Source organism: Verrucosispora sp. WMMA2044 (assembly GCF_027497155.1).
Classification (GTDB): domain Bacteria; phylum Actinomycetota; class Actinomycetes; order Mycobacteriales; family Micromonosporaceae; genus Micromonospora; species Micromonospora palythoicola.
Window position 1 is genome coordinate 4,820,805 of the sequence record NZ_CP114913.1, and the last position, 57,671, is coordinate 4,878,475.

45 protein-coding genes, 1 tRNA gene and 7 pseudogenes (2 of these 53 cut by a window edge) are annotated in these 57,671 nt (G+C 70.1%); 25 read left to right on the plus strand and 28 right to left on the minus strand.

Annotation, left to right across the window (positions count from 1 at the left end):
* The 3 genes from O3597_RS21910 to O3597_RS21920 all read right to left on the minus strand — a co-directional run.
* Window positions 1–286 carry the beginning of a hypothetical protein gene (locus tag O3597_RS21910; RefSeq protein WP_164446241.1) on the minus strand. 338 nt of this gene lie to the left of the window's left edge, so the window shows 286 of its 624 coding nt (coding positions 1–286); the start codon lies at window positions 284–286; its stop codon lies beyond the left edge, outside the window.
* 4 nt (window positions 287–290) lie between these two features.
* Window positions 291–881: a DNA-3-methyladenine glycosylase I gene (locus O3597_RS21915; protein ID WP_281602248.1), complete on the minus strand. Its 591-nt coding sequence runs from the start codon at window positions 879–881 to the stop codon at window positions 291–293.
* 75 nt (window positions 882–956) lie between these two features.
* Entirely contained in the window at window positions 957–1,871 is a 915-nt protein-coding gene (locus tag O3597_RS21920; protein ID WP_281602249.1) for an SDR family NAD(P)-dependent oxidoreductase, read from the minus strand.
* Between the two features lie 83 nt (window positions 1,872–1,954).
* Here O3597_RS21920 and O3597_RS21925 point away from each other — a divergent pair, with 83 nt between their 5' ends.
* Window positions 1,955–2,518: a TetR/AcrR family transcriptional regulator gene (locus O3597_RS21925; RefSeq protein WP_164446244.1), complete on the plus strand. Its 564-nt coding sequence runs from the start codon at window positions 1,955–1,957 to the stop codon at window positions 2,516–2,518.
* A 33-nt stretch (window positions 2,519–2,551) separates the two neighbouring features.
* Here O3597_RS21925 and O3597_RS21930 read toward each other — a convergent pair whose 3' ends face one another.
* Both O3597_RS21930 and O3597_RS21935 read right to left on the minus strand, forming a co-directional pair.
* The gene (locus tag O3597_RS21930) at window positions 2,552–3,049 is read right to left on the minus strand and encodes an SRPBCC family protein (RefSeq protein WP_164446752.1); all 498 of its coding nucleotides are present in this window, start codon (window positions 3,047–3,049) and stop codon (window positions 2,552–2,554) included.
* The gene (locus tag O3597_RS21935) at window positions 3,046–3,750 is read right to left on the minus strand and encodes a DivIVA domain-containing protein (protein WP_281602250.1); all 705 of its coding nucleotides are present in this window, start codon (window positions 3,748–3,750) and stop codon (window positions 3,046–3,048) included. The genes O3597_RS21930 and O3597_RS21935 overlap by 4 nt, the downstream gene beginning before the upstream one ends.
* 142 nt (window positions 3,751–3,892) lie before the next feature.
* Between O3597_RS21935 and folP the strand changes: the two genes are divergently transcribed.
* Window positions 3,893–4,762, plus strand: a complete 870-nt coding sequence (gene folP / locus O3597_RS21940; RefSeq protein WP_281602251.1) for a dihydropteroate synthase — start codon at window positions 3,893–3,895, stop codon at window positions 4,760–4,762.
* Between the two features lie 22 nt (window positions 4,763–4,784).
* On the opposite strand, the gene ndhC is transcribed toward folP, so the two are convergent.
* Window positions 4,785–5,162, minus strand: coding sequence for an NADH-quinone oxidoreductase subunit A (gene ndhC / locus O3597_RS21945; protein ID WP_164446246.1), 378 nt, complete (start codon window positions 5,160–5,162; stop codon window positions 4,785–4,787).
* A gap of 121 nt (window positions 5,163–5,283) precedes the next feature.
* On the opposite strand from ndhC, the gene O3597_RS21950 reads away from it, so the two are divergent.
* The 3 genes from O3597_RS21950 to O3597_RS21960 all read left to right on the plus strand — a co-directional run bounded on the left by O3597_RS21950 (window position 5,284) and on the right by O3597_RS21960 (window position 9,931).
* Window positions 5,284–6,741 carry a hypothetical protein gene (locus tag O3597_RS21950; protein ID WP_281602252.1) on the plus strand — a complete coding sequence of 486 codons (1,458 nt, stop codon included), beginning with the start codon at window positions 5,284–5,286 and terminating at the stop codon, window positions 6,739–6,741.
* 312 nt (window positions 6,742–7,053) lie between these two features.
* Window positions 7,054–8,901 (plus strand): 2-oxoacid:acceptor oxidoreductase subunit alpha, encoded by a 1,848-nt coding sequence (locus O3597_RS21955; protein ID WP_281602253.1) that lies wholly within the window; start codon window positions 7,054–7,056, stop codon window positions 8,899–8,901.
* Window positions 8,894–9,931 (plus strand): 2-oxoacid:ferredoxin oxidoreductase subunit beta, encoded by a 1,038-nt coding sequence (locus tag O3597_RS21960; protein WP_164446249.1) that lies wholly within the window; start codon window positions 8,894–8,896, stop codon window positions 9,929–9,931. The genes O3597_RS21955 and O3597_RS21960 overlap by 8 nt, the downstream gene beginning before the upstream one ends.
* 85 nt (window positions 9,932–10,016) lie before the next feature.
* Here the strand turns inward: O3597_RS21960 and O3597_RS21965 are convergent, their stop codons facing one another.
* Window positions 10,017–11,030, minus strand: a complete 1,014-nt coding sequence (locus tag O3597_RS21965) for a potassium channel family protein (RefSeq protein ID WP_281602254.1) — start codon at window positions 11,028–11,030, stop codon at window positions 10,017–10,019.
* 161 nt (window positions 11,031–11,191) lie between these two features.
* On the opposite strand from O3597_RS21965, the gene O3597_RS21970 reads away from it, so the two are divergent.
* The 3 genes from O3597_RS21970 to O3597_RS21980 all read left to right on the plus strand — a co-directional run bounded on the left by O3597_RS21970 (window position 11,192) and on the right by O3597_RS21980 (window position 14,016).
* Window positions 11,192–11,920, plus strand: a complete 729-nt coding sequence (locus tag O3597_RS21970; RefSeq protein ID WP_281602255.1) for a helix-turn-helix transcriptional regulator — start codon at window positions 11,192–11,194, stop codon at window positions 11,918–11,920.
* Between the two features lie 245 nt (window positions 11,921–12,165).
* Window positions 12,166–12,753, plus strand: a complete 588-nt coding sequence (locus O3597_RS21975; protein ID WP_281602256.1) for an ATP-dependent Clp protease proteolytic subunit — start codon at window positions 12,166–12,168, stop codon at window positions 12,751–12,753.
* Between the two features lie 261 nt (window positions 12,754–13,014).
* Entirely contained in the window at window positions 13,015–14,016 is a 1,002-nt protein-coding gene (locus O3597_RS21980) for an ion channel (RefSeq protein ID WP_281602257.1), read from the plus strand.
* Between the two features lie 67 nt (window positions 14,017–14,083).
* Here the strand turns inward: O3597_RS21980 and O3597_RS21985 are convergent.
* The 3 genes from O3597_RS21985 to O3597_RS21995 form a co-directional block, all read right to left on the minus strand.
* Window positions 14,084–14,159: transfer RNA gene (locus O3597_RS21985), tRNA-Arg, on the minus strand.
* A 211-nt stretch (window positions 14,160–14,370) separates the two neighbouring features.
* The gene (locus tag O3597_RS21990) at window positions 14,371–14,586 is read right to left on the minus strand and encodes a nucleotidyltransferase family protein (protein WP_164446279.1); all 216 of its coding nucleotides are present in this window, start codon (window positions 14,584–14,586) and stop codon (window positions 14,371–14,373) included.
* 37 nt (window positions 14,587–14,623) lie between these two features.
* Window positions 14,624–14,788 carry a SitI3 family protein gene (locus O3597_RS21995; RefSeq protein WP_268967981.1) on the minus strand — a complete coding sequence of 55 codons (165 nt, stop codon included), beginning with the start codon at window positions 14,786–14,788 and terminating at the stop codon, window positions 14,624–14,626.
* Between the two features lie 610 nt (window positions 14,789–15,398).
* Here O3597_RS21995 and O3597_RS22000 point away from each other — a divergent pair.
* The 8 genes and pseudogenes from O3597_RS22000 to O3597_RS22035 all read left to right on the plus strand — a co-directional run bounded on the left by O3597_RS22000 (window position 15,399) and on the right by O3597_RS22035 (window position 27,597).
* On the plus strand, window positions 15,399–15,638 hold the full coding sequence (locus O3597_RS22000; RefSeq protein WP_281602258.1) for a hypothetical protein: 240 nt from the start codon (window positions 15,399–15,401) through the stop codon (window positions 15,636–15,638).
* Between the two features lie 472 nt (window positions 15,639–16,110).
* Complete coding sequence (locus O3597_RS22005; RefSeq protein ID WP_281602259.1) at window positions 16,111–17,760, plus strand: cellulose binding domain-containing protein; 1,650 nt, start codon at window positions 16,111–16,113, stop codon at window positions 17,758–17,760.
* A gap of 12 nt (window positions 17,761–17,772) precedes the next feature.
* Window positions 17,773–17,976 (plus strand): annotated as a pseudogene (locus O3597_RS22010) (hypothetical protein); the annotation flags it as partial.
* A gap of 315 nt (window positions 17,977–18,291) precedes the next feature.
* Window positions 18,292–19,860 carry a TIGR02677 family protein gene (locus O3597_RS22015; protein WP_281602261.1) on the plus strand — a complete coding sequence of 523 codons (1,569 nt, stop codon included), beginning with the start codon at window positions 18,292–18,294 and terminating at the stop codon, window positions 19,858–19,860.
* A complete protein-coding gene (locus O3597_RS22020; protein ID WP_269739983.1) occupies window positions 19,857–21,248 on the plus strand; it encodes a TIGR02678 family protein in 1,392 nt (463 codons plus the stop codon). The genes O3597_RS22015 and O3597_RS22020 overlap by 4 nt, the downstream gene beginning before the upstream one ends.
* 12 nt (window positions 21,249–21,260) lie before the next feature.
* Window positions 21,261–25,388 (plus strand): TIGR02680 family protein, encoded by a 4,128-nt coding sequence (locus O3597_RS22025; protein ID WP_269739984.1) that lies wholly within the window; start codon window positions 21,261–21,263, stop codon window positions 25,386–25,388.
* On the plus strand, window positions 25,385–26,674 hold the full coding sequence (locus O3597_RS22030) for a TIGR02679 domain-containing protein (RefSeq protein ID WP_164446280.1): 1,290 nt from the start codon (window positions 25,385–25,387) through the stop codon (window positions 26,672–26,674). The genes O3597_RS22025 and O3597_RS22030 overlap by 4 nt, the downstream gene beginning before the upstream one ends.
* A gap of 119 nt (window positions 26,675–26,793) precedes the next feature.
* Complete coding sequence (locus O3597_RS22035) at window positions 26,794–27,597, plus strand: hypothetical protein (protein ID WP_281602262.1); 804 nt, start codon at window positions 26,794–26,796, stop codon at window positions 27,595–27,597.
* Window positions 27,598–27,725: 128 nt separating this feature from the next.
* On the opposite strand, the gene O3597_RS22040 is transcribed toward O3597_RS22035, so the two are convergent.
* Window positions 27,726–28,037, minus strand: coding sequence for a hypothetical protein (locus O3597_RS22040; RefSeq protein WP_281602263.1), 312 nt, complete (start codon window positions 28,035–28,037; stop codon window positions 27,726–27,728).
* Between the two features lie 61 nt (window positions 28,038–28,098).
* Here O3597_RS22040 and O3597_RS22045 point away from each other — a divergent pair, with 61 nt between their 5' ends.
* Window positions 28,099–29,604: a hypothetical protein gene (locus O3597_RS22045; RefSeq protein ID WP_281602264.1), complete on the plus strand. Its 1,506-nt coding sequence runs from the start codon at window positions 28,099–28,101 to the stop codon at window positions 29,602–29,604.
* Here O3597_RS22045 and O3597_RS22050 read toward each other — a convergent pair.
* From O3597_RS22050 to O3597_RS22100, 11 genes and pseudogenes are all read right to left on the minus strand, one after another.
* Window positions 29,594–29,767, minus strand: a complete 174-nt coding sequence (locus O3597_RS22050) for a CsbD family protein (protein ID WP_269739988.1) — start codon at window positions 29,765–29,767, stop codon at window positions 29,594–29,596. The two genes, O3597_RS22045 and O3597_RS22050, sit on opposite strands and share 11 nt — an antisense overlap.
* Window positions 29,768–29,844: 77 nt before the next feature.
* On the minus strand, window positions 29,845–30,795 hold the full coding sequence (locus O3597_RS22055) for a cation diffusion facilitator family transporter (RefSeq protein ID WP_281602265.1): 951 nt from the start codon (window positions 30,793–30,795) through the stop codon (window positions 29,845–29,847).
* 141 nt (window positions 30,796–30,936) lie between these two features.
* A complete protein-coding gene (locus O3597_RS22060; protein ID WP_164446287.1) occupies window positions 30,937–31,209 on the minus strand; it encodes a GlsB/YeaQ/YmgE family stress response membrane protein in 273 nt (90 codons plus the stop codon).
* A gap of 135 nt (window positions 31,210–31,344) precedes the next feature.
* The gene (locus O3597_RS22065) at window positions 31,345–32,430 is read right to left on the minus strand and encodes a sporulation protein (RefSeq protein WP_281602266.1); all 1,086 of its coding nucleotides are present in this window, start codon (window positions 32,428–32,430) and stop codon (window positions 31,345–31,347) included.
* 258 nt (window positions 32,431–32,688) lie between these two features.
* Window positions 32,689–33,447: pseudogene (locus tag O3597_RS22070) on the minus strand (transporter associated domain-containing protein); the annotation flags it as partial.
* The gene (locus tag O3597_RS22075) at window positions 33,399–34,832 is read right to left on the minus strand and encodes a hypothetical protein (protein WP_348650304.1); all 1,434 of its coding nucleotides are present in this window, start codon (window positions 34,830–34,832) and stop codon (window positions 33,399–33,401) included. The pseudogene O3597_RS22070 and the gene O3597_RS22075, both read right to left, overlap by 49 nt.
* 132 nt (window positions 34,833–34,964) lie before the next feature.
* Complete coding sequence (locus tag O3597_RS22080) at window positions 34,965–36,704, minus strand: cellulose binding domain-containing protein (protein ID WP_164446755.1); 1,740 nt, start codon at window positions 36,702–36,704, stop codon at window positions 34,965–34,967.
* Between the two features lie 210 nt (window positions 36,705–36,914).
* Complete coding sequence (locus tag O3597_RS22085) at window positions 36,915–37,142, minus strand: hypothetical protein (protein WP_164446291.1); 228 nt, start codon at window positions 37,140–37,142, stop codon at window positions 36,915–36,917.
* Between the two features lie 275 nt (window positions 37,143–37,417).
* On the minus strand, window positions 37,418–38,779 hold the full coding sequence (locus O3597_RS22090) for a cellulose binding domain-containing protein (protein WP_281602267.1): 1,362 nt from the start codon (window positions 38,777–38,779) through the stop codon (window positions 37,418–37,420).
* Window positions 38,780–39,100: 321 nt separating this feature from the next.
* Window positions 39,101–40,291, minus strand: a complete 1,191-nt coding sequence (locus O3597_RS22095; RefSeq protein ID WP_281604612.1) for a nucleoside hydrolase-like domain-containing protein — start codon at window positions 40,289–40,291, stop codon at window positions 39,101–39,103.
* Window positions 40,292–40,510: 219 nt separating this feature from the next.
* Window positions 40,511–40,873: pseudogene (locus O3597_RS22100) on the minus strand (cellulose binding domain-containing protein); the annotation flags it as partial.
* Window positions 40,874–41,411: 538 nt separating this feature from the next.
* On the opposite strand from O3597_RS22100, the gene O3597_RS22105 reads away from it, so the two are divergent.
* From O3597_RS22105 to O3597_RS22140, 8 genes are read left to right on the plus strand one after another with little or no spacing between them, the layout of a single operon-like run.
* Complete coding sequence (locus tag O3597_RS22105) at window positions 41,412–42,422, plus strand: sugar phosphate isomerase/epimerase family protein (RefSeq protein ID WP_281602268.1); 1,011 nt, start codon at window positions 41,412–41,414, stop codon at window positions 42,420–42,422.
* Window positions 42,423–42,454: 32 nt separating this feature from the next.
* Window positions 42,455–43,339: a transketolase gene (locus O3597_RS22110; protein WP_269739995.1), complete on the plus strand. Its 885-nt coding sequence runs from the start codon at window positions 42,455–42,457 to the stop codon at window positions 43,337–43,339.
* Entirely contained in the window at window positions 43,336–44,307 is a 972-nt protein-coding gene (locus O3597_RS22115; protein WP_164446294.1) for a transketolase C-terminal domain-containing protein, read from the plus strand. The genes O3597_RS22110 and O3597_RS22115 overlap by 4 nt, the downstream gene beginning before the upstream one ends.
* A complete protein-coding gene (locus O3597_RS22120; protein WP_281602269.1) occupies window positions 44,300–45,775 on the plus strand; it encodes an FGGY family carbohydrate kinase in 1,476 nt (491 codons plus the stop codon). The genes O3597_RS22115 and O3597_RS22120 overlap by 8 nt, the downstream gene beginning before the upstream one ends.
* Window positions 45,772–46,404 carry a DUF2291 domain-containing protein gene (locus tag O3597_RS22125; RefSeq protein WP_164446297.1) on the plus strand — a complete coding sequence of 211 codons (633 nt, stop codon included), beginning with the start codon at window positions 45,772–45,774 and terminating at the stop codon, window positions 46,402–46,404. Before O3597_RS22120 ends, O3597_RS22125 begins: the two co-directional genes overlap by 4 nt.
* Window positions 46,401–47,939, plus strand: coding sequence for a sugar ABC transporter ATP-binding protein (locus tag O3597_RS22130; RefSeq protein ID WP_164446298.1), 1,539 nt, complete (start codon window positions 46,401–46,403; stop codon window positions 47,937–47,939). Before O3597_RS22125 ends, O3597_RS22130 begins: the two co-directional genes overlap by 4 nt.
* A complete protein-coding gene (locus O3597_RS22135) occupies window positions 47,936–49,048 on the plus strand; it encodes an ABC transporter permease (RefSeq protein ID WP_269739997.1) in 1,113 nt (370 codons plus the stop codon). The genes O3597_RS22130 and O3597_RS22135 overlap by 4 nt, the downstream gene beginning before the upstream one ends.
* Before the next feature lie 52 nt (window positions 49,049–49,100).
* Window positions 49,101–50,102: a D-ribose ABC transporter substrate-binding protein gene (locus O3597_RS22140; RefSeq protein ID WP_235944527.1), complete on the plus strand. Its 1,002-nt coding sequence runs from the start codon at window positions 49,101–49,103 to the stop codon at window positions 50,100–50,102.
* Between the two features lie 124 nt (window positions 50,103–50,226).
* Here O3597_RS22140 and O3597_RS22145 read toward each other — a convergent pair.
* The 6 genes and pseudogenes from O3597_RS22145 to O3597_RS22170 all read right to left on the minus strand — a co-directional run.
* A pseudogene (locus O3597_RS22145) lies at window positions 50,227–51,691 on the minus strand (NF041680 family putative transposase).
* A 113-nt stretch (window positions 51,692–51,804) separates the two neighbouring features.
* Window positions 51,805–52,815, minus strand: a complete 1,011-nt coding sequence (locus O3597_RS22150) for a sugar-binding transcriptional regulator (protein WP_269740000.1) — start codon at window positions 52,813–52,815, stop codon at window positions 51,805–51,807.
* 447 nt (window positions 52,816–53,262) lie between these two features.
* Window positions 53,263–53,670 (minus strand): annotated as a pseudogene (locus tag O3597_RS22155) (cellulose binding domain-containing protein); the annotation flags it as partial.
* Window positions 53,671–53,736: 66 nt separating this feature from the next.
* Window positions 53,737–55,350, minus strand: a pseudogene (locus O3597_RS28590) (Ig-like domain-containing protein); the annotation flags it as partial.
* Between the two features lie 904 nt (window positions 55,351–56,254).
* Window positions 56,255–57,172 carry a DUF6807 family protein gene (locus O3597_RS22165; protein WP_348650305.1) on the minus strand — a complete coding sequence of 306 codons (918 nt, stop codon included), beginning with the start codon at window positions 57,170–57,172 and terminating at the stop codon, window positions 56,255–56,257.
* Between the two features lie 61 nt (window positions 57,173–57,233).
* Window positions 57,234–57,671 (minus strand): annotated as a pseudogene (locus O3597_RS22170) (transposase family protein); it runs 341 nt beyond the window's last position.

Consider the following 57,671-nt stretch of genomic DNA (forward strand, 5'->3'; position numbering starts at 1 on the left):
TGTCGGGCACCCGGTCGGACTGCGGGTCGTCCGGATCCTCCGGACGCCCGGCGGCCGGGCCGGCGACCCGACCCACGGCCACCAGCCGCGGCGGCTCGTCAGCCAGCACCGCGACCTGGTCACCGGGGCGGGGCAGGCTGCCGCCGTCCAGCCCGGTCAGCTCAAGCGTGTCGTGGTGGACGAGCCGCTCGGCGTCGTACCGTCCGGCGGGCAGGAGCACGGCCCAGGTGCCCGTGCCGTCCGCCTGGCTCGCCCCGTTCACCCGATGTGCGGTGTCGGTCGTCATGCCCTCATCCCATCACGTCGGTCGTGGAGGTCACGACGTGGCAGCCCGCCAGATGGTCGTCGACCATCCCGGTGGCCTGCATCAGCGCGTACGCCGTGGTCGGGCCGACGAACCGGAAGCCACGTTTCTTGAGTGCCTTGGCCATGGCCGTGGAGGCATCGGTGAGCGCGGGCACGGCGGCCGCGGAATCAGGTCGGGCCCGGCCGGCTGGCGGGGCGAACGACCAGAGCAGCGCGGAGAGCCCCTCCGGAAGCTCCTGGGCGGCACGGGCGTTCGCGATCGCAGCTTCGATCTTGGCCCGGTTGCGGACGATGCCGGCGTCGGCGAGCAGCCGGTTCACGTCGGCCTCGCCGTAGTCGGCCACCGTGTCGATCCGGAACCCGCCGAAGGCCGCCCGGAAGGCCGGCCGTTTGCGCAGGATGGTCAGCCAGGACAACCCGGACTGGAACGCCTCAAGCGTCATCCGCTCGTAGAGGGCGTCGTCACCGTGCAGCGGTCGTCCCCACTCGGTGTCGTGGTAGACCGCGTACTCGGGAGTGCTGGCACCCCACCCGCACCGGGCGAGCCCGTCGGCACCGATAACCAGTCCCGTCACGGCACCAGCCTAGCCGGGTGGTCCCCGTCGCCGGGCCGGTGGTCGTGCCGAGACCGCCCGGCGCGGGTGCTCCGATCAGCGTCGCGCCAACGCTTCGCCGACCAGGTGCTCACTGGCCGACCACAGCTCCCGCTCCCTGGCCACGTCGTGGGATTCGGGCGAGGAGTCCCCTACCTTCGGGCCTTCTAGGTACGCGCCGGTGGTGCTGGCGAAGCGGGGGTCGTCGACCAGAACGCCAAGGTGTCTGGCCGCAGACCGGGAACTGCGCGCGCCCGGGACCAGCGCGGCGATCACAGGTGCCGCGAGACGGTAGAGCCTGCGGACCGTTACCGGATAGTCGCGGGACAGCGCCGTGTCCGGCATGAGCCCCGGATCGTACGCGTTCACCATGATCGGTCGTCCCGCCAAGCGGCGGGCGAGCTCGTGCACGAAGTAGATGTTCGCCAGTTTGGACGTGGCGTAGCGGACGCGACCGGCGGTCGGCGCGGGATCAGCCTCCTGGGGATCGGCGAGCTCGGCTGGCGCAGCCCACCGGGGAGCGGGGAAGCCCATTGACTTTTTCGGCCAGTGGGTGCCACTGCTGACAAGCACGATCCGACCACCGTCGACAAGATCGTTGACAAGCGCGGTGACGAGCAGGTGATGACCGAGATGATTGGTGGCGAAGGTGAGTTCGTAACCGTCGACGGAACGCCGCACACCGTCGATGACCTGAATGCCGGCGTTGCCGACGATGGCGTGCAGCGGCGGTCGTTGGCCGGCCTGTCGCAGCCGTTCGGCTGCCCTGGCGACGGAGCGAAGGTCAGCCAAGTCGATGTGGAGAGGTTCGACACTCGCCTGCGGTACGCGTTGCCGAAGACGTCGGGCCGCCGACTGGCCGCGCATTTCGTCGCGGTGCCCGAGGACGACGTGCCAGCCGCGCCCCGCGAGGTGCGCTGCGGTGTGCAGGCCGAGGCCAGCGGTTGCCCCGGTGATGACCACGGTCTTCATGGTGTGAGTCGCTCCCTGGTTGACGTTGTCAACCAACGTACGCCACCCGGTTGACATCGTCAACCAAGTCTTAGCATCGAACGATGAGCACCCGGGACGACCTCGTCGCCGCAGCGACCGCCCTCCTCGACGAGGGTGGGCCCGAGCACGTCACCCTGCGGGAGGTCGGACGCCGCGCCGGGGTGTCGCACAACGCGCCGTACAAGCACTTCACCGACAAGCAGGCGCTACTCGAAGCAGTCGCTGCCCGTGAGTTTGACCGGCTGGGTCGCGCCATGACGCAACCGCCATCAGAGGAAACGACCGCCATCGAGCTGTTGCACCTGGTGCTGCTGGAATACGTCCGCTGGGCGCAACGCCATCCGCAACGCTTCGAGTTGGCCACCAGCTGGCCGGTGCCCTCCGCCTCGGCCGAGCTGCAGCTCAGCGCCGGCAACACCTGGCGGCGGCTCGTCGAGCTGACCGCCGAAGCCCAGGCCAGCGGCAGCCTGTCCGGCGGTGACCCGGAACGGCTCGCCGCCCTGGCCCGTGCCGTCGCACATGGTGCCGCCCACCTGGCCATGACCGGGCACCTCGCGCGCGACGGAAAGGGACACGCCAGCGCCGAGGACCTGGTCAACGACGTGTTCGCGGTGCTGCGCCGCTGACCTGCCGCGCCCTCGACGACGTCGCGGAACCGCTCAGGGCAGGCGGCCCTGCTCGACCTGGCGGGCGAAGCGTCGCAGCGCCTGGGTGAGGCTGAACTTGGAACCGGGCCAGAGCACCGGCCAGGCCACCTTGCCGGCCGGTCCGCCCGGCAGGTGGAACCACTCGTGCCAGACCACCTGACTGCGCCCGCTCTCCAGCGGGGTGCACCGCAGCACCCCGGGGCCGCGCAGCAGCGTGCCGCAGTGCACCACGCCGATCTCGTACGGCGCGTCCACCCGGACGACCCGCATCTTGTCCCGCAGCACCGCAGGCCCGACCGAGGTGACCGCCTCGACCAGGCTCCCCTCACCACCGTCACCCTCCACCACCCGAACGGTGGTGAACGGGATCCACTCGGACTGCCGCTCCCAGGCCAGCAGGGCGGCGAAGACCTTCTCGGCCGGTGCGTTGACGATCACCGTGGCGGTCACCTCACCCGCGCCGGGTTGGGCCGCCTCGCGAAGATCGTCTACGCCGTCCGAGCCACTCACGCCGACTCCGACCGGACCACCGAACCGCGCGACGCGGTTCCCGACGCCCCACTGTCCGCCGGCCTGTCGTCGGCGTCCGGGTCGGCAGCGGCGGGGGTCGCGGCACCCTCGGCCACGCCCGGCACCGGCTGCCCGCCGGCCGGCCGGGCAGCACCGTCGGCCGGCTCCGTCGGCTCGCTCGTCGCTCCCGCCGCGGTCGCCGGCTCCGTCGGTGCCTCGGTGGTGGCCGCCGGCACCGGGCGGTCACCGGCACCGGCTCCCGCAGGAGTCACCGAAAGCTCGATGATCGACCCCTCGGCCACCGGCGGATCCCAGGGCGAGGGCCCCGCCTCGGCCGGGGGGTTGGCCGACTGCTCGCGGGCCCGTCGAAGCGCGTCGGCGTCAGCGATCCGTCCGTCCCGCAACGCCGTCACCTCCGCCTCCAGCACACCGATCAGCTCGGCCTTGTAGCCGATGTCGTAGGCGGCCCGGCGCATCGCCTGGTCGACCTGGGTCATCCGGTACCCACGCAGCGCGGTGTCGAAGCGCACCTCGCCGACATCGGACTCACGCAGCGGACGATCGCCGGGCAGCGGCACCGCTCGCCCGTCCGCCTCGACCGGAGCCAGGCCGGGATCCCGACCGGTGACCAGCACGGTGACGCCGAACACGACCGCCGCGACGGTGACCGCCACGACCAGCAGGAGCAAAGGCTGACCCATGCACTGATCGTGGCACGCCGAGGGGAACAGGGCGACCCCACCCGGCGCGGCGTACCGGACAGGAAGCCGGACCGACGACGGGATAGCGTCAGCGTGCCAGCGGTGTGATCGGCCGGCGGCGTACGGCGATGTGGGAGGTGGCGTGGCCGGGGTGCTGCGGCTCGGGACTCGGCGGTTCGGTCCCGACGAACTGGTGGTGATGGCGATCGTCAACCGCACCCCGGACTCGTTCTTCGACCGGGGCGCCACCTTCGCGGCCGACAGCGCGCTGCGGGCGGTGGAACGGGCGGTGGACGAGGGCGCGGAGATCGTCGACATCGGCGGGGTGAAGGCCGGGCCGGGTACCGAGGTCGACGTCGCCGAAGAGATCCGGCGGACGGTCGGCACCATCGCCGCCGTACGGGCCGCCTTTCCGGAGGTCGTCATCTCGATCGACACCTGGCGCGCGGAGGTCGCGGTGGAGGCCGTGGCGGCCGGCGCGGACCTGCTCAACGACACCTGGTCGGGGGCGGATCCGGCGCTGGCCGGGGTGGCGGCGCGGACCGGGGTCGGGCTGGTCTGCTCACACGCGGGGGGACTCAGCCCGCGCACCAGGCCGCACCGCGCGGCCTTCGACGACGTGGTGGCGGACGTGGTCGCGACCGTCACCGGCCTCGCCGAGCGTGCGGTCTCCCTGGGCGTACGCCCCGACGGGATCCTCATCGACCCGGCGCACGACTTCGGCAAGAACACCCGGCACTCGCTGGAGATCACCCGGCGGCTGGGCGAGCTGGCCGCGACCGGTTGGCCGGTGCTGGTCGCCCTGTCGAACAAGGACTTCATCGGTGAGACGCTGGACCTGCCGGTCGCGGAGCGGCTGGAGGGCACGCTCGCCGCGACGGCGGTCTCCGCGTGGTTGGGCGCCCGGGTCTTCCGCGCCCATCAGGTCCGCCCCACCCGTCGGCTGCTGGACATGGTCGCGGCCGTCCGGGGAGATCGCCCACCCACGCTCAGCCGTCGCGGCCTCGCCTGAGCGGTGACCGGTCGAGCGCCGGTCAGGTCCAGCGGAGGATGTTGCGCCGCCATGCGTACAGCAGGCCGAGCGCCAGGACACCCACGAAGATCGCCATTTCCACCACGGTGACCAGCCCGAATCCGGGCCGGTCGAAGATCACCGCCCAGGGGAAGAGGAACACCGCCTCGACCGCGAACAGCACGTAGAGGTACGCGTAGACGTAGTAGCGGATCTGCATCTGCGCCCAGTCGCCACCCACCGGGTCGAGGCCGCACTCGTAGCTGGCGCGCTTGCCGGGCGGGTCGGCCGGGCGGGCCGGGCGGAGCACCCGGTTGGCGGTGAACGCGACGACGAGGAAGAGCACGCCGGCGAGCAGCAGCAGCCCGAGCGTCGCGTACGAGCCCAGGTAACCGGTCACGGTCGGTCAGCCTACCGTCCTGCGGCCGGCCCCGGCCGCGTCGCGAACTTCTTTCTTCTGGGACTAGTGTCCCAGGGCAACTTCCGACCACCATGGGACCACCACCAGCACCGGAGGACCAATGCGACGGCTGCCCGGACGGCGCGCCTGGCGTCGTACCTTCGCCTCGGCCTGCGCCCTCGGTCTGCTGGTGGCCGGCGGGGCCGCCGTGGCACCGGGGGCGGTGGCGGCCGGTCCGGCGGCGAGTCGGGCCACCGAACCGGGGCCGTACAGCCCGCCGGCCGAGCCGACCGACGAGCCGGCACCCACGTCACCGCCACCCACGGTGGAGCCGCCGGTCGAGACGAGTGGGCCCGCCGCGCCCCCGACAACGCCCACACCGGGCACCACCACCGGCGGACCGGTCCCGAGCAGCGGTCCACCGGCTGTCACGGTGGCACCGTCCCGGCCCACGTACTCCCCGCCGTCCCGACCTCCCGCTGCCACCCTCGCACCGCCCGCCACGGCCGGCGTGAAGGTCAGCACCGGCGATGTCACCCTGCCGGCCGGTTACTGGAACTCGGCCAGCACGGTGGTCATCCTGAACGTGACAGTGGCCAACACCGGCACCGCGAGTGCCGGGGTCCGACTCAGCTACACCCTGCCGGCCGGTCTCACCGACGCCGGCACGAGCGGCTGCGCCGCCGCCGGGAACCGGGACTACCGCTGCGGGCAGTGGACCACGGCGCCGGGCGCGCAGTTCAGCACCCGGTTGCGGATCCGGGTCGACGGCGACGCCTGGCGCAACGTGCCGCTGGCCGGCTCGGTACGGGTGACGGCCACCGGCTCGGCCGGTACCGCGAGTGACGACGAGGGCTTCGCCGTGCTCTTTCCGCCCGGCCCGCCGGTACCCGGGATCACCATGTCGGCCGGGGAGGTCAGCTTCGACGCCGAGGGCGCCGGCACGGAGTTTCTCGTGCGGCTGGGCAACACCGGCCGGGCCGACGCCGAGGGCCGGGTCGACGTGCTGCTGCCCGCCGGGGTCACGGTGGCGACGCCACCCGCCGGTTGTGTCGCCGTGGCGGCCACGCGTACCCGCTGCGAGTTGGGCACGGTGCGGCCGGGGCGGACCGAGGAGGTGAGATTGCCGGTGACGGCGACGGCGCAGGCGCTGCGGAGCGCGCCGCTGTCCGGAGCGGTGATCGGTCGGCTCGATCCGCGCCACGGTGCCGACCGACGGATGCAGCTCAGTTTCCGGATCACCGCGACGGCACCCGATCTGCCCGCGGCGGTGTCGCCGCCCGCACCGGTGACGTCGCCGGATCTGCGTCCGGCCGGAGCGGCACCCGGTGAGGGGCCGGCGGCCGGACAGCGCTCGGCGGTGCCGCTGATCGCCGTGTCGGTGCTGCTGGTGCTGCTCGCCGCCGGGCTGGTGGCGGCATGGTCGCGGCGGCGGCGCGCCAGCACGCTGCCGACCGGCGGCGAGGCGACCGGGGCGGCTGACCCGCCCGGCGGCGTGCCGGAACCGGACAGCGGGATCTGGTTCCGCGCCCGGCGGCCGGCCCGGACGTACGACCGGCAGGGGTGGGACGTGCGGTGACCAGGGGTGGGGGTGCAGTAATCAGGGGGGTGGGATGTGCGGTGATTTGGCGGTGATATGGATTACGGCGGCCCCGGCGAAACACCGCAACTGACCACATAAACCCTCACGTTCCGGTCCCAGTCGGCGGACCTCCGGGCCGGACGCGCCCCCGATCCGACGTAGGCTCTCGGTGAGGAAGGACAGGCGGGCCGGACGTTCACGGACGGCCGGTGCAGCGGCGCGTCAAGGAGGTCTCGTGGCCGAGCAAGGCGAGGTCACCATCCAGTTCAGCCGGCCGCGCCACGGCGCGCGACGAAGCGAGGTGCGGCCGTGACCAAGCAGATCCGCCAACTCGAACGGGTGGTCATCCGGTTCGCCGGCGACTCCGGCGACGGCATGCAGCTGACCGGGGACCGGTTCACCTCGGAGACCGCGCAACTGGGCAACGACATCTCCACGCTGCCCAACTTCCCCGCCGAGATCCGGGCTCCCGCCGGCACCCTGCCGGGCGTGTCGAGTTTCCAGGTGCACTTCGCCGACTACGACATCCTCACCCCCGGCGACGCGCCGAACGTGCTCGTCGCGATGAACCCGGCGGCGCTCAAGGCGAATCTCACCGACCTGCCCCGTGGCGCCGACATCATCGTCAACACCGACGAGTTCACCAAGCGCAACCTGGCGAAGGTCGGCTACGCGAGCAGTCCGCTCGACGACGACACCCTCGCCGGGTACGCGGTGCATCCGGTCGCGCTGACGTCGATGACGATCGGGGCGCTGGCCGAGCTCGACGTGTCCAAGAAGGACGCCGAACGGGCCAAGAACATGTTCGCCCTCGGCCTGCTCAGCTGGATGTACTCCCGGCCCTACGAGTCGACCCTGCGGTTCCTGGAGCGCAAGTTCGCCAAGCGGCCCGAGCTGGTCGCGGCGAACGTCGCCGCGTTCAAGGCCGGTTGGAACTTCGGCGAGACCACCGAGGACTTCGCCGTCCGCTACGAGGTGAAGCCGGCCAAGATGCCGCCGGGCACCTACCGCAACATCACCGGCAACGCCGCGCTGTCGCTCGGCCTCGTCGCCGCGGGCGTCCGCTCCGGCCTGCCGGTCTTCCTGGGCGCGTACCCGATCACACCGGCCTCGGACATCCTGCACGAGCTGAGCAAGCACAAGCGGTTCGGCGTCACCACGATGCAGGCCGAGGACGAGATCGCCGCGATCGGTGCGGCGCTGGGCGCCTCCTACGGCGGTGCGCTCGGAGTGACCACCACAAGTGGCCCGGGTGTGGCGCTCAAGGGCGAGACGATCTCCCTCGCGGTGGCGTTGGAGCTGCCGCTGGTGATCGTGGACGTGCAGCGGGCGGGGCCGTCGACCGGCATGCCGACCAAGACCGAACAGGCCGACCTGAACATGGCGCTGTTCGGCCGGCACGGCGAGGCGCCGGTGGCGGTGATCGCGCCCAAGTCGCCGTCCGACTGCTTCCACGCGGCCCTGGAGGCGGCGCGGATCGCGCTCACCTACCGCACCCCGGTCATCCTGCTGTCGGACAACTACGTCGCCAACGGATCCGAGCCGTGGCTGCTGCCCGAGGTCGAGTCGCTGCCGGACCTGCGGGTCGAGTTCGCCACCGCGCCCAATGGCGAGGACGGAACCACCTTCCTGCCGTACCTGCGCGACCCGCAGACCCTCGCCCGGCCGTGGGCCGTGCCGGGCACCCCGGGCCTCGAACACCGCATCGGTGGGCTGGAGAAGGCCGACAAGACCGGCGACATCTCGTACGACCCGGCGAACCACGACTACATGGTGCGGACCCGGGCGGCCCGGATCGAGACGATCCCGGTGCCGGACATCGAGGTGGAGGACCCGGACGGCGACTCCCGGGTGCTGGTGCTCGGCTGGGGCTCGACGTACGGCCCGATCGGTGCGGCCTGCCGCGCCCTGCGCCAGCGCGGCCTACCGGTCGCGCAGGCGCACCTGCGGCACCTGGCCCCGATGCCGGCCAACCTCGGTGCGGTGCTGCGCTCCTACGAGCGGGTGGTCATCCCCGAGATGAATCTCGGCCAGCTCGCGCACGTGATCCGGGGTCGCTACCTGGTCGACGCCATCGGCTACAACCAGGTCCGCGGCCTGCCGTTCACCGCCGCCGAGCTGGAGACGATGCTGGAAGAGGTCCTGAAGAATGTCTGAGCCCGTCGCTCTCAAGCTCACCGCCAAGGACTTCAAGTCCGACCAGGAGGTGCGCTGGTGCCCCGGCTGCGGCGACTACGCGATCCTCGCCGCTGTCCAGCAGTTCATGCCGGAGCTGAACATCCCCCGGGAGAACATCGTCTTCGTCTCCGGGATCGGCTGCTCGTCGCGCTTCCCGTACTACATGAACACCTACGGGATGCACTCGATCCACGGGCGGGCTCCGGCGATCGCCACCGGCCTGTCGGTCTCCCGACCGGACCTGTCGGTGTGGGTGGTGACCGGTGACGGTGACGCCCTCTCCATCGGCGGCAACCACCTGATCCACGCGCTACGCCGCAACGTCAACCTCAAGATCCTGCTGTTCAACAACCGGATCTACGGGCTGACCAAGGGCCAGTACTCCCCCACCTCCGAGGTCGGCAAGATCACCAAGTCGACGCCGGTCGGTTCGGCGGACGCACCGTTCAACCCGCTGTCGTTGGCGCTCGGCGCGGAGGCCACCTTCGTCGGCCGGACCATCGACTCCGACCGCAAGCACCTGCAATCGGTGCTGCGCGCCGCCGCCGAACACTCCGGATCGGCCTTCGTGGAGATCTACCAGAACTGCAACATCTTCAATGACGGGGCGTTCGAGCAGCTCAAGGAGCCGGGCACCCGCGACGACTACCTGATCCGGCTGGAGCACGGCCAGCCGATCACGTTCGGCAAGGACGGGCAGTTCTGCGTCGTACACCCGCCGGGTGGGTTCGGCCTGGAGGTGCGCGAAACCGCCGCCACCCCGGCGGAGGAAATCGTCGTGCACGACGCCACGGTCGCCGACCCGGCGTACGCGTTCGCGCTGTCCCGGCTGCCCGGCTTCGACCTGCGGAACACGCCGATCGGCGTGTTCCGCTCGGTACGCCGGCCGTCGTACGACAGCGTGGTGCAGGGGCAGTTGGCCGACGCCCGGGCCACCGTCAGCGAGACCCCGGAGCAGCAACTGGCCGGGCTGTTGGGCAGCGGCGACACCTGGACCATCGTCGGCTGACCCGTACCGTGACCGCCGAGACCGGGCCGTTCCCGTTGGGGGCGGCCCGGTCGGGCTTTCGGACGCTGCGGTTGCCGGCCGTCGCTCAGGGCAGGGTGTTCGCGGCGGGACGGTCGTCGCGTACGTGCACCAGCATGTCCCCGGTCTCGATGACCGCACCGGCCCGATCCGCCAGGGTCACCACCTTGCCCCGCCGGACCAGCGCGATGACCAGCGTGTCCAACTCCCGGGGCGACTTGCCCACCTCGTGGCGCTCGGCGGAACGCATGGCCAGCGCCATGCCCTGACCCGGAGTGAGCAGATCCTCCACCACGTCGATCAGCGGCGGCGCCGACGTCGACAGGCCCAGCAGCCGACCGGCGGTCGCCGAGGACACGATCACGTGGTGCGCGCCGCTCTGTTTGAGCAGCGGCGCGTTCTCCGCCTCCCGGGCCGCGGCGATGATCCGGACCTGACCCGCGGTGAGCTGGCGTACGGTCAACGCCACCAGCACCGACGCGTCGTCACTGTCGGTCGCGATGATCACCGCTTTTGCGGTCCGCACGTGGGCCTGGTTGAGCACGGAGGATCGGGTCGCCGAACCCTCGATCGCGACCAGCCCGTTCGAGGTGGCCTGACGCAACGCCGGACCGGCGCGTTCAACCACCACGATCCGGGACTTGTCCAGCCCGTTCTCCATCAACGCCGAGATCGCGCTACGCCCCTTGGTGCCGTAGCCGCAGATGATGACGTGGTCCTTCACTCTTCTCTCCCACCGGTGCAGGCGACGGCCGGTCCGGTACTGCTCGGTCAGGACCTCGAGGGTGGTACCGACCAGGATGATCAGGAACAGCACCCGGGCCGGGGTGACGAACACGATGTTGACCAGTCGGGCCTGCTGGGTCATCGGCACGATGTCGCCGTAACCGGTGGTCGACAGGGAGACCACCGCGTAGTAGAAGCAGTCCAGCAGCGTCAGGCCGTCCCCGTTGTTGTCGCGGTACTGCTCGCGTTCGAGGTAGACCACCGCCACCACGGCGAGCACCAGCCCGATGGCGGCGGCCAGCCGCAGGCTCAACGCGCTGAGCGGGCCTCGCCGCTGCGCGGGAAAGTGAATCACCGGGGGACCTGCCCCGCCTCGGTCGCCTGCACGTCCACAACATAGCGGCTGATCCGGCAGCCGCACGGCGGGGTGGCGTTTCAACGGCAGGGTACGGCGAACGGGGCGGCGGACGGGCATGATGGGACGGTCAGCACAGGAGCGGCGAAAGTGAGGCCCGCATGTCGTTGCTGAGACGGGTGATCGGCGCGGTACTGCGCCGCGAGCGCCAGCACCAGGGCCGCACGCTGCGGGAGGTCGCCCAGGCCGCCGGGGTGTCCGTGCCCTACCTGTCCGAGGTAGAGCGTGGGCGCAAGGAGGCGTCCTCCGAGGTCCTCGCGGCGATCTGCCGAGCGCTCGGCCTGCACCTCTCGGATCTGCTGGAGGAGGTCCGCGACGAGCTTCGGCGGGTCGAACGCCGGCTGCCTGCCTCCGGCCCGGCCGCTCATGTCCGGACCGGTGGTGTCCCGGCCACCCGGCGCGGCGACCCGGCGACCGCCACCGCTGGCCACGGTACGGACGGATCCGCCCAGACCGTCGCCCGGCTCGACGCCGTCGGCATCGGCTTCGGCTCGGACCTGACCGCAGGGCTTGACGGCAACGGCCCCCACGCGGGCTGGGCCTCCTCGGTCGGGTCGCTCGGCACCGTCGGGCTGGTCGGCGGTGGGCCGGTCGGCGGTGGTCTGGTCTGTGATGGGCTGGTCGGTGGTGGGCTGGTCGGCGGCATCAGGGTCGTTGCCTTCGCCGACCGGGTCGGTCCGGTCCACCTCGTCGCCCGGGGACCGCTGCTCCGTCGCCGCACCTCGCCCGGCCGATCGTCCGGCCGCCCGCTGCACCGATCCAGGGCACATAGGCCAGCCGCCCGGCGGACGGCCACCGTTCGCGCCACCGTCGGTACTCACCGAGGGTGACGCCACCAGGAGTTGTCGTCTCCTCAGGCTCAATGTCCCACCGACATCTTCATGTCGCGCTGACGTCTGGCTGACGGGGAAGTTACCCCTGAGGAGTGACCTGAGCTGGCGGCTGGTTCCCGTCGTTCTGCCGTGGGCGGATCTGCCCCCGGCAGAACCGCTGGTCGGACACCGGTGCCGTCCCGCAGGCTCAAGGAGCCGGTCCCCGGGCGCTCGACGTCGCCGCCGGCGGGTGGAGGTTGACCATGATCACGATGCTCGACGACGGCCAGCGGACCTTCGGCGACCAGGTGTTCGAACGGCTGCTGCGGGAACGGATCGTGTTCCTGGGCAGCGAGGTGAACGACGAGATCGCCAACCGGATCTGCGCCCAGATCCTGCTGCTCGCCGCCGAGGACCCGGAGCGGGACATCACCCTCTACATCAACTCGCCCGGCGGCTCGGTGAGCGCCGGAATGGCGGTCTACGACACGATGCGCTTCGTCCGTAACGACGTGGCGACCCTGGCCCTGGGGCTGGCCGGCTCGATGGGCCAGTTCCTCCTCTGTGCCGGTACGGCCGGCAAGCGGTACGCACTGCCGCACACCCGGATCCTGATGCACCAGCCCTCCGGCGGCATGGGCGGCACCGCCTCCGACATCACCATCCAGGCGGAGAACATGCTGCACGTCAAGCGGACCATGCAGGAGCTGATCGCCCAGCACAGCGGCCGGACCCTGGCCGAGATCCAGCGGGACTGGGACCGGGACCGCTGGTTCACCGCCGAGGAGGCCCGCGACTACGGCCTGATCGACCAGGTGGTGACGGCCGCCACCCAACTGCCGGCCAGCTGACGCCGCTCGCCCGTCGGACCGGAATGCGGTCACCCTCACGGGTGAGGGCCTGGCGAACCGCGATCACGTCGTGCTGGAGGAGACCGCCAGAAACCGGCCACGCATCACGCCCGTCGGGTGTACGTCCTCGCGCCCGCGGCGTACGCAAAAGATGACGAGTTGCGCGGGCCGCTGCCATGCCTGAGGTTGGTGCCGACGGGATGCGCGTCGGGTTGATGTGCAGGTTGTGATAGGGCGGGTAAGGCGTTGGCTGGGTTGTGGGTGTCGGCGGGTCTTCTGGTGGTGGGAGCGGTCCTACTGGACGCGGCGGTGACCACGCTGTCGCTGGCAAGCGGGGCCGGTTGGCTCACCCGACACGTGTCGCAGGGCATGTGGCGGCTGATCCGTCGGCTCGCCGGCCGCGGCCCTCGCCGGCATCGGGTCCTGCGCTGGTCGGGCACCGCCGTCCTGGCGACCACCTTCGGGGCCTGGGTCACCGGCCTGTGGCTCGGCTGGCTTCTGGTCTTCTGCGCCACCCCGGACGCGGTGCTCGACCAGTTCGGCCGTCCGGCCGACATCTGGTCCAGGATCTACTACACCGGATTCTCGATATTCACCCTCGGCGTCGGCGACCACACACCCGGGACCACGACGGCACAGCTTGCCACGAACGGCGCCGTGCTCACCGGCCTGTTCCTGGTCACCCTGGGCATCACCTATCTCATGCAGGTGGTGTCCGCCGTGGTCGACAAGCGCACGATCGCCGGTCATGTCGCCGCCCTGGGCGCCGATCCGGCCGACATCGTCCGCCGGGGCTGGGCCGACGGGAAGTTCGCCCCCATGTTCGCCCAGCACCTCACCAGCCTCACCCCGGAACTCGTCCGGCTCGGTGAACAGCATCTGGCCTTCCCGGTGCTGCACTTCTTCCACGCCGAGAGCAGCGGCAAGTCAGCTTCCGCGGCGGTGACGGTGCTCGACGGGGCGTTGCTGTTGATGCGCGCCGGTGTCGACCCCCGCCACCGGCCGGACATCGGTGCGGTGGAACCGTTGTCCTGCGCACTTGAGCAACTGGTACGCATCCTGGACGGCTCGTTCATCGTGGCGACCGACGAACCGGTGGACGCACCAAGCCTGGAAGGACTGGCCCGGGCCGGGATCCCGACCAATCACGAGCAGCTCTATGCGGAGGCTGTCGAGCACACCCGGACGCACCGCCGCCAGTTGCGAGGCTGGTGTGTCTCGGACGGCTGGGACGACGTCGATCTACGGCTCACGCTCCGCTGACGACAGATCTCCACCAGACGTGGGCTCGTGGCATACGGCGTGCTTCTGCTGTTCAGGGCGCTCGCGTTGGTGCCCCCGGCAGGATTCGAACCTGCGACACACGGTTTAGGAAACCGATGCTCTATCCCCTGAGCTACGAGGGCGCGAGGGCCTAGTCTAGCGACCTGGGGGTTCACCTGGGGTGGCAGGGAGTGGCCCACGTTCACCCGCGTTCCCCGGACCGCCGTTGTCGCAGCCCAGGAGCACACCCCGAGCACACGAACCCCGGTTTGCGACCGGCGGTCGGCCGCGGTGACCCCCGTTGGCACCAGTTCACCCCGATTGTCATCCGCTGGAGAGCACACACCGCGTACATCATCGAAGATCATGTGGGGCTAGCCGCTCCCCCGGCTGGGCGCCGCCTCCCACGGGAGATGCTGGAAAGGTCGCGACCAGCCGCGCGGCGGCCGGGTCGTCGTTGTCGCGAGTCAGGTCCGCCGGGTCGAGGAAGACGACGTCGACGTCGCCCACGGACGACGGGTCGAAGCCGCGTCGTCCGTCATGCGGGTCACCCGCGCTCGGCTGGCTCATTGGGTGATGATGGGTCGTCTGTGCCGTAGTGGCTCCACTAGGTATGCCGGTGTCTGCGGAGTTCACCCGCGGTGCGGGTCAGCAGGAGCCAGCTTCCGTTCTGGACCAGCGCCGCGTCCTCTTTCCGGGCGGCCAACACCCGGGCCACGGTGTACCGTGCCAAAACTCGTCGCACAGGGTGTGAGCTGCTGTTTCGCGACAATGACGCAGGATGGCAGGCGTGTTGGTTCGGCTGCTGTACCTGAGTGCGGTGCGGATGTTCGGCTGGTTACCGCTGGCCACGTGCAGCGAGTCCGCGCTGGTCGCAGAGTTGCTGGTGCTGCGCCATGAGGTGGCGGTGCTACGCCGTCAGGTCGGTCGGCCGCGCCTGTCGTGGCCGGAGCGGGCGGTGTTGTCGGCGCTGGTCCGGGCACTGCCGCGGGAACTCTGGAGGCATCGGATCGTTACCCCAGCCACCCTGCTGGCCTGGCACCGCGGGCTGGTCCGCCAGCACTGGACCTACCCGAAGCGGCCCGGACGACCACCGATCAGCGACGACCTCCGTGACCTGATCCTGCGCTTGGCCAGGGAGAATCCCGGGTGGGGGCACCGGCGCATCCAAGGCGAACTCGTCGGGCTCGGCCATCGGGTCGGCGCTGGCACCATCCGTCGCATCCTCGCCAGTTCGAAGCGCGGTCCTGCCCCACGCGAGATCGACACCAATTGGAGGCGTTCGTGGAAGGGGTCCACCGCTATGCCGCGTTGCGGCGGGTGGCGGCGAGTTCGGGGAAGGCGTCCTCCCAGCGCTGGCGGAGCTGAGGTGGCACCAGAGGGTGGGCCACGACGTGCCGGTGGACTCCACCTCGGACGGTTCCGCGCCGATCGACGGCAAGGTGTACCAGTCCAAGGCCGCGCCGCTGGTCGACCCCGTGCTCGGCGTCGGCATCGAGTCCCTGCATCTCACCCAGGAGATTCCCGGACTCGATCCGGCGGACGCGAAGTACAACTACGGCAACATGGACCCGGCCGGCGAGATGCACGGCATCGTCTTCAAGTGGGCCGCCAACTCGTAGTTGCGCGGCATCCGGACCAAGATGACCGGCTCCCACCCGATCGTCACCGAGGAAGCCAAGAACCTCCAGATCGTCGACAACCACCTCGACGGCGCGTGGAACAAGGGCAAGGGCGGCAACGGCTACTTCCGCGGCTCCCGGGTCTGGGACTCGCTCTACGCCGGCAACGTCTCCCGCAACCTGCGCCACTTCACGTTCCAGTGGTCGGCGTCCGGCAACGTCGTAATCGGCAACGACTTCGACTCCGACCTCAACCTGCACGGCGGGTGGGAGCGGAACAACCTCTTCGAGCTGAACACGGTGCGCGTCCCGTACGCCCACCGCTCGGCCAACTGCTCGGCCAACTGCGGCGAGGAGGACGGCGGCGGGCCGGACAACTCGACGTGGTTCCCGATCTGGTGGGGGTGCCGGCAAGAAAGCGGTCAAGTGGTCCGGTGCGACCGGCCCGCGCAACGCCTTCTTCAACAACGCGATGAGCAAGCAGCTCTGCTCGGACACCGCCCCCTACACCGCCTACTACCCGGACCGTACCCGGATCTACCAGTTCGGCTGGAACGGCAAGGGCTACCGCCACCTCGACATCGGTGGCACGCCGATCGCCGACTGGGCACAGAACGAGCAGCGCGACTACACCGGCGGACACGGCATGGACGCCACCCGCACCGACTCCAGGCCGTCACTCTTCCTGATCCGGGCCAGTGGCACCGTCCCGTCCCCGACCAAGTCGCCCACCACCGCTCCCCCTGCCGACGGTCTGACCGCCCGGTTCGTCAAGACCTCGAGCTGGAACGGCGGCTACCGCGCCGACTACGTCATCACCAACAACGGCAGCACCAAGACCACCAGTTGGGTCCTCGAGTTCGAGCTGCCCAGCGGCACCACCATCACCAAGTCGTGGAGCGCCACGCACACCTGGAACGGGCAGCACCACCGCTTCACCAACCTCAGCTACAACGGCGACATCGCCCCCGGCGCCTCCGAAAAACTCGGCTTCAACGCCTCCGGCACCGGCCTCCCCCTGGACAACTCCCATCACGTCACCATCGATGGAATGCACGTGCACCACATTGACGAGGAAGCGGTGCACTTCCGCCGCTCGTCAGCCGACGGGATCATCCGCGACTCCGTCATCACCGACACCGGCCTGGTCCAGCAGGGTTACGGTGAGGCGGTCTACATCGGCTCCGCCAAGTCGAACTTCGGCTGCCACGGCAACTCCGGCGGCATGGACCGTTCCGACCGGGTGCAGGTGCTCGACAACCAGATCGGCCCGAACGTCACCGCGGAGCACGTGGACGTCAAGGAGGGCACCGCGGACGGCGTGATCCGGGGCAACCGGTTCGACGGCCAGGGCATCTCCGGCGCCAACTCCGCCGACTCATGGGTCGACGTCAAGGGCAGCGGCTACCTGATCGAGGACAACACCGGCACCTTCCGGCCGGACCCCCGGCACCTTCGCCAACGGCTACGAGACGCACAACCTGCTCGACGGCTACGGCTGCGGCAACACCTGGCGCGACAACACGTCGGATCTCGGCGGCGTCGGCCGGTACGCCATCCGCATCACCTCGACCTCGAAATGCTCATCGAACCCGAACGTCGTGCACTCTTCGAACACCGTCACCGGCGCCGTGGACGGCCTGACCAACATCCCCACCACCCCGTAACCCGAGCCCGGCATTCGGACGCCGCAAACGTCGTTGGCGACGCACCGATGCGGGCACCCAAGCGCCGGCCTGCGGTTGGTACGTCGACCGTCACCTTGAGGTGTACGCGCCGGGGCCGGAACGAACGGCCGGAGGATCCCACGTTCTTCAGGGCCGAACGAGTGTGCGACCGGGACCGGTCCGCCACTGGACCAGGTGCGCGCGGCCACGACGGTGCGCACCTGGTCCAGTGCTCCGAGCACGATGAACATCGGCGAACGGCAAGCGCCGTCGACCGGCTCGACGGCGCCAAGGCCGGCGACGGCCTGCTCGTCATCGGCACCACACCGCAACAGCAACCGGCGCAGGACATCACCCCGGCGCCGCCGCCGGACTACCGACCCCACGGAGACCGGAAGCCCTACTGGTGGCCGAAACCCTCGCCGCGCCGCAGGGCCCGACCGACGGCACGGTGACGCTCCCGCGCCGCCGCGCAGGTCAACGCTGCCCTCGCGGACACCCGCGTCGTCTTGATCAGCGGAGCGCGCCAGGCAGGCAAGAGCACGCTGGTCCGCATCGTCGCCGGCGATCGTATGGCCGAGCGCCGCGATCTCGATCGGGCTCAGGACCGGGCAGCGGTGATCGCCGATCCGGTCGGATTCGTGGACTCCGCCGAACTCCTGGTCATCGACTAGATCCAGCGCGCTCCGGAACTCCTGCTGGCGTTTCCACAGGTCGCTCCCGCCTGACCAGGGCGCATGCCGTCCGCCGTCACCGGCCGGCAGCTCGGACACGATGTGTGGAACCTGCGGCGTGTCAGCGCTCCACGAAGCGCGGGGCAGGCGTACGGCATGGTGGCCGATGGCGGCTGGTCGCCGGCCCGCCGTTCCAAGACCGGCCTGATTCGACCGCAGGACAGGCTGCCGCCGCTCCCCTGTGCGCCCGGCCGCCGTGGCGGCTCTCCTGGGTAGGGTGGAGGGCTGTCCGCGTCCGGTGGGAGGTAGATGATGACGGCGCAGCCATCTGGACCGACGTTCGGTCTGGACGACTTCGGGCTGGACGACCGGATGCGGTTGTTCGGCTACGTGACGGCAGAGAACCGGCTCGCCTACCTGTGGCTGCTCCGGGCGTTCGACTCGGCACGGTCCAGCTACCACGTGGTGCTGCACACCTCCGACGTGGCCGCGGCACTGGCGACGTTGCACGGGACGAACGCCGACTGCCCGGACCCGGCCGGGCTGGAGTTGCCGCGGCTGCTCGACGCCTTGGTGGAGTGGGGGGTGCTCGACCGTGGGCAGGACGGTTCCCGCGCCACGACACTCGCCGAGTACCGCAACCGGCATTCGGTGTACCAGTTCACCGAGGCCGGGTACCGGGCGCACCGGGCGGTGGAGGCGGTGTTGTCGGCGAGCATGGACGACTCGACGCTGTCCCGGCTGGTCTTCGCCGACCTCCTGGCCGACCTCGACGCGCTCGCGGTGGCCAACGAGGCCGGGGACGCCGAGGAGGTCTACCGCAAGTTCACCCGGCTGGACCGGGCGTTGGCCGACATCGCCGAGCGGGCAGCGCGCTTCTACCACATGCTGGGTGACCTGGGGCGGACCAACGACGTGCGGCCGGAGGTGTTCCTCGCCCACAAGGACGCGCTGCTGGCTCATCTGCGGGACTTCCACGACGAGTTGCAGCGGTACACGCCCCGGCTGCGCGCGGCGGTGCACGAGGTCGAGGCGACCGGTCTGGACCGGCTGATCGAGGCCGCCGCCGAGGCCGACGAGCGGCTGTTCCACACCCCGGTGCAGCGGCTGGAGGACTGGCGGCGGCGTTGGGCGGGGCTGCGGTCGTGGTTGGCGCCGCCGGGACCGGAGCAGCCCAGCGAGGCGGACCGGCTGTCGGACGCCACCGTCGCCGCGATCGGCGACGTCCTCGCTCTGCTGCGCCGGGTCACCGAGGCGCGACGCGGCGGGGTGAGCCGGGAGTCGCAGTTGCGGCACCTGGCCGCGTGGTTCACCCACACCGGCAGCCAGGAGGCCGCGCACGCCCTGTTCGACGTCGTGTTCGGCCTCGGCGCTCCCCGCCACGTCGGGGTGGCGCATCCGGATCCGGAGGCGATCACCAGCCGGTTGTCGTGGTGGGAGGCTCCGGCGGTGGAGCTGTCCCGCACGCTGGTGACCACCGGCCGGGCACCGGGTCAGGGCCGGGGGCGGCCGGCCCGGCTGGACCGGGTCGACGAGCGCCGGCACCGGCTGCGCGACGACCAGCTCGCCCGGGAGCGCCGGTGGGCCGACGCGGCGACGGCGCTGGCCGCCGTGGGCGTCAACGACCACCGGCTGGACGGATCGCAGACCCAGGTCCTGCTGCGCCTGCTCGACATCGCGCTCGCCGCTCGGGTCGGTGGCCGAGCCGGGGTGCCGCTGGCGGCCGCCGCGCACGGCGTACGGCTGACCCTCACCCCGACTCCGGGCCGGTTCACCACGGTGCGCACCGCCGGGGGCCGGCTGCATCTGAATGGGTACGCGCTGACGGTCACCGCCGCGCAGCACACCGCGGTCCGCCGACCCGAGCTGGTGCCGGCGTGACCGCGGAACCCCACGCTCCCCGGCCGGCGGTGCACCGGTTCGCCGTCGACGTCCCAGAGTTGGAGTTGGCTGAGTACCAGCGGGCGGTGCGGCTGGTTCTGCGTCACCCGCTGATCACGGCGACGTGGCCGGACGAGCGGGCGCTGCCCCGGGTACGGCGGTACTCCGCCACCCTGCGCCGGGATCTCGCCGAGGCGTTCGGGTACCGGCTGGAGCTGCACGGTGCCACGGCCCGGCTGGTACGGGCGAAGGACCGGCTCGACGGCACCCAGCCGGCGGTGTCGCGCACCGGGCGGCCGTTCGACCGGCAGCGCTATGCGTACCTGTCGTTGTGCCTGGCGGTGCTGGGCCGCGCCGGGATCCAGATCACCCTCAGCGAGTTGGCCGACTCGGTGGCCGGCGACGCGAACCGGATCACCGGCCTGGGGTTGGATCCGGACCACGGCCCGGACCGGCGGGCGTTCGTGGACGCGGTCGGCTGGCTGGAGGAGCGGGGCGTGCTGCGGCTGGCCGACGGCTCCAGCGCCGCCTGGGCCAGTGACCCGGGGGCCGGGGAGGCACTGTACGACGTGGCTCGGGACGTGGTGTTCGCGCTGTTCCGGCCGACCCGGGTGCTGCAGCACGTCGATTCGGTGTCGGCGCTGCTGGACCGGGCGATGAGCAGCAGCGGCAACGCCGAGCGCCGGCAGGCGGCCCAGGCGGCCCGGCGGGCGGTGGTGGAGTCACCGGTCGTCTACCACGCCGACGTCGAGCCGGCGGTCGCCAACCATCTGCGCGGCTCCGCGCTCGCCGCCGACCTGGCCCGGCTGACCGGGCTGCGGGTGGAGCGGCAGGCCGAGGGCGTGCTGCTGGTGGACACCGCCGGGTTCACCACGGAGCGGTTCCCGGGCACCGGCTCGGTGGCGCAGGCCGCAGTGCTGCTCGCGGTGGAGATGGCCGACCGGGTCGCGGATCCCGACGGCCGCCGGGTCAAACGGCTGCCCCCGCCCGGCGGGCTCGCCCGGCAGCGGGCGCTGGCGAGCCACATCGACACCGGCCTGCCCACGGCCACCCTGGTACGCCTCGACGACGCCGGTCCGGACGAGCCGTGGACCGCCGACGACCGGGGTGATCCTGACGAGGCCGACGGCGCGGGCCGATTGCCGTTCATCACCGACAGCTTCCTGCGGACGGCCGTCGGGGAGATCCTGCAGCGGTACGGGACCGCGTTCGGGGCCCAGTGGCACGCCGACCCGGAGCGGCTGCGCGTCGAGGCGGTCGCGCTGCTGGAACGCTTCGGCGCGGTCACCGCCGTGCCGGGCGGGGTGCTCGTCCGGCCGCTGGTGGGCCGCTACCGCCACACCGTCGCCACGGTCAAGCCCCGCGCCACCACCGAAACCCTGTTCTGAGAGAAGTCGATCGTGATCGAGCAACGCGGCATCCGCCGATTCGCCCCGACCCGGGCCGGGATCATCAACCTGTGGGACTACCGGGACGAGGAGTTCAGCTTCGTCGACGGGTGGCTGGTGCTGCGCGGGCCGAACGGATCTGGCAAGACCAAGGCGCTGGAGGTGCTGTTCCCGTTCGTCCTCGACGGGCGGATCGAACCGCGCCGGCTCAATCCGTTCGCCAGCGAGGACCGGACGATGAAGTCGAACCTGCTCTACCGGGGGCAGGAGGTCACCCACGCGTACGTGTGGATGGAGTTCGGCGACGGCACGCACTACGTGACCGTCGGCATCGGGTTGCGGGCGCATCGGCACGTCGACCGGGTCACCCGCTGGCACTTCGTGGTCGACGGCCGGGTCGGGGTGGACTTCTCCCTGCTGGACTTCGACGACCGGCCACTGACTCGCCGCGACCTGATCGACCGGCTGGGCGCCGACGCGGTGCGGGACTCGGCGGAGGACTACCGTCAGCTCATCGACGCCCGGCTGTTCGGCCTCGGCCCGGCCCGCTACGAGCAGCTGCTGGACCTGGTGCTGACCCTGCGCAAGCCGCAGTTGGCCAAGGATCTCAACCCGGTCGAGTTGTCCCGCACGCTGCAACGGGGGCTGCGCCCGGTCGAGGACCACCTGCTGGTGGAGGCCGCCCGCTCGTTCGACGACATGGAGGCGGTCGCCCGTACCCTCGAAGGGCTGGTGGCGGCGGACGGCGCCACCGCCGCGTTCCTGACGGTCTACTCCACCTACCTGCGGACCCACGCGCGGGTGGCCGCCGATGCCCTGACCGCCCGCCGCGACGCGGTCGCCACCCGGTCGACCGCACTGGGCGACGCCCGTGCCTCGGCCGAGGCGGCGGCCGAGGCGGAGTCCACGGCGGATGAGCGGCTTCGGGCCGTCGAGGGCGAGCCCGGCCGGCTCCGCGCCCACCTGGACAGTCTGAAGGCCTCGACGGCCTACCAGTCCCACGAGCAGCTCGCCGACCTGCAACGGCACGTGCACGACCTGGCCGAGGCAGCCGGGCGGGCCGACGAGGCCGTCGCCGCCGAGGAGAGCATGGCGGCGCGGCGGCGTACCGAATCGGAACGGGCGACGGTCGCGGCGCGGGACACGCGGACGGCGGCCGACCGGCTCGCCGCCGACCTCCTGCTCGACGCCGAGACGGCCGGGATCACCTGGCGCGCCGAAGACGCCGCTCCGGACGACCTGGCGGCCCGGATCACCGCGCGGGCCGCCGCCCGCCGCGACGACGTGCGCGCCCTCCGCGCGCAGGTGGCGCGGCACGACCAGGCAGACCGGGACCACGCCCGGGCCGCCGCCGACGCGGCCGGCGCCACTTCCGCCGCCGCCGACGCCGAGCAGGCCGAGCGGCGCGCCGAGGACGCCGTCGCGCAGGCCCGCGCCCGCCTGCGCGCCGAGATCGAGCAATGGGCGCAGGGCAACGCCGGACTGCTGGCCGACCTCGCGCGCCCGGACCTGGCCGCCGGGCTGAGCGCCGTCGTGGACACCACCGGCGAGCCGGGCGCGCGGACCCTGCGCGAGGTGTACGCCGAGGCCACGGCCACCACGGTGACCCAGCGGCGGGACCGGCTCGCGGCGCTGGCGGCGCAGCGCACGGCGCTGGCCGACCGGCGGGCCGAGGTGGCCGCCGAACGGGACCGGATCGCCGCCGAACACGACGACGCGCCACCCGTGCCGGTGACCCGGCCCGCGCCACGCACCGGGCGACCCGGCGCACCGCTATGGCGGCTGGTCCGGTTCGCCGACGGGGTGACCGGCGCGAACGCGGCGACCGTCGAGGCGGCGCTGCACGCGGCCGGGCTACTGGACGCCTGGCTGCATCCCGACCCCGGGACCGCGGCGACCGCGCTGGCCGGCGACGACCTGGACGCCTACCTGCTGCCGCTGCCGCCGCACCGGCGGCCCACCGGGGCCACCCTCGCCGACGTGTTGACCCCCGAGGAACAGGACGACGTGCCCGCCGCGCGGATCACCGAGGTACTCACGTCGGTGGCGCTGGCCGACGTGACCACTCCCGCCGCCGCGCCGGTCACCATCGGCGTGGACGGCAGGTACGCGCAGGGCATCAGCGCCGGCCGCTTCGCCAAGGTCTCCTGCGAGTACATCGGCGCGACCGCCCGGGCCGCCCGCCGCGCCGCCCGCGTCAGCGAGTGCGACCGGCTGGTGGCGGTCATCGACGCCGACGCCGACGCGGTGGACCGCGAGCGGGCGACGGTCGAGGCGCTGCTGGCGGCGGTGGACGCGGCCGCCGCGCACCTGCCGGCAACCGCACCGGTCCACACGGCGCTGCGCGAGCTGGACCGGGCCGCCGCGACGCTGCGCGCCCGGCAGGAGGCCAGCGCGGCCACCGCCGCCCGCCTCGACCAGGCCCTGGCCGAGCGGGCTGCCGCCGTGGCCGCGCTGCGTCGGCGCGCGGCAGAGCGGTCGCTGCCGGTCGACCGGCTCGACGACACCGCCGAAGCGGTGAGCCGCTTCGAGAGGGGCGGGGTACGCCTGGAGGGCGCACGGACAGCCGCCGCGCGTGCCGCCGAGCAGGAGGATCAGGCCCGGCAGCGGCACGACGAGGCAGTCGACCGACTCACCGCCGCGACGGAGACCGCACGCACGGCCCGTGCACGGCACCAGGAGAAGGCAGAGGCGTACCGGACGCTGCGCGACAGCGTGGGCGCCGACGCGGAACGGGTGCTGGCCGACGTGGCCCGAACCGCCGACGCGATCACCGAGGCGGAGCAGGCCGTCGAGCAGGCTCGCACCGCACTCGGTGCCGCCCGGGAACGGCGGGTCGCCGCGCTGACCCGGGTGGAGCTGGGTGAGCAGGCCCTGGTCGTCGCCGTCGCCGAGGCACAGCACGACGCCCAGAGGCTGCGCCCGTACGCCCAGCCGGACCTGCTCAGCCTGCTGCGCTGCCCCACCGACCTGCGCTGGCCGGCGCAGACCTCGGACGACGAGCTGCATCCGCAGGTGGCGGCCCTGCACGAAGCGATCCTCACCGCCACCCGGGAGCTGAGCCCCACCGAGACATCGCTGAAGCAGAGCGCCACGCGGCTCACCAGCGCGCTGACCGACCTGCAGGCGCAACTTCCCGCCGCCGGCCTCGACCACCGGCCCGAGTGGGACACCGACGACGGGGTGATCGTGGTCCGGGTCGCCGACGAGCAGGGCCTCACCCCCGTCGCCCACTTCGCCGACCGGATCACCCGCGAGCGTCGCGACCAGGAGCAACTGCTGACCGACTCCGAGCAGCGGGTGCTGGAGGACGCCCTGCTCGGGCAACTCGCCCGGCAGATCCACCACCGGACCATCGAGGCACGCGACCTGGTGGCGGCAATGGACAGTCAGATGCGTGCCCGGCGGATGTCTTCGGGGCTCACCGTCGGCGTCGGCTGGCGGCTCGCCGACGACCTCGACACCGAGCAACGCGACGTGTGCAAGCTCCTCGAACGCGACCCGGCCCGGCTCGGGCCGGGCCAGCTCACCACCATGCGCCGGCACTTCGCCGCCCGGATCAAGACGGCACGGGCCGCCGCGCCCGAACGGCCCTACCGGGAACTGCTCGGCGACGTCCTCGACTACCGGCAGTGGCGGACGTTCGCGTTCACCCTGCACCGGCCCGGCGGCGGCACGGAGGCGCTGACCCGGGCCCGACACAGCCAGCTCTCCGGCGGCGAACAGTCGGTCTCCCTGCACCTGCCGCTGTTCGCCGCCGCCAACGCGCTGTTCGGCTCGGCTCGACCCGACGCACCCCGGCTGCTCGGCCTCGACGAGGCGTTCGCCGGCGTGGACGACACCGGCCGGGGTGAGCTGATGGCACTGGCGAAACAGTTCGACCTGGACCTGTTCATGACCGGCTACGACCTCTGGGCCACCCACCCGGCGGTCAGCGGTGCCGCCCACTACGACCTGTCCCACTCCGCCGTGGAACACGCCGTGTCCACCGTGCTGCTGGTCTGGGACGGCTCGACCAACATCGCCGACTTCGACGGAACCCTGGCCCGTGCGCTCGGCTCCCCGGAGACCCGCCGCGCCCCCGCTGGTCATGGTGAGGCCGACCGGACCGGCGTCCTGCTCGACCTGACCGACGAATGACCGACGGGCGCGGCGAACCGCAGTCGGACCGGTCCGCCGCACACCCGTCGCTCGTGCCGAGCGGGCGGCACCGGCCGGGCGGACCGGCGGATCTCGTCGAGCAGCCCGGCTGGCGACGGATGCTGGCGGCCGCCCGGCACAGCCTGGAACGCACCGGTGGCCGGCTCGACACCACCGTGACGCTCTCCACCCCCACCGACGACGAACGTCTCGTGATCATCGGCATCACCGGCACCCACCGCTCCGCCGCAGCGGCACGCCTCAGTATCCGGCTCAGCGCCGTGGACGAACACCTACGCGCCGCGTACGGAGTCGGCCTGATCGACGTGCTCGCCGCGACGGCCCCGCTGCGCAACCGACCGTCCGACCGCACACGCGAGGCGGTGGCCCGCGACGCCGTCCTCGCCGTGGCCCACGAGGGCCGACACGCCGGCAGCGTCTGGTACGCGGAATGGCTCGACGGCCTGCGCCGCGACGGCACCCTGACCCGCGTCGTCCGCACCGGGCTGCCGTTCGGCGACGTGGTCCGCGTCCTGGATGCGCTGCCCGCGGCCGACGAGCCCATGCCGGTCTTCGCCGACCGCGTGCTGGACGACACGAAGGCCCTCAGCGAGGGGCCGCTACGGGGGCTCGTCCTCCGTGCCGTCGCCGCCTGGCAGCAGGCGGCGCTCCCGGTCGGCGGTGAGCAGGAACGGGCGTTGTGGGAATCGGTCGGCCTGGTCCCGGACGACCTCGCCAGCCAGGTGCTGGTACTCAACGCACCGGCCACCGGCGGGCTGGTCGGGCGGTGGCTGACGGAGGCCGCGCAGGCCGGCGTGCCGATGCGGGTCACCCTGCACCAACTGCGCCTGGCACCGCTGGCCCTGACCTGCGGCGAGGTCCATGTCTGCGAGAACCCCGCCGTGCTGCGCGCCGCCACCACCGCGCTCGGGACGCAGGCCCCAATGCTGATCTGCACCGAAGGGGTGCCGTCGGTCGCCGCTCACACGCTGCTGTGCACCGCCCCTCAGGATGCGGTGATTCGGTGGCGCAACGACTTCGACTGGACCGGCGTACGACTGACGGCGGCGGCTCTCCAACGGTATCCGGGCGCGGTTCCGTGGCGGATGACCTCGGCCGACTACCTGCCGGGGGCGGGCACCGGCACGGCCCTGCTCGGTACGCCCACCGAAACCCCCTGGGACCCTTCGCTCGGCGAGTCGATGCGGCGGACCGGCCGAGCGGTGATGGAGGAGCGGCTGCTCGACCGGCTCATCGCCGACCTACGGGCGGCCGGAGCCGGGTAACGGCTGGCAGCGCCGGACGGATTCATCGACGCCTACGTCCAGGCGCTCGTCGACCGCGACGTCCGGCAGCTCTCCGGCATCCGGCACGAGGCCGCCGAATGCCTCGAATACGCCCTCTGATGCAACCCCTGCTGATCGGTGATCGGCTCGACGAGCTGCGGGCCGCGCTCACCACCACCCACACCGCCCAGTGGCGGCGACTGTACGAGCAGTGCGACTGGTACCGCGGACAGAGCCCGCCCACCGAGCATCCGACCGCCAGCATCACCTACTTCGGTCCGGCCGCGATGAACCTCGCCCTGGCCTACCGCCTCACCCGACAGCCCGGCTACCTGGCCGAGGCCCGACGATGGATCAGCACCGCCGTGGCATTCCCCCACTGGGGAAAGGCGAAGCTGCCCGACCACGACCTCGACGCCGGATGGCTGCTGCACGGGCTGTCCCTGGCGTACTCCTGGCTCCGCGACGACCTGCCCGGCGACGAAGCCGACGCGCTGCGCGCCAAGCTGCTGCTCCAGGGCGAGCGGATGTACGACTTCGCGGTGCAGACCGAGGGAACCTGGTGGTCGTCGAGCTACTGGCAGAACCACAACTGGATCTGCTACACCGGGCTGGCCGCCGCCGGCTACGTCCTCGATCAGCGGCGCCTGACGGGCGATCTGCTCCAGCAGTGGCCGTCGAGGTCCCACTCGTCGGTGCCGTCCTCGTCCTCGTCGTGGAGGTCGACGATGACGTGCTTGCCGGCGGTCCACGCGGATGCGCTGTCACTCTGGCAGTACTGGGCGACGGTTGCGGGGTCGAGCAGGTGTATCGGTAGTCGAAGCATGAGCTGGCGGGTGCCCCAGTTGGCCAGGTACGGGTGTGCGTCGAAGTACCGTTCCATCAGCTTGCGCGGGTCGCCCTTGAAGTTGCCCCACTCGTAGGTGTTGACGAGGCTGGTGGCGGTGATGTCGGCCCGGGTCGACAGCGACCGCAGCTCGGCCCGCTCCCGAGCAGTGAGGGGTCGGTCGACGGCGGTGAACTCGTAGTACTGGTACTCGCTCATCGTGGCCTACCTTCCGGCCCAGTGCCGGTAGGCGTCGATCCACGCGGCGCCGTCGGGCGCGGGGGTGGGTAGCGGCAGGTCGAGTAGGTCGATTCGCTGCCGGTGGTGGCCTCGGGCGCAGACCGCGACGATGGTGTCCGCGGTCAGGTCGATCTTGCGCACGGTGACCTCGACGCCGAGGACGGTGGTGGTGAACGGCACCGTCAGATGCTCCTCGATCATGGTGAACAGGCCGGTGAGCTGTTCGTCGTCTCCGTACGCTTCGATGGTGGCTTCCTCGATCATCGCCTCCAGTGCGGCGCTGCCCTTCGATGCCATCGGCGGAGGATAGCGGACCGCTGTCGGGGTGTTCGGAGCCTGATGCGCGAGGATGGTCGGCATGGGTTCGGTGGCCGAGTTCGTCGATCTTCGGCGGGAGGTGGAGCGGTTACGGGCGGAGAACGCCCGGCTGGCGCGCCTGCTGGAGCTGCGCGGCCAGGACACGACTGCGGCACCGGAGCAGTTGTCCGCGCCGGTTGCGCCGCCAGGGTTGGTCACCATGGCTTCGCCGACCCGGGACAAGCTGGCGTTGTTCGCCGACCGGTTCCGAGCCCGGGCCGACGTGTACGCCGTGCGGTGGGACAACGCCCGTACCGGCGCAGCCGGGTGGATGCCCGCGGTCGCCGGCGGTTGGCGTAAGGGTATCGACCGGCGGGGTGCCACCTACCTGCCCCGTACGACGGAGGTCGTCGCGGCACATCTGGTCGGCGACGTGTTCATGGGCCTGTACCCACTGATGCCCGGCAACACCTGCCACTTCGTCGTGGCCGACTTCGACGGGCCCACGGCGATGCTCGACGCCCTCGCCTACGTGAAGGCGGCACGGGCCAGCGCGGTGCCGGCCGCGTTGGAGATCTCCCAGTCAGGCCGCGGCGCCCACGTGTGGATCTTCTTCACCGGCGGTGACGCCGGTTACGCCGCCATCGCGCTGCTCGCGCCGGTCGGCTACCTGATCTCCGCAGTGTTGGCCCGGTTCCGCTTCGCCCGCGACGAGTTGGGCCCCGACGAGGCTCTGCCGCACCGGCCCGGTGTCGCCGGGGAGGCGGCGGCGGTGGTGGTGCGGGGCATGGTCGACGGGGTGCGGCACCTGGGACGGGCGCGCGGCGCCGCGTACGCGATCGGTGCGCAGGCGGGGTTCCGGCTGCTGTTCGGGCTCCTGGCGCTGGCGATGCTGCTGCTCTACCGCAACCGGTTCGCCGGCGACGACCTCGACGGCGTACCGGCGCAGCTGGGTCTGGTATTCGCCGCGGGCGCGGCCGGGGTGCTGCTAGCGGCGGCGGCGACCCCCGACGGCGGCCCGCCAGGTCGGCGGGTGGCGGTGGGTGGCCGGGTTGCTCGCGGCGGTCGCGGTGGCGTTGCCGGTGTTCGGGTCGCCGTTCGACCCGCTGCTGCTGATCGTCGTCGTGTTGGTGGTCAACGTCGCCGGGCACGGCATCAAGATCGTGGTGGACACGATGGTGCAGCACGAGTGCGCCGACACCTTTCGGGGGCGGCTGTTCGCCGTGAACGACACGGCGTTCAACCTCGCCTACGTGCTCGGCATGGTGGCCGCAGCCCGGTTCATCCCGGACGACGGGCGCTCACCGCTGCTGCTCGGTGTCGCCGCGGCCGGCTACGGCTGCCTCGCGGTCGGCTACGCGGTCGCCGCCGGCAGGTGGGCCCGCAAGGCCGGGGACGACATCGCCCTGCCGGTGGCGACGATGCCGGCAGTCGACCGGTAACCGCCAGCCGCGCCCCGGACGACAGGCCGGCTGACACAGACAACAGCCACGACGGGGATGCCGCCGTGGCCGTTGTCTGTCATCTCACCCTTGCCGCGCCCTGCGCGGTGCGGGTCAGCTCTTGAAGGCGTCCTTAATCTTCTCGCCGGCCTGCTTGACGTTGGCGCTGGCCTGGTCGCCGCGGCCCTCGGCTTCGAGGCGCTCGTCGTCGGTGGCCCGGCCGGCGCCTTCCTTGACCTTGCCGGCGGCCTCTTCGGAGGCGTTGCTGATCTTGTCGTCGATACCCATCGTGCCTCCCGCGTCTCGTGGTGGCGCTACATCAAAAGCAGTACCCCGAGGGAGGAAGTCCAACCACCTGTCGACGCTCAGTGGCCGAGTCCGTTCGCGGCGGCGCCGGTAGGCGTGGGCTGCCGGTCGATGTCGGGTTCGAGGTAGACGACCTTGGCGGTCGGCAGCGCCCGGCGCAGTCGGGCCTCGGCGTCGTCGATGGTCGCGGCGATGGTGGCGCCGTCGTCGGCGGCGGCGGCGGCGATCTTCGCCGCGACGAGGAGTTCCTCCGGGCCGAGGTGCATGGTGCGCAGGTGGATGACCCGGTCCACCCCGGGGGAGGACAGCAGGGCGGTGTGGATCGCGGTGACCTCTTCCGGCAGTGCCGCCTCGCCGATGAGCAGGCTCTTGATTTCGGTGGCGAGGATGACGGCGATGGTGACCAGCAGGATGCCGATGCAGCCGGTGGCGATGCCGTCGAAGATGCCGTTGCCGGTGAGCACGCTCAGGCCCACGCCGAGCAGCGCGAGGACCAGGCCGAGCAGCGCGCCGGCGTCCTCCAACAGGATGACCGGAAGTTCGGGGGCGCGGGCGCGGCGGACGAAGGAGACCCAGCCGCCTCCGCCTCGGGTCCGGTTGGCCTCCTTCACCGCCGTGCGCAGCGCGTAGCCTTCCAGGCCCATCGCGATGAGCAGGACGACCACGGCGACCAGGGGTGAGGTCAGCTCCTGCGGGTGGGTGATCTTGTGGTAGCTCTCGTACAGGGCGTAGAGGCCGCCGAGGGTGAACAGGATGATCGCGACGAGAAACGCGTAGATGTAGCGTTCCCGTGCGTACCCGAAGGGGTGCAGGGTCGAGGGGGCGCGGCGGGCGCGTTTGCCGCCGACGAGCAGCAGCGCCTGGTTCGTGGAGTCCGCGACCGAGTGCACGCCCTCGGCGAGCATCGACGCCGATCCGGTGATGCCCGCGGCGACGAACTTGCTCACCGCGATACCCAGGTTCGCGGCCAGCGCCGTCACGACGGCCTTGGTGCTGCCCTCCGCTGCCATCAGTTATTTCCCCTCGTGGACGTCTCGGTGTGGGTGGCCAGTGTGCCAGCGGCGTGGCGGTCCGCAGCTGCCACAGGTACCGGACAGCACGCCGCCGGCCCGCCCCGAAGGGCTGGGCCGGCGGGACGGGCGGTGCGAGGGTCAGTGGACGCGGCGGCGGCCGTAGGCGCCGGCGGCGATCGCGACACCGATCGCGGCGAAGATCACCTGGATCAGCAGCTCGATCCAGTCGATGCCCTTGGTGTCGGACACACCCATCGCCCCGGCGACGAACGTGCCGAGGATCGCGGCGACCACACCGATGACGAGGGTGAGCCAGATCGGGATGTTCTGCTTGCCGGGTACGACCAACCGGCCCAGCGCGCCGATGACCAGACCGATGATGATGGCCGTGAGGATGCCGGTAACTTCCACGAGAGCCGTCCCTCCAGAGGGGTTGTCGTCGGCCCGATCATTGCCCCGCCCGCCGAACGGCGAAACCAGCCCGACGCCCTGGCGCCCAGGCACTGCCTGACCGTGCCGGCGCCGGCCAGTCCAAGGGCTCGGAGGTCAGTCCTCCTCGTCACCCCCCTCGTCGTCGCCGAAGTCGAAGACCTCGTCGGCGATCATGCCGCCGGCGAAGCCGAGCGCGGCGCCACCGACCACGCCGGCGGCGACGGCACCCATGCCGGGGCCACCGTGCCGCTCGTGGTGGTGCTCGTCCTTGTGGTGCCCTCCGGGGTGGCCGTACCCGGCGTGCCCGTAGCCGGGGGCGCCGTAGGCGGGCTGCCCGTAGCCGGGCGGCGGAGGCGGTGGCGGGTAGCCGGGCGTGCCGTAGCCCTGGGCGGGCGGGGCGTATCCGTGGCCGGCGTGGGTGCTCTGGTAGCTGTCGAGGGCCTGGCGGACCCAGCCGTCGACCTGCGCGGCCCAGTCGATGCGGTCGGCGTCGGCGTGTGCGGCGTGGTAGCGGCCGTAGGAGTCGTGTCCGCCGGTGAACAGGCCGCCGCGCTTGTCGAACTCGAGGACGACGTCGACGCGGTGCTCGTTGGCGACGAAGGTCAGCTCGACCTCGTTGACGGCGTGGGCGTACTGGGGGGCGGCGTAGTACTCGATCTCCTGGTAGAACGGCAGGTTCTGGTGCAACCCGGCGATGTGCCCGCGTTCCAGGTCGGCGCCCTTGAACTGGAAGCCGAGCCGGCCGAAGGCCTCCAGGATGCGTTCCTGCACCGGCAGCGGGTGCACGTACACCGGGTCGAGGTCGCCCTTGTCGACCGCGCCGCGGATGGCCACCTCGGTGCGCAGGCCCATGGTCATGCCGTGCAGGTGCTGCCCGTACAGGTCGGTCACCGGGGTCTCCCACGGCACCGCCACCTGCAACGGCAGCGACAACTGCTGGCCCTCACGCAGGTGCAGGCCGCCGGCGACCTGCACGCGGTGGAACTCGACGAGGGCGTCGTACCCCTCCTCCGCGCCGTCGACCTCGACCCGGGTGACCAGGCCGACGGTGATGTGGTCGATCTCCACGTCGTGGCTGCCGCCGGTCAGGTTCACCTGACCGGCCAGCATCAACCCCGGGCGGGTGCTCGGATTGGACAGGACGGTATCGACGCTGGGGCCGCCCACCCCGAACGCGCCCAGCATCTTCTTGAACACCACGAACCTCTCCCTCGACGACAGCCAACGCACGACATCCAGTTCCGGTGGAAGTTCCACACGCAACCCTTGTGCCGCAATGAGATCAACGGCGTCCATAATGGAAGCCGTTGCGTCGGGAACCTATCAAGGACACCTGAGAAGTAGCTGGATGTATCCGTACAGTTACTCTCAGGTAGTGCCGCGCGGGTGTCGAGCAATTACCTCGGCCAGCGATAGAGGCCGCCACCGCACGTCACGCGCCCGTCGGTCATCGGCCCGTCAGGAACTCGGCTCGTCCTCGCCGTCCTGGTGTCCGTTGGCGCGGGTCGGCGGCGTGCGAAGGCGAACTCGGGTGATGGCCCGCCCGGTCACCTCGGCGACCTCGGCGGTCAGGCCCGGCAGTTCGATTCTTTCGCCGGCCGTCTTCGGGATGTGGCCGAGGTGGGCCAGGACCAGGCCCGCCACTGTTGTGTAGTCACCTGCCTCAAGGGTGTCCTCGTCAAGGTCGATGCCGACATCGGTCAGGTCGTGCAACGGGAAACCACAGGCCATCAGCAGCGCCCCGTCGGCCTCCCGCACAACGGCCTGCACATCCCGGTCGGTCTCGTCGTAGATCTCCCCGACGATCTCCTCGACCAGGTCCTTCATCGTGACGATGCCGTCGATGGAGCCCCGCTCGTCCACGACGAGGGCGAACTGCTGCCGCTGTGCGCGCAGCTCTCGGATCGCCTCGGTCACCTTCAACGTCTCCGGCAGATAGACCGCGGGGCTGGCGTGCTCGGCCACCGGGCCGGCCTGGTCGAGCAGGTCACGCAGGTGCACCACGCCGACGGTGTCGTCCAGGCCGCCGCGGCCCACGACCGGGGCCCGGGTCTGCCCCGACGCCGACAAGGCGTCCAGCGGGCGGGCTACCAGCAGCGCCCAGCCCTCGGCGCGCTGCATCGCAATCCGCTTCGGCGCCAACTCGCCCAGCACCAGGGTCACGAAGGTCAACACGATGGTGACCAGCACGATCGACACCGGCTCCGCCGCCGACCCAGGACTACCCGGGTAGCCGCCCACGCCGCCGAACGCCGCTCCCCAGAGGAAGTCCTGACCGGCGTTGCCGTAGCTGTACGGCTGGCCCCGTCCAGGCCGCCACTCCGGAGCCATACAGCGCGCTTCCGGAGCCACCGACGATCGCAGGAGGCGACCTGCCGCACGCCCGACTGGGAGCCGGCGGCCAGTCCGCCGTACAAGCCGGTGCCGGCACCCCCGGCCATGCCCATCGTGGCACCCGTCAGCGCACCGGCCGCCGCGCCGACGACCACCTTCTTGATGCAGGTGTTGCGGTCGTCGCCGCTGAGCCAGCAGTCCACGCCACCCCCGGCCCACCGACGATGCCACCGATGATCGCCGTACAGACGCTCGCGCACTGCCCCGTCGGATCGCTCAGTACCGTCGGCCGGTTGTACCCGTAGTGGTAGGTCTGGGTGAACGAGGTCCCCAGCGCCTGCGGCACCGGGTCCGGGGTGGTGAACCGACCGTTGCCCGCGTCGTAGGCGCGAGCCCGCACGTCGTAGAGTCCGTTCTTCTGGGTCGAGATGCTGCCCGTGGAACCGCAGCGGGTTGTTGACGTACGTGCCGCTGCTGGTCACGACCTCACCGAACGGGTCGCTGGTGGCGCTACCGGTCAAGGCGGTGGCGTTGGCCAGGTCCGTCACCGAGCCCTGGTAGTCGTCCAGCAGCCAGGCCGGAGTGGCCGCGACGGTGTCGGCGATGGCGCTGCCCAGTTGCCCCTGTGGCTCTTCCCACCACTTGTGGGTCAGCGTGCCCGCACCGTTCTTCTCCTCCACCCGGGTGGGCAGGCCGAGGGTGTCGACCGTCCAGGTGGCGTCGGTGGAGGCGTTGACGGTCCGGCCGATCCGGTTGCCGTCCCCGTCGTAGTCGTAACCGACGACGGGCCCGGTCGGCGGTTGGACCCGTCGCAGGTTGGCGTCGAGCCCGTACCCATAGGTCGTGGTGCCGCCTGGCCCTGCCTCGGTCGCCAGCGCGCCGTTGGCGTTGTACGTCAGGGTCGTGGTCGCCCCATTGACGGTCCGGCCGGTCGGCCGGTCATCGTCGTCGTAGCCGTAGGTGGTGGTGCTGGTACTACCGGACTGCGTCGTGACCTTGCTCTTGCGGTTGCCGTTGTGGTCGTACCCGTAGCTGGTCTGCTGATCGGTCGCGGCGCAGGTCGTTCCCGCAGCCGGCCGGCACACCCGGGTGACCTGGCCGATGTCGTCGTAGGAGTAGATCGCCCGAGATGTGCTCCCGCCCCGGGTGGTGGTCACCGTGTCCGGCGCGCCGGCCAGGTTTCGGGTGACGTCCTGACTGACCAGCGTCGTGCTGCCGGACGAGTGCGCCACCCGGGTCAGCGGCGCCGCTGGTGAGCTTCGTGCCACTCATCCGGTGCTTGTCACGCCAGGTGTAGCTCTGCACCAACGCGTCCGGCAGGGTGCGGTCGGGCATGCAGCTACGGCTGATCGGCTGCACCTGCACGCCCGACGAGGATGGGATGAGCCCAGTGAGGGCTTTCAGAGGGTGAGTACGACGGTGGAGATGCTGCGTGCGCCGACGTTGACGGAGACTCGGTTGCCGTTCACGCTGGCCGGTTGGCTGGCCGCGCTCGCGTTTTGTGAGGTGGCGGTGTACTCGGCCTTAGTGACGTTCTGCGGGGCCTGGATGACGGCGTTGTTCACCGCGCTGTTCGACCGGTTGAGGATCACCAGTGTGACCTTGCCGTCGCCGGAGTAGGCGGTGACCTCCAGCGGCGACGCCTTGCCGCTCTTGGTCAGGGCGACCCTCTGGTAGCCGGGGCGGACGTACTTCGAGTATTGCGAAAAGGCGTAACCGCGCTTGAGCGGAGCACCCGCGGTGGTGCCGTAGGCGGACTCGCCGTCGCCGATAAAAGAGTAGAAACGCTTGCCATACCACCAGATGTAGGCATTCCAGTTGGCCTCCATCAACCGGTGCACGGTACGCATGATGTCGTCGAGCGTTTCGTCCCAGACCGCCTTGTTGCTGGGGTTGCCCCAGATGTTGGAGCCGCTGCCATCGGCCTCGTGGTGGTTCCATTCGGTCATCCACACTGGCTTGTTGTGCTGCTCAGCCAGCGGGTAGGACCGCATGCGACCTTGGCTCTCCAGGCCGTAAAGGTGGCCGCCGATGTAGCCGATGTTGTTCCGGGCGGCGGTGTCGTTGAGGGTCGGGTCGGTGTAGGTGTAGTTCATGTTCACCGCTTCGGCGACCATCAGCTTGGTGTTCTGCACCCTTGCGCCGTGGTCGCGGACGAAGTTGCGCAGCTCAGTGCCGTTCCAGTCCATCGAGTCGTAGTCCGGGTGCCAGTCCGGCTCGTTCTGCACCGAGGTGACGTCGATCGTCACGCCTTGGTTGCGCATGTACTGAACGTAGCTGTTCAGATGGCTCGCGTAGTCGTCGTAGTAGTCGGTACGCAGCTTGCCGCCGTTGGTCCGGCTGTTGTTCGTTTTCCACGCCGCAGGCGCGGTCCACGGCGACGCGAGGAACTTCACGTTCGACCCGTACGACTCCGCCGTCTTCAGGACGTTCACGTGGGTGGACCACTCGCTGGAAACCGGTGAGATGCCGGTCCGCAGGATGGAGAGGCCGAACTGGTTGGGGCCCATTCCGACCAAGGTCTGGGTCTCAGCCGTCGACCACGTGCTGTTACCCCAGATCCACGTCGCGGCACCGAACCCGTCCACGGTCTGGTACTTCGTGGCGGTGTTCACTGTGATGTCCGCCGGCCCGCTCGGCGGCGGAGTAGACGGTGACGACGTCGGCGTCGGCGTGGACGTCGGAGGGCTGGTGGGGGTGATGCCGCCGGTGCAGGTGACCCCGTTGAGCGCAAAGCTGGTCGGGAGGGGGTTGCTGCTGGTCCAGGTGCCGTTGAAACCGAACGAGGTGGTGCCGCCAGTCGGGATCGAGCCGTTGTAGCTGACGTTCTTCGCGGTGACGGCCGCGCCGTTCTGAGTCACGGTGGCGTTCCATGCCTGGGTGATGCTCTGGCTGGCGCCGTAGGACCAGGTCAGTGTCCAGCTCGACAGTGGGTCGCCGAGGTTGGTGATGGCGACGTTGGCGCCGAAGCCACCCGACCACTGACTGGTGACGGTGTAGTCGACACGGCATCCGGCCGCGGCGCTGACCCCGGTCGCACCCGTGACAACCGCGGTGGACGCGACAACGAGGGCAGTGGCAGCGATAGCTCCGTAGCGTAGGCGTGACGGTGGGACGGTACGGCGGTGGGCGAGCCTCATCAGGCTTCCTCTCTGCTGCCGCTGCGTTTTGGTGGGCGGCAGCATCGGATAGCCGGAGGCGACTCGCAGGATCCGGTCCGACAAACGGTCAGACGCCCACTGCCGACCCCCAGCTATAGGTGATCAGGAATGTCTGGCTCTGGTTCGTCGCCGTTGCCCTCGGCGCCGATGATCAACTCTGCCGGCTCCCGCAGGCCGTATAGACAGCCATCATATCAGCCTGCCGAGAGAAGACTCGATACTGAATAGCCAGTACGGCAGCCGTCGTTCGGGATTGGCGGGGCAGAAGCGCGGCCCCTTGGTTCCGGCGCTGCGGTGCTGCGACGAGGCCGGCAGGGTCAGCCGCGACTTGGTCAGCGCGCAGGTGGGTGCCACCACCATCGATCGATACCAGGTGGCTGCGGGACACGGCCAGGACATGGTCGAGCTGATGCTCACGCAAGTGCACGCGGAAGGCACTGCTGTTGCCGCAGACCTCGTCCGCAGCCGCTCGCCAACGTCCAGTGGGCCCTGATCGAGCCACTGCTGCCGAAGCCGCACCACAGACGGGCAGCGGGAGAAGTATGAGCACCGTCCGCTGCCCCGTCAGCGCCCTGTTCCAGTAGCGAGTGGTAGACCTCTGCGGTCGTCCGCGGACGGTGCTCGGCCAGGTTCAGCCGAGCACCGTCCGCTACCGTGACGAGGAGGTGCGTCGCGGACGGTCCGATCGAACGTCAGGGGTTGATTCGGCCGGCGCCGGCACCGCCCGTCACGATCGACTTCACGCTGCTGGCGGCATCCAGGGTGTACGAGTACGGGATGCTGTTGACGCTACCCCCGGCCTGCCCACTGCCTGACCCGACGAAGTGGTTGTTCCGGGCGACCAGGCTACCCGCCCCGGAAGACCCTTCACCACGGTGGAACGGGTCGCTGACGCCGTCGAAGTAGTTGCCCTCGACGAGCACACCGGCGTTCATGGTGGAAGCCACTCCGTAGCCGCTGTTCTTGTAGTAGTAGTTGTTGTACACGTGCACAGGGTTGCCGAAGCGGACCCGCGGGTGACGCTGCGTGGTGGCGTCGAACCAGTTGTGGTGGTAGGTGACCCGCAGGTGACCGACGTCCTGGCTGGCGTTGCCGTCACTGTGTCCGAGCAGCATCGACTTGTTGTGGTTCATTACCCGGTTCCAGGACACCGTGATGAAGTCCGAGCCCCGCTTGATGTCCACGGCACCGTCGTAGCCGTGGTCGAAGGTGTTGTGGTCGATCCAGATGTTCTTGGCCGACTCCTGCACGTTGATCGCGTCATCGCCCCAGTTCCGGAACGTCAGGTTCCGGATGATGACGTTGTTCTCGTTACTGATGTTGAAACCGCAACCGGTGATGGTCGCCCCGGAGTTGCCGAGGATGGTCTTGTTGGACTTGACCGACAGCATTCCGGAGCAGGAGATGTTGCCGGAAACCCGGATCACCGACGCGCTACTGGATCCCAGGGCGCTGCTCAGCGCCGAGGAACTGGTGACAGTGGTGGTGCTGGCGTTGCCGCCGCCGGTGGTGCCGCCATTCTGGGTGGCCCAGCCGACGAGGCCGGTCTGCGGCGGGCCGCCGGTGGGCGGCGGGGTGGTGGGCGGCACCGTGGTGGGCGGCGCCGTGGTGGGGGCCGTGCCGCCGGTGCAGGCGACCCCGTTCAGCGTGAAGCTGTTCGGTGCCGGGTTGCTGGAGTTGTTCCAGGTGCCGTTGAAGCCGAACGACGCGGTGCCGCCGGTGCCGATGTTCCCGTTGTAGCTGAGATTGGTGGCGGTGACCTGGCTGCCGTTCTGGGTCACGGTCGCGTTCCAGGCCGAGCTCACCTGCTGCCCGGCGCTGTAGGACCAGCGCAGGTTCCAGGACGAGACAGGGTCGCCGAGGTTGGTGATGGTGATGTTGCTGGTGAATCCGCCCGACCACTGTCCGTCGACCGAATAGTTGACCTGGCAGCCGGCTGCGGCGTTGGCGGTGCCGGCGGTGAGCACCCCGCCGACGAACAGCGCCGCGCCAGCAGTGACGGTGGCGGTGGCGGTGGCGGTGGCGAGCAGCGTGGCGCGCCGTGTTGCGAGCATGGTGGATCCCTTCGAGAAGGCGGGACGGGGCTCGGGCTGCCGTCCACCGTCGACGGCGCCCTGCCCTGTGGCGCCGGTGGGTCGACTGGTACGGCATGCGTAGCCCTCGCCAGAGTGGTGAGCTGGCGATGTGGCTCCGGCAAGCGCTTCCCCATAGAACCATGCCTATAGAAGTGCGTAAATCACCAGACGTCGATGAATATTTATTCGCTACGGGTGCAGCTCGCGCGCGGCGCCGCAGGAACAGCGACCGGACCGGCCAGTCCGGACTCGATGCCACGAGCGGCCCGGGCCGGGACGGATTCCCTGCCCGACCATGCGTCAACGGATCGTGAAGATCAATCTCCGGTACGAGGTGAGATTGGGGGTCCCGTTGTCCGCCACTTCCAGGATGATGTGTACCTGCTTGCCCGGCTCGTTGGGCACCACGAAATTGGCGGCATTCTGTGAGGTGGCGTTGTTGATGGACACCTTGGCGGCGACGGAGTCGGCGTCGCCGTACTGCCACCAGCGGTAGGTGAGGACGTTTCCGTCGGGATCGGTGGACGGAGAGGCGTCAAGCGAGATCACCTGGCCGGGTGACACGTCTCGGCGCGATGCGCCGACCACCTCTGCCTTCGGCTGGTGGTTGGCGCCGTTGTACGACGAGGACACGGCCCAGTCCATGCGTGCCGCGAAGTCGTTCTGCACGGCCGGGATCCACCTCCAGTACATCTTGTTGCGGTCCCCGTCGTCGGAGATGGTCGTGTCCGTGAGGTGGCGGGGTTTGTTGCCTGGGTCATCGTACGCCGAGCGGCCGCCCCAACCGCCGAGCGTGTAGTCCTCGTGGGCATTCAGGCCGTTGGCGATCTCGTGAAGGAACGAGGGGGTGTCACCTTCGCTGACGAAGCTCTGGGGATACATGGACCCGAGGGGGCCGTGGCCGCTCTTGACGTTCGTGTTCAGCCACGAGCTCGTCATGTAGGCCTTGACGTAGTCCGGACTGGGACCCGAGAGGCTCTGGTAGTCCCAGACGTTGTCCCAGCGGTAGGCCTCGTTGATGTACGCCTCGCGGACGTTGTCCTCGATCCACTGACCGCCGCCGTCCTGATACCAGATGCAGTAGATGCGCACCTTGGCGACCGCTCGGTTGAAGTCCGCCGACGAGTACGAGGTGCGCAGCCGCCACAGCGCCGAGGCGAGCGTGTTCGCTCCTCCCCAGGCCATGACATGAACCGGGCGGGGATCACTGTCCAGCAGGACGTTGATGATCAGTTGCTCACCGGGAGTGTTCTTCGTGGCCATGCTGGGTGGTGCGACGTTGAGGTCGTTGCTGTTCTCATTGCCCACCCGGAGCACACTCTGCAGCTGGCTCGCATCCGGATAGTTGGGGTTGTGCCGCCGTAGGTTCGGCAGGATCTCCGCGTACTTGGTGAGCTGTGCCTCGACCCACTTGTCGCGGCTGTGGCCACTCTTCTGGTACTTGGAGTTCGTCTGCACGATGCCCGCGATGTCGAAGTCCGACGCGTACATCAAGAATCTGATCATGGTGCTGCGGTCGTCGACCTCGCCGTCGGTCATGGCGATGACCCGCGCTTTCGTGGAGTCGCCGGTCGGCGGCGGGGTGGTCGGAGGTGCGGTGGTCGGAGGTGCGGTGGTCGGAGGTGCGGTGGTGGGGGTGGTGGATCCGGTACAGGCGGTGCCGTTGAGGGTGAACGCGGTGGGGGCCGGATTGCTGCCAGTCCAACTGCCGTTGAAGCCGGGCGTCACCGTCGCGTTGGTACCAAGATTCCCGTTGTACTCCGCGTTGATGACGGTCACGTTGCTGCCGGACTGGTTGACGACGCCGTTCCAGAGTTGGGTGACGGTCTGCCCCGCGCTGAAGGAGAACTTCAAGGTCCACTCGGACAGGGGGGCGCCCAGGTTGGTGACATCGATCGTGGCGCCGAACCCGCCGGGCCACTGACTGGTGACTGAGTAGGTGACGCGGCACCCGGCGGCGGCGTCGGCCCTGCCGGCGACTGCCAGGGCGCCGGTGGCGGTGACGGCGACTGCGATGGCTGCGACAGTTCCACGGCGGAGCCGTGATGGAGCAGTTCCGGTGTGTGTAGGCATGAGCTGGCTTCCTCACTGCCATCCCTGCAGTACAGGTGATGACGAATCTCGTAGCGGGAAGCGTTGGTGCCGATCGACGGCCAGCGGCAGGGCGGTGTGCGCTACCGCGTACCTTCGCTTCGCTTCGGGCGATCAAGGCTGGCTGATTGCGGACCGTTGCCCTCGGCCGCGGACTACTTGGGCTGCCGGCTCCACCGGAGCGCATCGATGCTCATCGTAGTCGAGAGTGAGGTCGGTAGCCAGAAATTCCGTACCGAATAGATACTCAGCACTGCTGATTGGTTGGGGCGCTCGGGCCCCGGCAGGAAGAGCTGACGCGGCGGGACCTGCGACAGGGATCCCCTTCCACCGGGGCGGGCGCGCGTCGGCGGCATGGCCGACCTTGCGCCTCAGACGGTCGGCTGGCTTGGGCAGGCGGGCGGGGTCGGTGCGCTGCGGCCGGCGCCGAGGGCTTGAAGGCGGTTGAGGCCCGCTGAAAGGGATGCCTCTCAAGCTTTGGACATTGACACAGGAGTTTCGATCGCTCTACGCTTTCATCATGTCGGATCACGTTCGAATAGATATGCAAGCGCCGGTCTTCGGCGCGGGCATCTGGCACTTCGGCCGGTATGTGGACAGGTACGCGACCGACGGGTACGGCCCGCCAGTCAACACGCTGGAGGCGATCGATCTGGCTGGCAAGGTCGAGGACCTGTCGGTGGTGGACCTGACGTTCCCGTTCGATCCGGCCGGGTTGAGTGTCGCGGAGGTGGCCGGCGCGCTGCAGCGCAACGGGCTGCGCGCGGTAGCCGTGACTCCGGAGATCTACACCCGCCGGTTCAGCCGCGGCGCGTTCACCAACCCGGACGCGGACGTGCGGCGAGCCGCGATCGAGCTGGTCTCGCGGAGCGCCGAGGCGGCCCGGGAACTCGGCTGCGACTACGTCAAGCTCTGGCCCGGGCAGGACGGCTGGGACTACCCGTTCCAGGCCGACCACCGGCAGCTGTGGAAGTTCTCCGTGGACGCGGTCCGCGAGCTGGCCGACACCTTCCCCGACCTGCGCTTCGCGATCGAGTACAAGCCGCGGGAGCCGCGTAACGCGATGGTGTTCTCCTCCGTGGCTCGCACGCTGCTGGCGATCGAGGAGATCGGGCTGCCGAACGTCGGCATCCTGTTGGACTTCGGGCACTCGCTCTATGGCGGGGAGTCGCCGGCCGATGCCGCGCGGTTGGCGATCTCGCGTGGTCGCCTGTTCGCGATCGACGTCAACGACAACTACCGCGGGTGGGACGACGACATGGTCGTCGGGTCGATGCACCCGATCGAGACGTTCGAGTTCTTCTACGCCCTGGTCGAGGCCGGCTGGCAGGGGGTGTGGCAGTTGGACCAGTTCCCGTTCCGGGAGGACAGCGTGCAGGCTGCCACCGACGGCATCCGGGTGATGAAGCGCATCCACCGCGCGGTGTGCGCCGTCGACCGGCAGGCGCTGCAGACGGCCCAGCGGTCTCAGGACGCCCTCGCCGCGCAGCGGATCATCCAGAACGCCCTGTACGGCCCGTACCAGGGTTGAGGAAAGTGGCATACCTTCGATGAGGTGGCACCGTGAAACTGCCGGCTGATCCCGAACGCTCCCAGCGGTACGGGGAACTGTCCGCCCGCCTGCGCGCGTCCGACGCCGATGTCGCCGCCGTCGAGTTGCGGCGCATCTCGCGAGAGGTGCGGCGCAGCATCGTCCGGATGATCGACCGCGCCCGGATGGGTCACATCGGCGGTGACCTGTCGGTGACCGACATCCTGGTGACCTGCTTCTGGGGAGCGCTGTCACTGGATCCGCAGCGGCCGACGTGGCGGGAGCGGGACCGGTTCATTCTCAGCAAGGGGCACTGCGCCGCGGCGTTGTACTCCACCTTGGCGCACTGCGGCTTCTTCCGCCAAGAGGAACTTGAGACGTTCATGGCGCCGATGTCCGCGCTGAACGGGCACCCGAACAAGCTCAAGGTGCCTGGGGTGGAAACCAACACCGGCGCACTGGGACACGGTCTCCCGGTCGCCACCGGCTGCGCCATCGCCGCGCGGCTGACTGGAGCGACCTGGCGCACGGTCGTCGTCCTCGGTGATGGAGAGATGCAAGAGGGCAGTAACTGGGAGGCGGCGATGACCGCCTCCCACCACGGACTGTCATCGCTGACCGCGGTGATCGATCGCAACCGCCTGCAGCAGGGCGCCCGCACCGAGGACACCAAGCGTCTGGAGCCCTTCGCCGACAAGTGGCGCAGCTTCGGCTGGGAGGTGCGCGACGTCGACGGGCACGACCACGCCGCGCTGCTGCGTGCCTTGGGGCCGTCGTCGGCCGGGCAGCCGGTCGCGGTCATCGCCAACACGATCAAGGGGAAGGGTGTGTCCTTCATGGAGGACCGCGTCGAGTGGCATCACAAGGTGCCCACCCACGACCAGGTCGACCAGGCGCTGGCGGAGCTCGTCGGATGACGGTCGTGGAGCAGGTCACCTTCGACTGCCGGCAGGCGTTCGCCGACGAGTTGCGCCTCATGGCCCGAGCGGACGAGCGCATCGTCGCCGTCTGCAACGACTCGGTCGGATCGAGCAACCTCGTGGGCTTCCGCGAGGAGTTCCCGCAGCGGCTGGTGAACGTCGGCATCGCCGAGCAGGACCTGGTCGGTGTGGCGGCCGGGCTGGCCAATGCGGGCAAGATCCCGTTCGTCTGCGCGGCGGCACCCTTTCTGACCGGTCGGGCGCTCGAACAGATCAAGGCGGACGTGGCCTACAGCGACGTGCACGTCGTGCTCTGCGGGCAGAGCCCGGGCATGGCCTACGGCGAGCTGGGGCCGACCCACCACTCCATCGAGGACCTGTCGTGGATGCGCGCGGTGGCGAACCTCGACGTGATCGTGCCGGCCGACCCGGATCAGACCCGGGCCGCCGTACGCTGGGCCGCTGCCTCAGGTCGACCCTCCTACTTGCGGATTCCCCGCTTCAAGGTGCCCGCTGTCACGCCACCGGACGCCCCCTTCGCCCCCGGCACGGCGGTTCGGCTGATCGACGGTGACGATGTCACGGTCATCGCGATCGGGTCACTGACCAGCCGCGCGCTGGACGCCGCCGACCGACTGCGCGCGGAGGGCATCGCCGTCCGTGTGTTGAACATGCCCTTCGTGGATCCGATCGACGTCCGTGCGGTGCTGGCCGCCGCTCGGGAGACGCGAGGGATCGTGACCGCCGAGGAGGCGACCACGACCGGAGGTCTGGGGGCAGCAGTCGCGGCGATCGCGGCCACCGCCCACCCCACCCCGATGCGGATCCTCGGCGTGCCCAGAGTCTTCGCCCCCACCGGCGACACCGCGTTCCTGCTCGAGCACTTCGGGCTGACCGCGGACGGCATCGCCGCGGCGGTGCGTGACCTGCTCGGCACCTCCGACACGGGTGGTGGTCATGGCTGACGGGTCGCTCGTCCTCGCGGTGGACCAAGGGACGAGCTCCACCAAGGCACTCCTGGTCGACGCCGGCGGGCAGGTCGTCGCACGTGCTGTCGCGCCCTTGTCCGAACGGCAGCCGCAGCCGGGTTGGGTCGAGCAGGACGCCGTCGAGCTGTGGCAGAGCGTACGCGCGGCCGTGGCGTCGTGCGTCGACCCGGCGCTCGCGCACCGGATCGAGGCGGTCGGGTTGAGCACCCAGCGGGAGTCGCTGGTGCTGTGGGACCGCCGCACCGGCGAACCGCTCGGGCCGTTGGTGAGCTGGCAGGACCAGCGGACGAACGGCGCGTGCCACGAACTCGCAGCGGCTGGCAGCGGCCCGCTCGTGCGCGCGATCAGCGGGATGCCCCTGGACCCGATGTTCTCGGCCCTCAAGGCCGGCTGGCTCCTGGACACCTACGACCCGCAACGGCGGCGTGCCAAGGCCGGCGAACTGTGCCTTGGCACCGTCGACTCCTGGCTGCTGAGCCGGTTCGGTGGAGAGCACGTGACCGAGGTCGGCAACGCCTCGCGCACGCAGTTGCTCAACAGTGACACCCGGCGGTGGGACGAACGCCTCCTTGACCTCTTCGCCGTACCCGCCGCCGTGCTGCCCCGCGTGGTCGCCTCCTGCGGCGACTTCCCGGCCGTCCGGGGTCTGGCGCCCGTGCCCGACGGCACTCCGGTGCGGGCGGTCCTCGGGGACTCCCATGCGGCGATGTTCGCGCACGCCGGCTGGCGACCCGGGGTGGTGAAGGCCACCTACGGCACCGGCTCGTCGGTCATGGCCATCGGCGACGGCGGTGACAGCCCGCGGCTGTGCCGCACCGTCGCCTGGGACGTCACCGGCCCTGTTCTCGCCGTCGAGGGCAATATCCGGGCGACCGGCCGTACGCTCAGCTGGCTGGCCGATCTGTTCGGCGTCGACGTACAGGTGCTGCTCGACGAGGCGGCGCATGCCGCGGGCCCCGTGCAGATCGTACCGGCGTTCGGCGGCCTGGGCGCCCCCTGGTGGGATCCCGACGCGGTCGCCGTACTCAGCGGTATGACGCTGGCCACCCGCCGCGGCGACCTGGCCGCCGCAGCCCTGCACGCCATCGCCCACCAGATCGAGGACGTCGTGGCGGTGCTCGAGGCCACCGTCGGCGAGGTGCGGCTGCTGCTGTGTGACGGAGGCCTGACCCGCAGCGCCCGGCTGATGCAGACCCAGGCCGACGTCAGCGGGCGGCGGGTCGGGCGCTCCGCCGAGCAGGACCTGTCCTGCCTGGGCGCCGCGGACGCGGCCGGACTGGCCGCCGGCCTGTGGAGCCTGCCTGACCTTGAGCGGCGGCTACGACCCACCGACGAGTACCACCCGTCGACCGACCACGTGGCCCGGGCCGCCGAGCGGACCCGATGGCACGACGCGGTCGACCGGGCCCGACCTGCTGCCGTACCGGGAAGGAGGAGATCGTGACCCTCGCACCGCGTCCGCGATGGCTCGGCCCGGCGGCCGTCGCCGCACTCGTCGTGGCGATCCTGGTCAGCACCGAGTATCGGCCGGCGGACGCGCCCTCGACGGCGGAGGCACAGAGGTTCGACCCAGCCCGCTACGGCGCCGAGACATACCAGAGCAAGGTAGTGCCGGCCATCCGGCAGGGCGCCACCCCGCTGCCGGAACTGTTCGCGGCCCTGACCGCGGACAAAGAGGCGGCCGGCCGGAAGTACGGCCACCGGCAGAGCACCGGCCCGTGGACCTTCGCGGTCACCGGCGAGGGCATCGCCGGCAAGACCACCGGCAGTCTCATGCTCGTCTCGGACACCGGACTGCCCGCGAAGACCCGGGTGTCGCTTCAGGTAGGGCCGGCGATCAACGGGACGGCCCTGCGGGACGCCGCCGGCTTCATCACCTTCGGCGATTTCCTCAACCAGGTGGAGTACGCGGACGCGGCGACCGCACTGAACAACCAGATGCGCGCGACTGTGCTGTCCGACCTGAGTCCCGCGGAGCTGGCAGGAAAGAAGATCACGTTCACCGGCGCGTTCAGCTTCGTCACGCCGTCGGTCATCACCATCACCCCGATCGAGATCGGGACGGCGCCGTGAACCCTGTCCTGCGTGCCTGTGGTGTGACGAAGGTGTACGGCGGCACCCATGCGCTCAAGGGCGTCGACTTCGCGATCGCCGCCGGCCGGGTGACGGCGCTGTTCGGCGAGAACGGTGCCGGCAAGTCCACCCTGATGAAGATCCTGGCCGGGATCGAGCAGCCCACCACCGGCCACATCGAACTCGACGGCACGACCGTCCGTCCCCGGTCCGCCCGAGAGGCGGCTGACCAGGGCATCTCGATCATCCACCAGGAGCTGAGTCTCTGCCCCAACCTGAGCGTGCAGGACAACCTCTTCCTGGCCCGCGAGATCCGTACCCGGGGCATCGTCGACCGGGCGGCACAACGCGAGGCCACCCTTGCGGTCCTGCGCCGGCTCGAGGAGGATCTGGACCCCGACCGGCTCGTGGGCGACTTGCGCCTCGGCCAGCAACAGATCGTCGAGATCGCCCGGGCACTGCTGCAGAACGCGCGGGTGCTCATCATGGACGAGCCCACCTCGGCCCTCACCGCGCCCGAGGTAGCCGTCCTGTTCCGGATCATCCGGGAACTGACCACCAGCGGGGTCGCCGTCGTCTACATCTCACACCATCTCGACGAGGCGCTGGAGATCGCCGACGACGTGGCCGTACTCCGGGACGGCAACCTGGTGGCCGCCGGTGCGGCGAGCGAGGTGACGCTCGGCTGGATCGTCCGGCACATGGTGGGCCGCGACCCCGACGCGCTGTTTCCCTACCGCGAGACCATCGTCGGCGCCCCGGTACTCTCCGCGGACCGGGTCGTGGTCGCCGACCCGCATAACCCTCACCGCCTCGCCGTCAACCAGGTGTCGCTGACCCTTCACGAGGGCGAGATCGTCGGCGTCTACGGACTCATGGGATCCGGGCGTACCGAACTGCTGGAGACGCTCGCCGGACGGATCACGCCCGCCGCAGGAACGATCACCCTCGACGGCTCACCGTTGGGCGACGCCGGCATCCGCCGACGAATCGCCGAGGGGATCGCCCTGGTTCCCGAGGACCGTCAACGCGACGGCCTGGTCCAGTCCATGTCGGTCGGGCAGAACCTGAGCCTCGCCGGGCTGTCACGGTTCGTCCGCAACCTGCTCGTCACGCGCAGCGCCGAACGCGAGGCGGTCGAGCGGACCATCACCGAGGTCACCATCAAGACCAGCGGCGCCACCGCCGCCATCGGCTCGCTCAGCGGCGGCAACCAACAGAAGGTCGTCATCGGCAAGGCGCTGCTGACCCGGCCCCGCGTCCTGCTTCTCGACGAGCCGTCCCGCGGCGTGGACGTGGGTGCCAAGGCGGACATCTTCGAACTCATGGCCGCTCAAGCGCGCCGTGGACTCTCCGTGCTCTTCGCGACATCTGAAGCCGAGGAGGCCCTGCACATCCCCGACCGGTTGCTCGTGCTCGCCCGTGGCGTGGTGGTAGGCGAGTACCGGCGCGGGCAGATAACCCGGGAGGAACTGATGAGCCTGTCCGACGGCCGTGTCGCCGCCCCCGCCGCGCAGAGGGAGCCGGCGCTGTGACCACACAGACCACCCTGCCGGCGAAGGCAGGACACGACACCGCCACCGACTCGGCCACGAAGGCCCACCGGATGTCGTTGCTCAACGGCCTGTTCGAGCTCCGTGCCTTCATCGCGTTGGCCGTGCTGGTCGTCGTGTTCAGCCTGCTGTCCGACTCGTTCCTGACCGTCACCAACCTGATCACGATGACCAAGCACGTCGCGATCAACGCGATCATTGCGCTTGGCATGCTGCTGGTCATCCTCAAGGGCGGCATCGACCTGTCGGTCGGATCCGTCGTCGGACTGTCCGGTGTCGTCGCCGGCGAACTGCTGCAGGGCCTGCGGCTCGGATTCCTCGACACCATCGCATACCCGCCGGTCTGGGCGGTCATCGTGCTCTGCGTCGCGGTGGGGATGCTCGTCGGCCTGGTCAACGGTGTCCTGATCACCCGCTTCCGCGTCGCGCCGTTCATCGCCACACTCGGCATGCTCTACGTGGCCCGCGGGCTGGCGCTGCTCATCTCCAACGGCACCACCTATCCCAGACTGGCCGGCAGCCCGGAGCTCGGCAACACCGGTTTCGGCTTCCTCGGCAGCGGGCGACCGCTCGGGCTGCCCACCTCGATCTGGCTGATGGCGATCCTCGCCGCCGCGGTCGCTCTGGTACTGATCAAAAGCCCGTTCGGCCGCTGGCTCTATGCCACCGGGGGCAACGATCGGGCGGCCGAGCTGTCCGGCGTACCGGTCCGCCGGGTCAAGACCATCGTCTACGTCGTCGCCGGCGGATGCGCGGCGGTGGCAGGCCTCATCATCGCCTCGGAACTGACTTCCGCGGCACCACAGGCGGGCGAGACCTACGAACTCAACGCCATCGCCGCGGTGGTGATCGGTGGTGCGGCCCTCAGCGGTGGCCGCGGCACGGTGCGCGGCACACTCGTCGGCGCCTTCGTCATCGGGTTTCTCGCCGACGGACTTGTGCTCCTCGGCGTGTCGACGTTCTGGCAGATCCTGATCAAGGGGGCGGTGATCGTCCTCGCCGTCATGCTCGACCAGGGGCAGCAGAGATTCCAGCGGCGTCAGGGCGCCCTCGCCTCCGCCGCCGCAGCCACCAAGACACCGTCGGTCTGACTCCGGCTCCACCCTCACATCCCCCATAACCCACCACACCACACCATCCCCCATGGAGTCCCACATGTACTCTTCAATCCCCCGGAGGCAGGCCCTCGCCGTCGTGCCCCTTGTCAGCGCCGCCCTTCTCCTCGGCGCGTGCGGCTCCGCCGGCGACGGGTCGACCAAGAACGAAGGCGGCAAGGAGGCCGGTGGCCTCATCGCGATCATCACGCCGTCAGCGGACAACCCGTTCTTCAAGGCCGAGGCCGACGCCGCCAAGGCCAAAGCGGAGTCACTCGGCTACCAGACCTCCGTCGCGTCCCACGACGACGACCCGAACAAGCAGAGCGAGCTGATCGACACGGCGATCTCCCGCAAGGCCAAGGCGATCATCCTCGACAATGCCGGCGCCGACGCGTCCATCGGTCCGGTCCGCAAGGCCAAGGACGCGGGCATCCCCGTGTTCCTCATCGACCGGGAGATCAACGCCACCGGCATCGCCACCGCGCAGATCGTCTCCAACAACGCCCAGGGCGCCCAGTTGGCCGCCGAATCCTTCGTCCAGGCCATGTCGGGCAAAGGCAGCTACGTCGAGCTCGTCGGCAAGGAGTCCGACACCAACGCGGGCGTGCGCTCAAAGGGCTTCACCGACGTCATCTCCCAGTATCCCGACATGAAGCTCGTCGCGAAGGAAAGCGCCAACTGGGACCAGCAGGAAGCCTTCACCAAGATGGAGACCATCCTGCAGAAGAACCGCAACATCCAGGGCGTCATCGCCGGCAACGACACCATGGCACTCGGCGCCGTCGCCGCGCTCAAGGCCGCCGGACTGAACGGGAAGGTCGTGGTGGTGGGCTTCGACGGCAGCCCGGACGCCATCGCCGCCATCAAGGCCGGAGAGATGCACGCCACCGCCCTGCAACCGGCCGTGCTCGGCGCCGAAACGGCGGTCGAGCAGGCCGACAAGTTCATCAAGACCGGGTCGACCGGTGCCCCGGAGAAACAGTCCATCGACTGCGAACTGGTCACCAAAGACAACGCCGACCAGTTCGGCGTCTTCGGCAGGAAGTAGGTTCCGTCCCTCAGGTCCCGTGTCATGCCTTCCTCGGCCGGGCACGGGACCCGACGGGTGACGCCGGTGGTGGAAGCAGACGGCCCCTGCTGTGCCGCGGTCCGGGCGGAGGCTAACTTGATCTTTAACCTCTTTGGCGTGGGCGAGGACTCGCGGTCTTCGTCTTCTCGGTGCCCGGTTTGTTGGTCTTCTTGGTGGTCGCGATGTGGACGTCGTGACGCGAGGTGGGCTGGGTGTTGCGGCGGCCGGGCGGCCGTCCAGGTCCTGGTCGGGAAGGTTTCGGTGCGCCGGCGGGGCAGGTGGCCTTGGCGCGGAGGTGTCGAAACCCTCGCCGGACGCGGGCGGGTGGCAGGCGCTGCGGTGGTGCTGGTTTCTCCCAGGGGCGGCGTAGGTCGGCGGCCGCGGTGCGGGCGAGACGGAGCTGGGTGTAGGCGGCGAGGATCAGCCAGGTCCAGCGGTCGGCTGCCTGCGGGGTGCGGATCTTCGGGCAGGTCCAGCCGAGGGTCTGTTTGAACAGGCGGAATGTGTGCTCGATGTCGAAGCGGCGCAGGAAGGTCTGCCAGAGCCGGTCGACGTCGGCGGCGGTGGCGTCGACGCCGGACCACCACAGCCACACCGGCTTCGGGGTCGCGCCGCTGGGCAGGTGGTCGACTTCCAAGCGGATGACGGTTCCCTCGATGATCGGCAGTGCCTTCGCCGCGTCGATCCAGGCGTTGCGGTGGGTCAGCCGGGGGTGCAGCCGGTTCCAGGCCCGGGCCCACGCCGTGCCGTAGAGGCGGGTGTCGGTGACGGTGGCCGCGTCGGGTTCGCCCCAGGTGGCGGGATCACCGAAGACGAACTCGCCGCCGTGACGGGGCGGCCGGCCGATTGTTCCCGGCTGCCGGGGTGGCGTGGCTCGGCGGAGTACCCGGTTCGAGCGCATCCGCGCGAGGACCTGCACGGGCAGATTGGCCAGGAGGAACGCCAGGCGGGGCGCGTCGTAGCCGGCATCGGCCACGACCAGGATGTCCTGGTCGCCGGGCTGCCACTGCCCGGCGGAGACCAGCCGGCCCCACGATGTCGCGCACCTGCCCGGCGGTGACCGCCGCGGCATCAGCACCGGGCGCCAGCCGCACCGCGTCTAACGGCGCCGTCCATGAACCGCGGCCCGATTCCAGGGCCACGACCATCGAATACGGCCAGCCCGGAACCATGATCGTCTGGTCCTTACCGCGGCCGTAGGTGTGACACAGGATCCGCTGCGGTGAGGTGTGCGCGTCCGGACGCAGCCAGCAGGTGATGTCCACCGCCAGAACGAGACGCCCGTCGGCCGCCCGCGGCAGCGGCACCCCGGCGAGGGCGGTACGCAGCCGGTCGATGTCCAGCCGCCCGCAGGCGAGGGCGTCATACAACGCCCCGTGACCACGACGATGCTCACCCACCAGCGACAACTCCACCAACGACCGGACCGGCCCATCGGCGCACAACACGGCGTCCGTCAGGTCGAACAACGCGTCCGCAAGCGCGGTCAAGCAGTCGTAGAACACTCGCCGGGACCTGTCCAGGTCCCCGACGGCATCAGCCGCACAACGGCCATGCACACTGGTCACCAGAACAGCCCTTGGTTATTGATGTTCTTCCCTAGACAAGAAGATCATCGACCAAGGGCTGTTTCCGTGACCAGCCAGGGTCCCCAAAGGACCCGCGGAGGTTAAAGATCAAGTTAGGGGGCCGGTTCCACGGCGAGACACCGGGCCACGTCGAGGTCGGTCACCAGGACGTCAAGCCAGCCGCCACGGAGCGCCGCGCGGATGGCGGTGTACTTACGGGTACCGCCGGCGATCCCGACGACACGAGGTATCGATCGCAGTGTGTCGGTGTCGATGCCGAGTACCCGCTCGTCAAGCGCGGACTTGACCACCTCGCCGTGTTCATCGAAGAAGCGCAGGCAGATGTCGCCGACGGCTCCCAGTTTGCGCAGGGCGTCCTGATCGGTGTCGGCGATGGCGTTGCCGCTCTCCATCAGCAGCGGCGACGGTTCCAGGCTGCCCAGGCCGGCAAGCAGCATGGTGAGGCTGCCATAAGTGGCCATGACGTCACTGATGTGCGGGTCGGTGACGAGGACCTCGCGGGCTGCTGATGACGTGGCCAGCCCGGGGGCGGGCAGGAAGATCGCCTTGGCGCCGGTCAGGATCGCCAGTCGGTCGGCGAGGCGGGTGGCGTAGATCTGCGACGTGCTGCTACCGACCCCGCCGATGACCTGGACGACCTGGTCGGCGACTGGGTTGGGGCGGGGGCGCATGGCGTCGACGGTGGCGAGCAGGGTCGAACTCCAGGAGGAGATGCCGATCCGGTCGCCGCCGGTGAGTGTGGTCTCCAGGTAGACTGCGGCCGCCGCGCCGATGGCCTTCAAGGCGGACTGCTCGCCCGGCGAGGAGTGGCCGGTGTCGGCCACCACCACGTCTCGCAGACCGAATCGGCGCTCGATCTCTTCCTCCAGCTCGGCATGCACGCCGGCCGGGGTGATCACGGTGGTGCGGACGATGCCCAGCGCGGTGGCCTGCTTCAACAGGCGAGAGACGCGGGGCTGGGAGATGTGCAGTTGCTCGGCGATCTGCGGTTGCCGCATCCCGTGCTCGTGGTACATCCGAGCCACCTTGGTCAACAGCCGCAACTGGCTGGTGGACACGCCGCCGATCGCCGGCTCCCGCAGATCACCGCGTTCGCTGGGCACAGGACTCCTTCCGACGTGCGGGTGAGGCGAGAGCCTCGCCACCAGAGGATACCTGAATGAGTATTCAACACTGGTTGCGCACAGCTACTTCCGGGACGGATTCACGACGGTCGAAGGTGAGCGCGGATCGGTGTCGACGGCCGCCATCTGATTGGTGCGTGAGTCGACGACCAATGCCCAGGCCGGCCCGGTGGGCACAGAGCCGGCAGTGCGGAACGGTCGACTGGCGGACTTCGCTGCCAGGTTCAACCTAACCCAGGTGGCGTTGCCGGGCGGCGCCACGGCAACCAAGATCTGGTACCGGACATACGAGCCGTTCGATGAACCGGGTGAGTGGGCGGGACCCGATGGCGGTGACCTGCGAGAGGAACCGGGGCTGTCTGCCCGCGGACCGGATGTCCGGTCGCCCGGCGCCGGTGCTGGAGGGCACCGGCGCCGGGCGGTGGGTCAGGCGACTGTGCAGGTGGTGCCGTTGAGAGTGAAGGAGGACGGCCGGCCGGTGTTGCCGGTGTGGTTGGCCTGGAAGCCGATGTCGACCGAGGAGTTCGGCGCGATCGTGCCGTTGTAGGAGACGTTGCGGGCGGTGACCGCCCCGCTCGACGGGGAGTAGGTGGCGTTCCAGCCACTGGTGATGGTCTGCCCGCCGGGCAGGGTGAACGCAAGCGTCCAGCCGTTGACCGTCGTGGTGCTGGTATTGGTGATGCTGATGGCGGTGGTGAGACCGGTGTTCCACGCGTTGACCGTGTACGTGACCCGGCAACCTGCCGAGGGCGGCGCAGTGGTCGGCGGCGCAGTGGTCGGCGGCGCAGTGGTCGGCGGCGCAGTGGTCGGCGGCGCAGTGGTCGGCGGCGCAGTGCCGTTGCCCCGCACCAGCACGCCCACGCTCACCGGACCGAAGCCCAGTCCCGAGGCCGGATCGGTCGCCGTGTAGGTGAAGTTCGCCAGCCCGCTATGGTTGGCCGCCGGGGTGAACCGGGCGGTACGGCCGTCACCCAGCAGGGTCACCGTGCCGTTGCTGCCCGAGGCGACGGTGAAGTTCAGGGCCAAGCCACCGTTGAGGGTACGCAGGTCTACGTCCACCGACCCGTTGCGGTCGACCGTCGCGTGGCCGTCAGCCAACCAGTTCAGGTACTTCTCCAGCATCGTGTAACCGGTCGCATCGGTGTTGTTCCGATCCGCCGCGTTGCTCGGGTTGAGCCCGAGGGCGTGCTCCCAATAGTCCGGCATGCCGTCACTGTCGGTGTCCGTGGGCGCCGGCGCAGAAACGAGGGTAGGCCAACCGCCAACGTCGGAGACGTTGTTGATGATCCGTCCATTCTGCTGGCGGACGCTGTCGACGATCCGCTTGTCGACGGCGTCGCGACGCCACGGCATCGCACCGCCCTGCGCCAGCACCCGCGCGTACGCCGTGCCCGCGGAATCGGTTGTCACCGACGGGACAGGCCACTCACTACTCTGCCTGACGTGGTTTCCACAGAACATCCCCCACCCGGTGTTGCTGCCGTCAACCCGGCCGTTCTTGTTCAGGTCGATCATGTTGCCCGACTGGTAGGTCCGCAGACTGCCGCCACTCTCCATGGCACACGTCGCGGTCGAGTTCGGCCCGGCCACCAGGTAGTTGTTGATGTAGTTCAGCTCGATCGGGCCGTCGTCCGAGCCGCTGTAGCCGGCTGCGTAACCCCAGTTGGAGAAGACGTTGTTGCGCAGGTCCAGCCGGAAGCCCGGATCCGGGGCGTCGGTGCCCGGACGGGGGTTGCGACTGACGTTGTTCGCCCACAGGTTGTGATGCCACGAGTATGTGGTGTCGTGCGCGGAGGCGATGATGCTGCCGAACGCGTGACCAGCCCGGTTCAACGCCTCGGAAATGATGGTGTTCTGCACGGTCAGATTCTGGACATCCCGACTGGCCGAGATCACCTCATCCGAACCCCATGACCCCGACACATGGTCGATAATGATGTTGCGGCCGGACGAGATCCACATACTGTCGCGATCGTCACTCGCACCGGTGCGCAGCCGGATATGACGGACGACCACGTCGTGGGCGCCATTGCCGATGCCGAGGGTGTGATTGCGGATCGCGATCCCGTCGCCGGGCGCGCTCTGGCCTGCAATTGTGATGTTCGACTTGTTGATCCCCAGGTTGGAGTTCAGCGCGATCGTGCCGGAAACCTTGAACAGGATTGTCCGGCCACCGGCCGGCGCGCCGTCGATGCCCGCCCGCAGCGACCCGGGCCCGGAGTCGGCGAGCGTGGTCACGTAGTAGACGTCACCACCGCGGCCGCCCTTGGCGTTGGCCCCCGCCCCCTCCGCGCCGGGGAACGCGAGCGGGGCCGCCGCCGCTACGGGCGCGGGGTCCACCGCTGCCCCCGCTCGCGGCGTGGCGATTGACGCGGCGCCCAGCGCCATAGCGACGGTGATCACCATCGCCCCCGTGACACCAGGCAACCGCCAGCCCAACCGGCTGATCGGTGGATGCCCAACTGTTTCCATCCTTGCCCTCCTTTGAGGTTTGTGTAGGAGATCGAGATACATCCGGGCGTTCGCCAACAGCGGTGCCGCGAATATCAATTCATTGACGGTGCTCGATGCATGCGAACCGCGAACATAACGTCACGCGACGCGCTTGTCAACGTGTCGTCATGTTCCTGAAACGTCGGTCGACCGGACGCAGAGAGGCTGACTCTCCGTCAGACGACCCATGAACGACCACTTCCCGCATATAATTTCCAGGCGAAGCGCAGGCCCTTGTTCTGGTTGATCCCTGCCTCGGTGAGCAGCCGGTGAGCCGGCCGTGGGACCTCCGGCTGCATGCCAGCTCCAGTCGGATGCCACAACGGCCGCGTCAGCGATTGCCGGACTACCAGACGTTGCTGACGGCACACACCGCCGCCAGCAGTCGCTGGCAGGCCGGGATCTGCCAGCGGTTCAGACCGGACACGGACGCGAACGGCTCGCGCTCATCGCCCCGGAAGCTCACGACACGACATGCCGCCTGCGGCGGCTGCGCCATCATCAGACGCCACGCGGGAGAGATAGACGGAATGAGTCGAAGCCACTCGAACCAGCCCAGGCGGAACTCGCCTGAGCTTCGACACCGGCCCGCCAGTGGCACGGGTATGGCATGCCCCGGCCGCCCCGGACATCCCACCCACCGAGCGAGCACGGGGCGGACAACTCCACCACGCGCCAACGTGTTCGCATGAGATGTTCAGGACCGTCGTTCCGCCGCCGTTGCCCTCGGCTGCGGTTAATCAGGTCACCTGGCTCCACACACTACATCGACAGCTATCGTCGCAGAGTAGACGGCGCGCAGCAACATATCCGTTGCTGAATGTTTATCCACTAGACGGGTGTCTCGGTCTCGAACTTCAGCCGCGAGGGTCGAAGGCCACCCGGACGCAGGCAACAGACTCGGTCTCCCACGTCACCGCCGCTGCTACCCCGTTCCCGCCCCGGTCAGGATGGCCTCGGCGGCGCTGAGAACACCGGCCACCTGTGCCACCCGCAGCCTGCCGTCCACGACCAGAGTCACGATCCGGCGGCGGATCCCGGCGCCCGGGGCCAGGACGAGCGGCCGGTCCCAGGCCAGCGAGGAGCCGACCCCGGCGTAGTCGTCGTGGCGGACGAACCACTGATCGGCCTGCTGTGACCCGCGGTCGGGGACGAAGACCAGGCTCCACGGTGCGTCGCTGCCCCCACCGACTAGCGCCAGCCATCGGGCGCGGCTGCCGTGCAGGTGCCGCACTCCGACGCGATCCGGGCCGAGGACCTCCACCCGCCGGCCACTTCGCCGGGCCCGCCAGAAGAAGCCGCCGTAGCCCGCGGCCGGCCGGCCGTTGGTCGCGGGGCTGGCGAGAGCGAGAGGCAGGGCGGTCACGTTGGTCATCTCGTAGCTGAAGTCCAGCGCCCACGCGACTTCGCTGACCGCTACGGCGGAGATGGTACGCCGTTCGTGCAGCAGGTCGACCCGCTCAGGTCCCGTCCAGCGCAGGTCGTGGTCGATGCTGCTGGGGGTTGTACGCACCCAGCCTCTGGTGAAGTTGAGTGCCGTGGTTGCGCAGGTCCATCGGGCCCGGCCGGAAACAAGGGTACGACCACCCCAGAAGTTGACCCCGCCCACGTCGGCGATCGCCACACAGACCCCAGGTGATGCGGGTGGTCCTCCGGCATGAGTTCGGTGACCTCGGCGCCGGTCAGGGTTCGTACCGGATGTAGAAAAGGTCGCGGTGAGGCCGTCAGCGGTAGACGCAGCTGCCAGACGTAGTCCGCCACGACATGGTCGGCCAGGCTGAGACTGATCAGGTCGGACACGGTGGACCGGCCGCCCATGGTGAACTCCTCCCGTCCTGCGCACGGCGGCGGTGGCAGACCGGACTGGTCAGCCGGCAGGCGCCGGCCCGCAGTATGAGCCACTTTCATCCTGCGTAGCGGTTGGCTTCGACGTGGTGCAGGACCAGGATGGCTTGCACGATCGCGGTGACTCGGTGTGGCAGCAGCGCAGCTTGGCCAGGACCTTCCAGGATTTGAGCGTGGCGATCGCGCGTTCTCCGCGGGCGCGGATCTTCGCGTGGGCTCGGTTGACGGCCTTCTGCCTGTGTGACAGCTTGGGCCGGAAGCGGCGCCGCTTGAGCGGGGTGCGGACGCTGCCGTGGGCGCCTTGGTAGCCCTTGTCGGCGAAGGTCAGCACGTCCGCGCTGGTCAGGGCATCGATGATGCCGTGACCGCGTGCGGCGGTCAGATCGTGTGCCGAACCGGGCAGTGCCGGTGATGCCCACACGAGCCGGCCGGTGGCGTCGGAGATGACCTGCACGTTCACGCCGTGGCGTTTGTGATTGCCGCTGTAGTACGGCTTC

What these genes read in the sequence shown, in the direction of transcription:
- O3597_RS21990 (WP_164446279.1), bottom strand. Translation starts at nt 14,586, where the DNA reads ATGAGCCAGCCGAGCGCGGGTGACCCGCATGACGGACGACGCGGCTTC.
- O3597_RS22035 (WP_281602262.1), top strand. Translation starts at nt 26,794, where the DNA reads ATGCAACCCCTGCTGATCGGTGATCGGCTCGACGAGCTGCGGGCCGCG.
- O3597_RS22115 (WP_164446294.1), top strand. Translation starts at nt 43,336, where the DNA reads ATGACGGTCGTGGAGCAGGTCACCTTCGACTGCCGGCAGGCGTTCGCC.
- O3597_RS22080 (WP_164446755.1), bottom strand. Translation starts at nt 36,704, where the DNA reads ATGAGGCTCGCCCACCGCCGTACCGTCCCACCGTCACGCCTACGCTAC.
- O3597_RS22015 (WP_281602261.1), top strand. Translation starts at nt 18,292, where the DNA reads ATGACGGCGCAGCCATCTGGACCGACGTTCGGTCTGGACGACTTCGGG.
- O3597_RS21935 (WP_281602250.1), bottom strand. Translation starts at nt 3,750, where the DNA reads ATGGGTCAGCCTTTGCTCCTGCTGGTCGTGGCGGTCACCGTCGCGGCG.
- O3597_RS22005 (WP_281602259.1), top strand. Translation starts at nt 16,111, where the DNA reads ATGAGCAAGCAGCTCTGCTCGGACACCGCCCCCTACACCGCCTACTAC.
- O3597_RS22040 (WP_281602263.1), bottom strand. Translation starts at nt 28,037, where the DNA reads ATGGCATCGAAGGGCAGCGCCGCACTGGAGGCGATGATCGAGGAAGCC.
- O3597_RS22120 (WP_281602269.1), top strand. Translation starts at nt 44,300, where the DNA reads ATGGCTGACGGGTCGCTCGTCCTCGCGGTGGACCAAGGGACGAGCTCC.
- O3597_RS22105 (WP_281602268.1), top strand. Translation starts at nt 41,412, where the DNA reads ATGTCGGATCACGTTCGAATAGATATGCAAGCGCCGGTCTTCGGCGCG.
- O3597_RS22050 (WP_269739988.1), bottom strand. Translation starts at nt 29,767, where the DNA reads ATGGGTATCGACGACAAGATCAGCAACGCCTCCGAAGAGGCCGCCGGC.
- O3597_RS21925 (WP_164446244.1), top strand. Translation starts at nt 1,955, where the DNA reads ATGAGCACCCGGGACGACCTCGTCGCCGCAGCGACCGCCCTCCTCGAC.
- O3597_RS22140 (WP_235944527.1), top strand. Translation starts at nt 49,101, where the DNA reads ATGGAGTCCCACATGTACTCTTCAATCCCCCGGAGGCAGGCCCTCGCC.
- O3597_RS22055 (WP_281602265.1), bottom strand. Translation starts at nt 30,795, where the DNA reads ATGGCAGCGGAGGGCAGCACCAAGGCCGTCGTGACGGCGCTGGCCGCG.
- O3597_RS22030 (WP_164446280.1), top strand. Translation starts at nt 25,385, where the DNA reads ATGACCGACGGGCGCGGCGAACCGCAGTCGGACCGGTCCGCCGCACAC.
- O3597_RS22095 (WP_281604612.1), bottom strand. Translation starts at nt 40,291, where the DNA reads ATGTACGCGTCGGACTTCGACATCGCGGGCATCGTGCAGACGAACTCC.
- O3597_RS21960 (WP_164446249.1), top strand. Translation starts at nt 8,894, where the DNA reads ATGTCTGAGCCCGTCGCTCTCAAGCTCACCGCCAAGGACTTCAAGTCC.
- O3597_RS22045 (WP_281602264.1), top strand. Translation starts at nt 28,099, where the DNA reads ATGGGTTCGGTGGCCGAGTTCGTCGATCTTCGGCGGGAGGTGGAGCGG.
- O3597_RS21920 (WP_281602249.1), bottom strand. Translation starts at nt 1,871, where the DNA reads ATGAAGACCGTGGTCATCACCGGGGCAACCGCTGGCCTCGGCCTGCAC.
- O3597_RS22090 (WP_281602267.1), bottom strand. Translation starts at nt 38,779, where the DNA reads ATGCTCGCAACACGGCGCGCCACGCTGCTCGCCACCGCCACCGCCACC.
- O3597_RS21975 (WP_281602256.1), top strand. Translation starts at nt 12,166, where the DNA reads ATGATCACGATGCTCGACGACGGCCAGCGGACCTTCGGCGACCAGGTG.
- O3597_RS21970 (WP_281602255.1), top strand. Translation starts at nt 11,192, where the DNA reads ATGTCGTTGCTGAGACGGGTGATCGGCGCGGTACTGCGCCGCGAGCGC.
- O3597_RS21950 (WP_281602252.1), top strand. Translation starts at nt 5,284, where the DNA reads ATGCGACGGCTGCCCGGACGGCGCGCCTGGCGTCGTACCTTCGCCTCG.